The sequence below is a fragment of the Otoolea muris genome (genome assembly GCF_943193115.1).
GTDB classification, from domain to species: Bacteria; Bacillota; Clostridia; order Lachnospirales; family Lachnospiraceae; genus Otoolea; species Otoolea muris.
Map to the genome: position 1 here is coordinate 1 of NZ_CALPCY010000026.1, position 57,671 is coordinate 57,671.

54 protein-coding genes, 1 pseudogene and 2 riboswitches (1 of these 57 running past the window's edge) are annotated in these 57,671 nt (G+C 49.8%); of the genes and pseudogenes, 54 read left to right on the forward strand and 1 reads right to left on the reverse strand.

The features are described from left to right. The 14 genes from NFS31_RS15440 to NFS31_RS15505 form a co-directional block, all read left to right on the forward strand. A partial coding sequence (locus NFS31_RS15440) for a hypothetical protein (protein WP_251496840.1) occupies nucleotides 1–304 on the forward strand: 304 nt, incomplete at its 5' end. 92 nt (nucleotides 305–396) lie between these two features. Beyond that, complete coding sequence (locus tag NFS31_RS15445) at nucleotides 397–1,473, forward strand: glycosyltransferase (RefSeq protein ID WP_251496842.1); 1,077 nt, start codon at nucleotides 397–399, stop codon at nucleotides 1,471–1,473. Beyond that, nucleotides 1,470–3,335 (forward strand): hypothetical protein, encoded by a 1,866-nt coding sequence (locus tag NFS31_RS15450; RefSeq protein ID WP_251496845.1) that lies wholly within the window; start codon nucleotides 1,470–1,472, stop codon nucleotides 3,333–3,335. Before NFS31_RS15445 ends, NFS31_RS15450 begins: the two co-directional genes overlap by 4 nt. A gap of 101 nt (nucleotides 3,336–3,436) precedes the next feature. Then, nucleotides 3,437–4,663 carry a nucleotide sugar dehydrogenase gene (locus tag NFS31_RS15455; protein ID WP_251496848.1) on the forward strand — a complete coding sequence of 409 codons (1,227 nt, stop codon included), beginning with the start codon at nucleotides 3,437–3,439 and terminating at the stop codon, nucleotides 4,661–4,663. Between the two features lie 169 nt (nucleotides 4,664–4,832). Further along, a complete protein-coding gene (locus NFS31_RS15460; protein WP_251496851.1) occupies nucleotides 4,833–6,959 on the forward strand; it encodes a bi-domain-containing oxidoreductase in 2,127 nt (708 codons plus the stop codon). Between the two features lie 3 nt (nucleotides 6,960–6,962). Next, a complete protein-coding gene (locus NFS31_RS15465; protein ID WP_251496854.1) occupies nucleotides 6,963–8,309 on the forward strand; it encodes a phenylacetate--CoA ligase family protein in 1,347 nt (448 codons plus the stop codon). Nucleotides 8,310–8,323: 14 nt separating this feature from the next. Then, nucleotides 8,324–9,676, forward strand: coding sequence for a DUF362 domain-containing protein (locus tag NFS31_RS15470; protein WP_251496858.1), 1,353 nt, complete (start codon nucleotides 8,324–8,326; stop codon nucleotides 9,674–9,676). Nucleotides 9,677–9,711: 35 nt separating this feature from the next. Continuing rightward, complete coding sequence (locus NFS31_RS15475; RefSeq protein ID WP_251496860.1) at nucleotides 9,712–10,920, forward strand: glycosyltransferase; 1,209 nt, start codon at nucleotides 9,712–9,714, stop codon at nucleotides 10,918–10,920. A 10-nt stretch (nucleotides 10,921–10,930) separates the two neighbouring features. Beyond that, nucleotides 10,931–11,893 carry a glycosyltransferase family 2 protein gene (locus tag NFS31_RS15480; RefSeq protein WP_251496862.1) on the forward strand — a complete coding sequence of 321 codons (963 nt, stop codon included), beginning with the start codon at nucleotides 10,931–10,933 and terminating at the stop codon, nucleotides 11,891–11,893. After that, nucleotides 11,890–13,095 (forward strand): glycosyltransferase, encoded by a 1,206-nt coding sequence (locus NFS31_RS15485; RefSeq protein ID WP_251496864.1) that lies wholly within the window; start codon nucleotides 11,890–11,892, stop codon nucleotides 13,093–13,095. The genes NFS31_RS15480 and NFS31_RS15485 overlap by 4 nt, the downstream gene beginning before the upstream one ends. Nucleotides 13,096–13,144: 49 nt before the next feature. Then, nucleotides 13,145–14,047 carry a glycosyltransferase family 2 protein gene (locus NFS31_RS15490; RefSeq protein ID WP_251496866.1) on the forward strand — a complete coding sequence of 301 codons (903 nt, stop codon included), beginning with the start codon at nucleotides 13,145–13,147 and terminating at the stop codon, nucleotides 14,045–14,047. Nucleotides 14,048–14,049: 2 nt separating this feature from the next. Next, complete coding sequence (locus tag NFS31_RS15495; RefSeq protein ID WP_251496869.1) at nucleotides 14,050–15,339, forward strand: O-antigen ligase family protein; 1,290 nt, start codon at nucleotides 14,050–14,052, stop codon at nucleotides 15,337–15,339. 59 nt (nucleotides 15,340–15,398) lie between these two features. Then, entirely contained in the window at nucleotides 15,399–16,856 is a 1,458-nt protein-coding gene (locus NFS31_RS15500) for a flippase (RefSeq protein WP_251496872.1), read from the forward strand. Beyond that, entirely contained in the window at nucleotides 16,849–17,385 is a 537-nt protein-coding gene (locus NFS31_RS15505; protein ID WP_251496875.1) for an acyltransferase, read from the forward strand. Before NFS31_RS15500 ends, NFS31_RS15505 begins: the two co-directional genes overlap by 8 nt. A gap of 182 nt (nucleotides 17,386–17,567) precedes the next feature. Here the strand turns inward: NFS31_RS15505 and NFS31_RS15510 are convergent, their stop codons facing one another. Next, nucleotides 17,568–18,125, reverse strand: coding sequence for a Uma2 family endonuclease (locus NFS31_RS15510; protein ID WP_251496878.1), 558 nt, complete (start codon nucleotides 18,123–18,125; stop codon nucleotides 17,568–17,570). 441 nt (nucleotides 18,126–18,566) lie between these two features. Between NFS31_RS15510 and NFS31_RS15515 the strand changes: the two genes are divergently transcribed. The 40 genes and pseudogenes from NFS31_RS15515 to NFS31_RS15705 all read left to right on the forward strand — a co-directional run. After that, nucleotides 18,567–19,424, forward strand: a complete 858-nt coding sequence (locus NFS31_RS15515) for a Rossmann-like and DUF2520 domain-containing protein (protein WP_251496881.1) — start codon at nucleotides 18,567–18,569, stop codon at nucleotides 19,422–19,424. After that, nucleotides 19,421–20,248 (forward strand): 3-methyl-2-oxobutanoate hydroxymethyltransferase, encoded by an 828-nt coding sequence (gene panB, locus NFS31_RS15520; protein ID WP_251496884.1) that lies wholly within the window; start codon nucleotides 19,421–19,423, stop codon nucleotides 20,246–20,248. Before NFS31_RS15515 ends, panB begins: the two co-directional genes overlap by 4 nt. Nucleotides 20,249–20,275: 27 nt before the next feature. Further along, entirely contained in the window at nucleotides 20,276–21,151 is an 876-nt protein-coding gene (gene panC, locus NFS31_RS15525) for a pantoate--beta-alanine ligase (protein WP_251496887.1), read from the forward strand. A 54-nt stretch (nucleotides 21,152–21,205) separates the two neighbouring features. Continuing rightward, the gene (gene panD / locus NFS31_RS15530; protein ID WP_251496889.1) at nucleotides 21,206–21,610 is read left to right on the forward strand and encodes an aspartate 1-decarboxylase; all 405 of its coding nucleotides are present in this window, start codon (nucleotides 21,206–21,208) and stop codon (nucleotides 21,608–21,610) included. Continuing rightward, complete coding sequence (coaBC, locus tag NFS31_RS15535) at nucleotides 21,604–22,920, forward strand: bifunctional phosphopantothenoylcysteine decarboxylase/phosphopantothenate--cysteine ligase CoaBC (RefSeq protein ID WP_251496892.1); 1,317 nt, start codon at nucleotides 21,604–21,606, stop codon at nucleotides 22,918–22,920. The genes panD and coaBC overlap by 7 nt, the downstream gene beginning before the upstream one ends. Next, nucleotides 22,904–23,686 carry a type III pantothenate kinase gene (locus NFS31_RS15540; RefSeq protein WP_251496896.1) on the forward strand — a complete coding sequence of 261 codons (783 nt, stop codon included), beginning with the start codon at nucleotides 22,904–22,906 and terminating at the stop codon, nucleotides 23,684–23,686. The genes coaBC and NFS31_RS15540 overlap by 17 nt, the downstream gene beginning before the upstream one ends. A gap of 533 nt (nucleotides 23,687–24,219) precedes the next feature. Further along, nucleotides 24,220–25,326: a VanW family protein gene (locus NFS31_RS15545; protein WP_251496898.1), complete on the forward strand. Its 1,107-nt coding sequence runs from the start codon at nucleotides 24,220–24,222 to the stop codon at nucleotides 25,324–25,326. Nucleotides 25,327–25,929: 603 nt separating this feature from the next. Beyond that, a complete protein-coding gene (locus tag NFS31_RS15550; RefSeq protein ID WP_251496900.1) occupies nucleotides 25,930–26,535 on the forward strand; it encodes an SOS response-associated peptidase in 606 nt (201 codons plus the stop codon). Between the two features lie 123 nt (nucleotides 26,536–26,658). Next, complete coding sequence (locus NFS31_RS15555) at nucleotides 26,659–27,939, forward strand: Y-family DNA polymerase (RefSeq protein ID WP_251496901.1); 1,281 nt, start codon at nucleotides 26,659–26,661, stop codon at nucleotides 27,937–27,939. 43 nt (nucleotides 27,940–27,982) lie between these two features. Beyond that, the gene (locus NFS31_RS15560; protein ID WP_251496903.1) at nucleotides 27,983–28,294 is read left to right on the forward strand and encodes a hypothetical protein; all 312 of its coding nucleotides are present in this window, start codon (nucleotides 27,983–27,985) and stop codon (nucleotides 28,292–28,294) included. 183 nt (nucleotides 28,295–28,477) lie between these two features. Continuing rightward, nucleotides 28,478–28,604, forward strand: a riboswitch (molybdenum cofactor riboswitch). Between the two features lie 157 nt (nucleotides 28,605–28,761). Next, nucleotides 28,762–29,718 carry an ABC transporter substrate-binding protein gene (locus tag NFS31_RS15565; protein WP_251496905.1) on the forward strand — a complete coding sequence of 319 codons (957 nt, stop codon included), beginning with the start codon at nucleotides 28,762–28,764 and terminating at the stop codon, nucleotides 29,716–29,718. Between the two features lie 115 nt (nucleotides 29,719–29,833). Then, the gene (locus tag NFS31_RS15570) at nucleotides 29,834–30,517 is read left to right on the forward strand and encodes an ABC transporter permease (RefSeq protein ID WP_251496907.1); all 684 of its coding nucleotides are present in this window, start codon (nucleotides 29,834–29,836) and stop codon (nucleotides 30,515–30,517) included. After that, nucleotides 30,504–31,193 (forward strand): ATP-binding cassette domain-containing protein, encoded by a 690-nt coding sequence (locus NFS31_RS15575; RefSeq protein ID WP_251496910.1) that lies wholly within the window; start codon nucleotides 30,504–30,506, stop codon nucleotides 31,191–31,193. Before NFS31_RS15570 ends, NFS31_RS15575 begins: the two co-directional genes overlap by 14 nt. Before the next feature lie 187 nt (nucleotides 31,194–31,380). Then, nucleotides 31,381–31,591: riboswitch (molybdenum cofactor riboswitch) on the forward strand. A 134-nt stretch (nucleotides 31,592–31,725) separates the two neighbouring features. Next, complete coding sequence (locus NFS31_RS15580; protein WP_251496913.1) at nucleotides 31,726–31,911, forward strand: hypothetical protein; 186 nt, start codon at nucleotides 31,726–31,728, stop codon at nucleotides 31,909–31,911. A gap of 43 nt (nucleotides 31,912–31,954) precedes the next feature. Further along, on the forward strand, nucleotides 31,955–33,187 hold the full coding sequence (locus tag NFS31_RS15585; protein WP_251496915.1) for a molybdopterin molybdotransferase MoeA: 1,233 nt from the start codon (nucleotides 31,955–31,957) through the stop codon (nucleotides 33,185–33,187). A gap of 65 nt (nucleotides 33,188–33,252) precedes the next feature. Further along, entirely contained in the window at nucleotides 33,253–35,157 is a 1,905-nt protein-coding gene (locus tag NFS31_RS15590) for a molybdopterin biosynthesis protein (RefSeq protein ID WP_251496918.1), read from the forward strand. Nucleotides 35,158–35,181: 24 nt separating this feature from the next. Continuing rightward, nucleotides 35,182–35,625, forward strand: coding sequence for an MOSC domain-containing protein (locus tag NFS31_RS15595; RefSeq protein ID WP_251496920.1), 444 nt, complete (start codon nucleotides 35,182–35,184; stop codon nucleotides 35,623–35,625). 30 nt (nucleotides 35,626–35,655) lie between these two features. Further along, a complete protein-coding gene (locus NFS31_RS15600; RefSeq protein WP_251496922.1) occupies nucleotides 35,656–36,048 on the forward strand; it encodes a 4Fe-4S binding protein in 393 nt (130 codons plus the stop codon). Between the two features lie 96 nt (nucleotides 36,049–36,144). Beyond that, complete coding sequence (locus tag NFS31_RS15605) at nucleotides 36,145–38,367, forward strand: aldehyde ferredoxin oxidoreductase family protein (protein WP_251496924.1); 2,223 nt, start codon at nucleotides 36,145–36,147, stop codon at nucleotides 38,365–38,367. After that, a complete protein-coding gene (gene thiS, locus NFS31_RS15610; RefSeq protein ID WP_251496926.1) occupies nucleotides 38,364–38,561 on the forward strand; it encodes a sulfur carrier protein ThiS in 198 nt (65 codons plus the stop codon). Before NFS31_RS15605 ends, thiS begins: the two co-directional genes overlap by 4 nt. Before the next feature lie 315 nt (nucleotides 38,562–38,876). Continuing rightward, nucleotides 38,877–39,620, forward strand: a complete 744-nt coding sequence (locus NFS31_RS15615) for a HesA/MoeB/ThiF family protein (RefSeq protein WP_251496928.1) — start codon at nucleotides 38,877–38,879, stop codon at nucleotides 39,618–39,620. A gap of 63 nt (nucleotides 39,621–39,683) precedes the next feature. Beyond that, nucleotides 39,684–39,737 (forward strand): annotated as a pseudogene (locus NFS31_RS28490) (hypothetical protein); the annotation flags it as partial. 80 nt (nucleotides 39,738–39,817) lie between these two features. Beyond that, entirely contained in the window at nucleotides 39,818–39,892 is a 75-nt protein-coding gene (locus NFS31_RS27810; RefSeq protein WP_334303098.1) for a hypothetical protein, read from the forward strand. 553 nt (nucleotides 39,893–40,445) lie between these two features. After that, complete coding sequence (locus tag NFS31_RS15625; RefSeq protein ID WP_251496932.1) at nucleotides 40,446–41,228, forward strand: LytR/AlgR family response regulator transcription factor; 783 nt, start codon at nucleotides 40,446–40,448, stop codon at nucleotides 41,226–41,228. After that, nucleotides 41,228–42,529, forward strand: coding sequence for a sensor histidine kinase (locus NFS31_RS15630; RefSeq protein WP_251496934.1), 1,302 nt, complete (start codon nucleotides 41,228–41,230; stop codon nucleotides 42,527–42,529). Before NFS31_RS15625 ends, NFS31_RS15630 begins: the two co-directional genes overlap by 1 nt. Before the next feature lie 74 nt (nucleotides 42,530–42,603). After that, nucleotides 42,604–42,780 (forward strand): cyclic lactone autoinducer peptide, encoded by a 177-nt coding sequence (locus NFS31_RS15635; protein ID WP_251496937.1) that lies wholly within the window; start codon nucleotides 42,604–42,606, stop codon nucleotides 42,778–42,780. A 5-nt stretch (nucleotides 42,781–42,785) separates the two neighbouring features. Continuing rightward, entirely contained in the window at nucleotides 42,786–43,388 is a 603-nt protein-coding gene (locus NFS31_RS15640) for an accessory gene regulator ArgB-like protein (protein ID WP_251496940.1), read from the forward strand. 257 nt (nucleotides 43,389–43,645) lie between these two features. Then, complete coding sequence (locus NFS31_RS15645; protein WP_251496943.1) at nucleotides 43,646–45,607, forward strand: vWA domain-containing protein; 1,962 nt, start codon at nucleotides 43,646–43,648, stop codon at nucleotides 45,605–45,607. A 100-nt stretch (nucleotides 45,608–45,707) separates the two neighbouring features. Then, entirely contained in the window at nucleotides 45,708–47,891 is a 2,184-nt protein-coding gene (locus NFS31_RS15650; protein WP_251496946.1) for a transcriptional regulator, read from the forward strand. A 137-nt stretch (nucleotides 47,892–48,028) separates the two neighbouring features. After that, nucleotides 48,029–48,460: a hypothetical protein gene (locus tag NFS31_RS15655; RefSeq protein ID WP_251496948.1), complete on the forward strand. Its 432-nt coding sequence runs from the start codon at nucleotides 48,029–48,031 to the stop codon at nucleotides 48,458–48,460. 26 nt (nucleotides 48,461–48,486) lie between these two features. Continuing rightward, nucleotides 48,487–48,915 carry a membrane-associated protease 1 gene (locus tag NFS31_RS15660; protein WP_251496951.1) on the forward strand — a complete coding sequence of 143 codons (429 nt, stop codon included), beginning with the start codon at nucleotides 48,487–48,489 and terminating at the stop codon, nucleotides 48,913–48,915. Nucleotides 48,916–49,133: 218 nt separating this feature from the next. Beyond that, nucleotides 49,134–49,604 (forward strand): DnaJ domain-containing protein, encoded by a 471-nt coding sequence (locus NFS31_RS15665; RefSeq protein ID WP_251496954.1) that lies wholly within the window; start codon nucleotides 49,134–49,136, stop codon nucleotides 49,602–49,604. A 1,104-nt stretch (nucleotides 49,605–50,708) separates the two neighbouring features. Next, complete coding sequence (locus NFS31_RS15670; RefSeq protein WP_251496957.1) at nucleotides 50,709–51,266, forward strand: FHA domain-containing protein; 558 nt, start codon at nucleotides 50,709–50,711, stop codon at nucleotides 51,264–51,266. Nucleotides 51,267–51,339: 73 nt separating this feature from the next. Beyond that, on the forward strand, nucleotides 51,340–51,864 hold the full coding sequence (locus tag NFS31_RS15675; protein ID WP_251496959.1) for an FHA domain-containing protein: 525 nt from the start codon (nucleotides 51,340–51,342) through the stop codon (nucleotides 51,862–51,864). Continuing rightward, nucleotides 51,861–52,697 carry a PP2C family protein-serine/threonine phosphatase gene (locus tag NFS31_RS15680; protein ID WP_251496962.1) on the forward strand — a complete coding sequence of 279 codons (837 nt, stop codon included), beginning with the start codon at nucleotides 51,861–51,863 and terminating at the stop codon, nucleotides 52,695–52,697. The genes NFS31_RS15675 and NFS31_RS15680 overlap by 4 nt, the downstream gene beginning before the upstream one ends. A gap of 233 nt (nucleotides 52,698–52,930) precedes the next feature. Further along, entirely contained in the window at nucleotides 52,931–54,838 is a 1,908-nt protein-coding gene (locus NFS31_RS15685) for a PP2C family protein-serine/threonine phosphatase (RefSeq protein ID WP_251496964.1), read from the forward strand. Then, entirely contained in the window at nucleotides 54,828–55,256 is a 429-nt protein-coding gene (locus NFS31_RS15690) for a hypothetical protein (protein ID WP_251496967.1), read from the forward strand. The genes NFS31_RS15685 and NFS31_RS15690 overlap by 11 nt, the downstream gene beginning before the upstream one ends. An 82-nt stretch (nucleotides 55,257–55,338) precedes the next feature. After that, nucleotides 55,339–56,649 carry a hypothetical protein gene (locus NFS31_RS15695; protein WP_251496969.1) on the forward strand — a complete coding sequence of 437 codons (1,311 nt, stop codon included), beginning with the start codon at nucleotides 55,339–55,341 and terminating at the stop codon, nucleotides 56,647–56,649. 9 nt (nucleotides 56,650–56,658) lie between these two features. Continuing rightward, nucleotides 56,659–57,234, forward strand: coding sequence for a hypothetical protein (locus tag NFS31_RS15700; protein ID WP_251496971.1), 576 nt, complete (start codon nucleotides 56,659–56,661; stop codon nucleotides 57,232–57,234). Continuing rightward, nucleotides 57,224–57,671: the 5' end (the start) of a type VI secretion system Vgr family protein gene (locus tag NFS31_RS15705; RefSeq protein ID WP_251496973.1), read on the forward strand. 911 nt of this gene lie beyond the right edge of the window; 448 of the gene's 1,359 nt are visible here — the first part of the coding sequence; the start codon lies at nucleotides 57,224–57,226; its stop codon lies off the right edge, out of view. Before NFS31_RS15700 ends, NFS31_RS15705 begins: the two co-directional genes overlap by 11 nt.

Here is a 57,671-nt window from a genome sequence, read left to right on the forward strand (position 1 = left end):
GGGGGAGAGCGCCTCGGCCTTTTTCCATCTCGCGCCCGGATTTTCGTGGGAGATGCGGGACGGGGGATGGAGGATCGCGGGAGACGCGCGGGCGAATGCAAAGGACATAGAGGCGCAGGTAACGGTAAAGACGGGAAAGGACGGGGAACCTGCGGATGTGATCATCCACCAAAGCGGGGATATCTGCGCCTATGCGCCGGAGTTTGGAAAGCGGATGAAAAAGCAGGTGATGGAAGTGCGGTTTAAGGTGCGCAGTGGAATCGGGGGATGCAGCGTAAGATTTATATTTCAAAAATTGAAATAAAAATTTCTGCCCCACAAATATTAATCATTGAATTAATGTAACTGCTGGAGAATTGAAAGCGTTACAGAAGCTAGAGAAACGAGGTGACAGCCATGCGGAATGGGGTTATTTTAATTCCGGCGTTAAATCCTCCGGCATCCTTAACAGACTATGTGCAGGGATTAATCCGGCAGGGATTTGAGGCAGTTATTATCATAGACGACGGCAGCGGGCCGGAATATCAGGCCATATTTGAAAAAATAGGGAAATGGAAGGAATGCAGGATTTTAAAGCATGCTGTAAACATGGGAAAAGGCCGGGCGTTAAAAAACGGGTTTAACCACTATCTGAATACATGCGGGAATTATAAAGGAGTTATCACTGTGGATTCAGACGGTCAGCACCTGATTGAAAATGTAATTGAAATGGACAAGGCCCTGAAAGGATCCGGGGGGGGGTTAAAGCTGATTCTTGGGAGTCGGGATTTTGGAAAGGCCGGTATACCGTTCAGGAGCCGTTTTGGAAATAAGCTGACCAGCAAAATGTTTCGCTGGCTGTATGGTATGAAGATTGCAGATACCCAGACGGGGCTTCGTAGCTTTACAAATGATGTGCTGCACTATTTTGTAACGCTTCCGGGAGAACGCTTTGAATATGAGACAAATATGCTGCTTGAAGCAAAGCGGCGGGGAATTGTGGTTGAAGAGGTTCCGATCGAAACTGTGTATAACAATCAAAATAAAGGAAGCCACTTCCACCCGGTCAGGGATTCTGTCCGTATTTACGTTCTGCTGCTAAAGGAATTTGTACGGTTTGTAATGGTATCGCTCAGTTCCTTTGCAGCAGATATAGCATTATTCCATATGTTCGGGGCGGTGTTATCGGGAAATTCACTGAGTGTTCAGATATATGGCGCAACGATTGGCGCCCGTATGATCTCGTCATTGTATAACTGTATGTTAAACCGCTGCGTGGTATTCAAGAGCCATGCGCCGGTTAAGCAGGCGGTTGTGAAATATTATGCGCTGTGCGCGGCACAGATGCTGTGTTCGGCTGGAATTGTATTTGCCATATGCAGAAGACGGCCTGTTTCCCGGCTGCTTGTAAAAGCCTGTGCGGATACGGCCCTGTTTTTTCTGAGTTACCGGATTCAGCGGGATTATGTGTATAGGGAGGATGCAGTGCGATGAAGACACTGTTTGTATTTTTTTATATCATCCTGCTCAGCGCCTTCCTGGCTGTTTTTTTTAAAAGAAAGATGGAGGAAACAGCGGCTGTATCTGTTTTTGTGACGATTGCTGTTTTGTACGCCGCCGGGTTAGTAAGCGGGAATCTTTTGTGGGGCGTCTATGTGTGCCTGGGCCTGGAAGGGGCCTGCGCCTTCTATCTGACAGGAAAATGGTTTCGGGCGCAAGAGGAAGTGAGAGCATATTGTTTTACACCGGGGCTAATGATTTATTTTGCCCTGTTTGCCTGGATTTGGTGGATCAACCGTTACCGTCTGTTTTCAAGTTGGGATGAGTTTTCGCATTGGGGCCTGGTAGTTAAAAATATGGATTATTTTAATGCATTTGGGAATTGCCCGGGATCTACGGTCTTGTGTAAAGGATATCCTCCTGGAATGGCATTATGGGAATATTTTATAGGAAAACTATATGGGGGCTTTTTTGAGGGGCATGTTTATCAGGCGAGGGGATGGCTATTAGCTGTTCTGTTTTTACCGATAGCAAAAAGCTTTACCTGGAGACAATGTATATATGCCGGCATGTCAGTTATTTTTATTCTGATGTGCCCTTTTATATTTAATGAATCCTATCTTACCACGCTGTATGTGGATGCAGTGCTTGGCATTTTGTTTGGATATATTTTAAGCGTTGGTTTTCTGGAAAAAGAAAGGAATTGTTTTTTTATTTTAAATGTCTCTCTGGCTCTTTACGTTCTATGTTTGACTAAAGCATCCGGCGTGTTTCTTGCTGCTGTGGCTGCTGCAGTGATACTGGCGGATGATTGGATTGAAAAGAACAGGGAATTTAGAAAATCTATTTTAATTTGGACGGGTCTGTGCGGTGGAATTGCGATTGGAAAATTTTCATGGGCGTTTTATTTAAAGGCCAGTGCTACACAAGAGGCTTGGAATACGAGCCATGTAACTATTCCTAATATCATAAAGCTGGTAAATGGGGAAGGCGCAGAGTATCAATATACGGTGATAAATAATTTTATTAATGCTTTAACAGGAGAAACAATCAGTGGCTATATTATAAGATTGAATTATATAGTTTGGGCTACGATAATGATAATCACTATGTTGCTGCTTGGAAAAAAGCTGGAGAATAGAATGAAACGCAAGTTGCTGATTTATGGATGTACAAGCATGGCAGGGCTGTTTTTATATACAACAGGTTTACTGTTTTTATATATTTTCACCTATTCTGAATATGAAGCGGTTCATCTGGCATCTTTCCAGAGGTATATTTCGACATATTTTATTGGTGTTGCTCTTTTTCTGGCCTCTGTATTCTGGGGATGCATACAGCCTTTGTACAAATATAATAAGGTTTTTCATGTTGGGCTTGCGTGCTGTGTATTGGCCTTGTTTGTGCCCGCCTGGGCGGTGTTTGGAGTGACAATTTTAAATCGTACGCATGTAAAAAGTACGATTGGACAGAGAGGGGCATATGGAGAGATTTATCGTTACCTTAGGGGTATGGATTATAAAGATGATAAGATTCATTTTATCGCACAGGAAACGAATGGTTTTGAGAGGAGGATATTCGGTTATATTGTGACTCCAGTTTCACTAGGAAACTTGGGAATGAGCATGGGAAAACCATATTATGATGGAGATATCTGGACGATCGATTATTCGTTGGAAGAGTGGAAAAGGGCTTTAGATGAGCAGGATTATACATATGTTTATCTATTTAAGATTGATGATGTATTTCGGGAGAGATATGGTGGAGCATTCTATTCGCAGGATGAGATAAGGCAAGGGGGCTTTTATAGGATTAAGAAGAAAGGGGAAGACCTGTACTTGGAGCTTATTCCCTGACTTTACCTGTAAAAGTGATTTTATTCCTGGCATGTAACAGAAAGCCAGACAGAATATTTACATGGATAGTAAGCTGATAATGAAATATACAGGAGAATGATATGATTAATGTAGTAGGTTTGGGCTATATCGGACTGCCGACAGCCCTGATGCTGGCGGCGCACGGCGTGGAAGTGACAGGGACGGATTATAACCGGCAACTGGTGGAAACGCTGAACCGGGGAAAAACAACCTTTAAGGAAGATGGGCTGGATGAACTGTTTGAAAAGGCGGTGAAAAGCGGGATCCGTTTTTCAGAAGAATATATCCGTACAGATATGTACATTATCTCTGTCCCCACCCCATATGACAAGGCGAGCAAAAAGATCGACGCCTCCTATGTGACAGCGGCGGTGAAAAACGTGCTGGAGATTTGCCTAAAAGGCGCGACGCTGGTGATCGAATCCACGGTATCGCCGGGCACGATCGATCGCTTTGTGCGCCCGGCCATTGAGGAAAGGGGCCTGGCAGTGGGGAAGGATATCCATCTCGCCCATGCGCCGGAGCGGATTATCCCGGGAAATATGGCGTATGAGTTAAAGCACAATTCACGAACCATCGGCGCGGACGAGCGGGAGGTTGGGGAGCGGGTGAAGCGGCTGTACGCATCCTTCTGCGAGGGGGAGATCGTGGTAACGGATATCCGCACCGCGGAGATGACGAAGGTGGTGGAGAACACGTTCCGGGATATCAACATCGCCTTTGCGAATGAGCTGGCGAAGATCTGCCGCTCGGACAGCATGGATGTGTATGAGATCATCCGCATCGCGAACATGCACCCCAGGGTGAATATCCTGTCCCCGGGGCCCGGGGTCGGCGGGCACTGTATCTCCGTGGACCCGTGGTTCCTGGTAGGCGATTATCCGGGGCTGGCGAACATCATCCTGGCGGCGAGGAAAATCAATGACGGGATGCCGGAATTCGTGCTGGGGCGGATTTATGAGATCATGAAAAAGGAAGGGATCACGGACGTTTCCCGCGTGGGGCTTTACGGGCTGACGTATAAGGAAGACGTGGACGACATGCGCGAAAGCCCGACGCTGCAGATGCTGGAATGTATGGAACGGCACCTGGCGGGCGGGAGAGTGAAAGTGTATGACCCGTATATTGAGGCGGAGGTTGCGGCGAACCAATACCATGGGCTGGACGCATTTCTGGAGAATGTGGATCTGGTGGTGGTGATGGTAGGGCATGAGGAGATACAGAAGAACGAAGAGCGGCTCAGAGAAAAAGTTGTGCTTGATACAAGGAATATATACAAAAAAGGCGGAAATATTTACCATCTGTAATGTTCCGCGCCGTCAGTCACGGGGGTCATCAATAACAGATGACCTGTAAAAAGGGCGTAACCGTTCTGACAGCCTGGACGGTTACAAAGGGACAGATGAAGGCAGTTCAGGCAGAAAGGGTTTAATTGCAATGCTGCAGCCGACGCAGTAAACAGGAGGAAGGACAGACATGAAGCAGTTGTTTTTAATGGTAAAGGACGGGAGCATCCAGCTTCTGGATACGCCTGCGCCCACAGTAAAGGATTCCACGGTGATTGTGGAAACACTCTACAGCGTCGTCAGCGCGGGGACGGAGAGAAGCCTGACATCGTTTGGAGGCAAGAATCTGCTCCAGAAGGCCATGGAGCGCCCGGATCAGGTGAGAAAAGTGACCGAGAAGCTTTCCACGGACGGGATTGTCACCACCCTGGAATCAGCGTTTAACCGCCTGTCAGAGCCCATGCCCATGGGCTACAGCGGCGTGGGCCGGGTGGTAGAATGCGGGCGCGGGGTGACGGATGTAAAAAAAGGCGACCGGGTGGCCATGGTGGGACAGGCATACCACAGCGAGGTCAACCGCGTGGGACGGAACCTCATCGCGCCCATTCCGGAGGAGGCGGGCGACTGCCGGGAATACGCCTTCGCCGCGTTGGCCGGCATTGCTCTTGAAGGGATCCATCAGGCGGAGGTGACGCCCGGGGAGACGGCAGCCGTGATTGGCATGGGGCTTCTGGGGCATATCACGGCCCGGATTCTGGACGCCTACGGCTGCGATGTGATCGGATACGACATTGCGGACAAGACGCTGCCCGGGACGCGTCTGAAAGCCTTTATCCGCTCGGACGACGACAGTGCGGCGGAAATGACCCGCTCCTGCACCGGCGGGCGGGGGGCGGACCGCGTGATTATCACAGCCGCCGCGGACAGCAATGCGCCGGTGGATCTGGCGGCGGCCATTGCCCGGGACCGGGGTGTGATCTGTATGATCGGCGTGACACAGATGAACCTGGACCGCCGCCCCTTTTATGAGAGGGAGCTTACGTTTAAGATCGCCCGCTCCTACGGCCCCGGGCGCTATGATCCTTCATATGAGGAAAACGGGGTGGATTACCCCCTGGGCTATGTAAGGTTTACCGAGGGGAGGAATGTGGAGGAATTCGTCCGCCTCGTGTCAGGGGGAAGGCTGGTTCTGTCGGATTTGATCACCCACGTGTTTGCCTTTGAGAAGGCGGGGGAAGCTTATGAGCTGATCACCGCAAACAAAAAGAAGGAGCCGTATATCGGCGTATTACTGCAGTATGGGGAAAACCGGAAAAAATGGGAGCCGGAGGTATGTTCAGGGAGTGGGGCCGGAAAAATACGCAGGAACAAAGGCGCCAGCGGTTCACGGATTTCCATCGGGCTCATCGGGGCGGGCAGTTTTGTGAGGAGTACCATGCTCCCGGCTATGAAAGCCATGGACCGGTTTACCTTCCGGGGCCTGGCGACGACAGGCGGCGTCAGCGCGGCGCAGACGAACGAAATGTTCCATTTTGCGTATATGACAAATGACTACAGAAGGCTTCTGGGGGATGAGGACATTGACCTGATTATCGTCTCCACCCGCCATAACAGTCATGCGCGGTTTGTGACAGAGGCTTTAAGGGCAGGGAAGCATGTGTACTGTGAAAAGCCGTTGTGCCTGACGCTGAAGGAGCTGGAGGAAATCAAGTCGGCTTACAGGGAATCGGAGGGCGAGCTGTTCTGCGGGCTGAACCGGAGGCATGCGCCCATGGTTCATCGGATAAAGGACGAGTTAAAGACCCGGGAAATCCCGGCGGTGTATGAATATCTCGCGAACGCAGGCTATATCCCGGGACAGCACTGGACGCAGGATGAGGCGCAGGGAGGCGGCAGGATCATCGGGGAGGCATGCCACTTCGTGGATGTGATACAGTATCTGGACGGAAGTAAGCTGGCGGATCTGAAGGTGACGTATGCGTCAAACCCGGCTTATCCGAACAGGGACAATGCGTGTATTACCCTGCGATTCGAGTCAGGGGCGATTGGAAATATCATCTATACCTCCATGGGCTCAAAGAAATATCCGAAGGAGCAGCTCCGGGTGTTTTCTGGCGGGATGGTGATGGAGCTGGATAATTATTTACGGCTTACGCGGTATGGGGCAAATAAGACGGGGAAGACGGAAATGAGGCAGGATAAGGGGTTTGCGGCGGAGTATGGGTATATGTGGGATGTGATAAAACAACAGAAAAGCCATGATATTGAGCCGGTATTTCATTGCCATGAATTATTGATTCAGGAGAGCGGAGGTTGATTTATGATGGATCAAATGGATGTGTATAATCATTTGCCGCTGTATTTACAGAATATGGTCTGTTCTCTTGAGGGGAGAAGGATTCAAAGAAAGCGGTACAGCAAAGAATTTCACATATTTCTGAGTGATTACAGAAACAGAAATGAATGGAGCTATGATCAACTATGCGAGTATCGCGATGAACGCCTGAGAAGGATGGTAAAGCATTGCTATGAGTCAGTGGAATACTATAATAAAATTTTTAATGAAAGCGGAGTGCACTATAAAAACATAAAGAGGTTGGATGATTTAAAAAAGATTCCCATATTGGACAAGGAGACGGTTCTCCAGAATTATGAACAGTTCATAGCAAAAAACATATCACGGAGACAGATGGTAACTGCCCATACAAGCGGAACAACAGGAAGCGGTTTTGTTTTTTACACATTAGAAAACGCGTTAAGGAAGCAATGGGCTGTATGGTGGCGTTACCGGATGAATCTGGGGATAACATTAGATTCATACTGCGCTTTCTTCGGGGGAAGAAGCGTTGTCCCAGTAAAACAGAAGAAAGCGCCGTTCAGTCGTATAAATATGCCATGTAAACAGGAATATTTCAGCACGTATCATATAAGTGATAGAAACATAGAGTGGTATGTGCAGGAATTAAACCGCAAACAATACCCCTGGATTCATGGATATCCGTCCGCCATAAGCCTGATAGCTGACTACATTTTAGAGAAGGGACGGAAACTTGATTATCAGGTTCGCTTTGTCACAACAGGGGCAGAGAACCTTTTACAACCTCAGAAAGAAAAGATCCGGCGGGCATTTGGCGTGTATCCGTATAACCATTACGGGATGAGCGAGGGAGTGGCCAATTTTTCGGAGAATTTATCAAAGCAGATGAAGGTGGATGAAGACTTTGCCGCTGTGGAGTTTTGCCGAATTCCTGATACAGGGGAAACGGAGGTGGTGGGAACTTCGCTGAATAATTTTGCAATGCCGCTGTTGCGCTACAGGACAAAAGACATTGCCACATGTATGGAGACAAAAGAGGGAAGAATAATCAAATCTATAGATGGGAGGAAAGAAGACTATATACAGCTAAAGGATGGGCGTAAAATTGGGAGGTTGGATCATATTTTTAAGGATATGGTTCATGTAAAAGAAGCTCAGATATATCAGAAGAACAACAATGAAATAGATATCAGAATAATAAAAGGAAAAGGATACAGAGAGGAGGATGAGAGGAAGTTGATGAAAGAAGCATCGCTGCGCATGGCAGATGTAAGGTTACGTATCGTATATGTAGACAAAATTGCCAGAAGTGAGGGAGGAAAGCTTCGGTTTGTGATTTCAGATATCTGATAACGGAGGATACCATGGACAACAAAGTTTATATATACCATACGGATGCAGATTATGAAAGTATCAAAAAAAACAGAAAACAAATAGGTGATTTTTTGCTGTCAGGGCTGAAAAGTTTGATAAAGCCTGGGGATAAAGTTATATTAAAGCCGAATTTTGTCAAAGAATCACATATGAAGAAAAAGGAAGACTGGGAGTATATTATTACGCATACGGAAGTAATCCGGATGGTTTTAGAATATGTAGACAAATTGCTTTGCGGAAAAGGAGAAATTAATATTGTTGATGCACCTCAAACGGATTCTGACTATGAAAAGATTGTAGCTCGGGTTGGATTGAAGGAATTGGTAGAGGAAATTCGCAAACAGACATCGGTACATATAAGGTATTTTGATTTGCGGGAAGAGCGCTGGTACTATAGAGAGGGAATTATAACAGCTAAGAAAAAATTAGCAGGAGATCCTTTGGGATACATTCAGGTAAATCTAAAAGAAGATAGTGAGTTTTATGGAAAGAAAAATAAAGCATATTATGGCGCTGATTATGATATGACAGAGACAGCAAGATATCATAATGAAAATGATAATATATATGTTATGTCAAAAACTATTTTAGATTGTGATGTGTTTATTAATTTGCCTAAACTGAAAACCCATAAGTTAGGTGGAATGACCTGCTGCTTAAAAAATCTGGTTGGAACCTGTGTTATCAAAAATTCCATCCCACATCATACAGTGGGTTCTCCGGAAGACGGAGGGGATAAATATCCAAGGAGAAGTAAAAAAGGACAAACAGAGAGTCGGCTTAAAGGTATGGCATTAATGGTTTTAAAAAATAAAAATCCGCTCATTAATTATCCGTTTATTATAATTAAGAAGATGGCAGGACTGTTTCTGGGGAGCCCCAATCAGCAGGTGATTAGAAACGGAATGTGGTATGGAAACGATACGATATGGCGTTCATGCCTTGATTTAAATAAAATTTTACTTTATGCAGACGTGAATGGAAACATGCATGAACATCCTCAAAGGAAGTATTTCGCAGTAGTTGACGGAATTCTTGCCGGTGAAAAAAATGGGCCGATGGAGCCGGATATAAAGCAGGCGGGAATATTGATTGGAGGATTTAATCCTGTAACGATTGACACCGCTGCAGCTACATTAATGGGATTTAACTATAAAAAGATTCCAACAATTATGAATGCATATAAGATAAAAAAGTATCCTGTTTCCGCATGTGACGCGGATAAAATTATATTGGAGAGTAATGATAAAAAATGGTGCGGAAGCATAGAGAATATATCATATGAAAGGAGTCTCCAATTTGAACCTCATTTTGGATGGAAAGGACATATAGAAAATGTATGACATTATTACCAAGAGATGCTTTAGGGAGCAGAAGTATGAATAAAAAAACAGTGTTGGTAGTCTGCGACGGACATCTCCTTAAAACAAACGACGAAAAGATATGGGCGCCGGGTATATTGGATTACCATTTTTTTTCCAGATATCTAGCGGTTTTTAAAAAGGTGTATGTCGCGATCAGGATTTCCGAAACGGCACTAAAGGAACACAGCGGATATCCAAATTTATGCAGCGGAGCCGGAGTTGATTTTGTTAAAATTCCGGATTTCACAGGAGCAAGAGAGTATATAAAAAAATTTGATAAAGTTAATAAATTGATTTTAAATAAAGACGTTGAGTTTGACTGTGCTATAATTAGGATGCCAAGTCCAATTGCTTTTCAATATGCAATTGCCATAAGGAAAAGAAAAAAGCCATATGCACTTGAAGTAGTTGTAGATCCATGGGATGCATTTAACAGTAAGATAAATAAGAGCCTTGGGGGTTTTGTTTGGAAAATAACGTTTACGATGCTTCTCAAATACAATTGTAAAAAAGCAAATGGCGTGTCTTATGTTACTCGTTCAGCGCTGCAGAACAGATATCCATGCAGGGCAATTCTAAGAGGAGAGACAAAAAAATATTTTACCGGAAGCTATTCTTCTGCCAATATATCAAAAGAATTCTTTGGAGAATCTGATATGTTTAGGATAAAAGAGAGTTATACGTTTATTCACGTAGCTAATAACATCAATAATTATGTGAAGGGGCACAGAGATGCGATTAAGATCGTAAAGCTATTGCAAAATAAAGGAATAGATTGCAATATCCGATTCATAGGAGATGGGGAATTGGTAAAAGAATTTAAAAGGTATGCAATCGAACAGGGGATAAGCGATAAAGTAAAATTCTTAGGTAAAATATCAGACAGAACCATTCTTATAAATGAATTGAGAAACAGCGATTTGTTTATATTTCCATCATATGGAGAAGGATTGCCAAGAGTGTTACTTGAAGCAATGGCGGCGGGCCTGCCATGTGTATCTACAAATGTAAACGGAATTCCGGAATTACTTGAATCGGATCAAATGGTTTCTCCGGGAGATATTGAGGGAATGGCTAAAAAGATTGCCTGTTTGTTACAAGATCCGAAGCGGATGAATGAATTAATTGTGTCAGGAATTCAGAAGGCAAGAGAATATACGGAAGAAAAACTTCAGATTCAAAGAAATATTTTTTATGAAAAACTGGCAAATGTAGATGTATGAGAGGAGAAGTATGGAACAGCCTTTAATCAGTATAATTGTTCCTGTTTATAATGCTGAAAATTATTTGGAAGACTGTGTGGAATCATTACTTCAACAGAGTTATAAAAATATAGAGTTTATATTAGTAGATGACGGGAGTACAGATACAAGCGCAGAGATTTGTGACATTTATTCCAGAAAGGATACAAGAGTTACAGTTATACATAAAGAGAACGAAGGTCAGGCAGAGGCAAGAAATATCGGTGTTCAGTATTCACATGGAGAATTTATTGGTTTTGCAGATGATGATGATACATTGGAACCGGAGATGTTTGAAATATTATATAAAAATATGATGGAATATAATGCTGATATTTCAGTCTGCTGTCGTTTATATGTAGAGAAAGAGCGATCATTTAAACGAAATACATTTTCGAGTGGGTTAATAGACGGGCATACATTTGTAACTAATGTTTTAAGAGGGGAAGGGGCATCAGGCGCTGTATGGGATAAATTGTTTAAGAGAGAAATTCTGGAAAAGTACAGGTTTCCAAAAGGGGAACAATTTGAAGATTATTGGGTTGTTCTTCGGGCAATGTGTGAATACAGAAAGATATACTTTGACGAAAGAGCATTATATAAATGGATTATAAGAGAAAATTCTCAGAGCCATAAATTGACATTGAGACAGATTGATTCCTACTATAGGATTGCCGAAGCTTTAATAGAGTATTTCATTCAATATAATATGCCAGAACAAATTATTCAGGCATCACAGTATAATTTGTTTCGGGTCTGTAATGGAATGATAGGAAAGATATTACGTGTCAATGCACTTGAAACCAGTTTGTTAAAAAAATATGTGAGCCTTGGGTATGATGCATATAAAAAAATACCGCAGAATTATCCAATGCCAGCGAAACAAAAAATCAGGGGAATGATTATATGTGTTTTGTATAAGTGCTTCAGAATACATAAAGGTAAACATTTATGAAAAAGATTTTATGGATTGCACAGGTAGTTACATATGACGGAGTTGCCCACGCCGGAGGTCAAAATTTTAATTTTTATTTAAAAAAATTAAATGAAAATCCGGATATAACGATCCGGACAGTTGGGTTTGCTGAAAGAAATGATCTGTCAAGACTGACATATGATAAATATCATATTGAAAACAAAGTTTTTTGTGAAGAGTCAGAAGTAGGAAAGCTTAAGGGGAAATGTGATTCGATTTTTTCAAAATTCCTTATATTTAACCGATATGCCGGAATAGTTAAAGGTTATAAAATAAATAAAATAAAATCATATCTCAGGGAAATACGTAAAATGGGATATGCACCAGATTGTATCATTCTCCATTGGACACAAATATTGTTAATGGAATATCATGTCAAGAAAATATTCCCTGAATCAAAGGTAGTCGCAATTGAAGAAGATGTAACATTTTTAGGATTAAAGAGAAGAGCAGGGCAGGAAAAAAATATATTAAAGAAAATTTACTATTATTTGGGTTACTTTTGCTTAAAGTATCGAGAGATCAGTTCGATTAATGATATTGACTTTGTATTTACGACGAATAGGAAGGATTTGGAATTGTTAAGACAGAAAGGGATAAGGACATCTGCTTATGCATTAACCCCTTTTTTTCATAATATGATTGATTTGTGCCGCAGTAAAAGAATTGATAATCATAATATTATTTATTTTGGCGCGATGTCCCGGGAACAAAATTACTTAAGCGCTATATGGTTTATAAAGAATGTGATGCCGTTTTTGGATAAGAAATATCATTTTTTTGTGATAGGAAATAACCCTGTGCCATTGCTGAAGAGCTACGAGTCAGAACGAATACATATTGTAGGATATGTCGATGATATTAGGCCGTATTTTAAAGAGTCTTTTTGTTTTGTAGCTCCCATTATATTGGGAGCAGGAATAAAAATTAAGGTTTTAGAGGCTCTTTCATCAGGGATTCCAGTGCTGACAAATGAGATTGGAATTGAAGGCATCAATGCAAAAGCCGGGAAGGATTATATTTATTGCAAAGAACCGAAAGATTATATGGAAGCTATAGAAAAATTAGAAAATAATCCCCGATTATTTACTGAACTGAGTTCAAACGCGAAACGTTTTGTTGAAAAAGAACTGGACTATGAAATGTCTTTTAAAATGTTTGAAAAATATTTATTGCAATGAAGGATTTATAATATAGGCTTATTGCGTTGAAAAGAGGTTTAAATATGATATGAAAAATAAAAAAATAGCAATCATACTAGTGAATTACTGTAATTACCTTCTGACAGCAGAGTGTATTGAAAGCATAAGAAAGTCATTCTATACGAATTACCTTATTATCGTTATTGATAATGCTTCTCCGGACAGCTCAGGTGAACAACTAAAGGATATAGATGGCATTCATTTCATACAGGCAGATCAGAACCAGGGATTTGCATATGGAAATAATCTTGGAATTCAATATGCAATAGAAAAAATGGCGGAATATATACTTCTATTAAATAATGATACAATTGTTGATAAACGGATGATTGGCGAGCTTTTGTCTAATGCGGATGAAAATACAGTTACAGCTCCTAAAATTTATTATATGAATGGAGAGAAAACAGCTCCGACTTTATGGTACGCAGGGGGAGATCTTGATTTTAAAAGTTTAAAAGGAAGGCACAGGGGTCTGGGGCAGGCGGACAGGGGGAATTTTGATCAGGCTAATAGTGTTACATATGCTCCAGGATGCTGCTTATTAATCAATCGAAATATATTTGATAAAGTTGGACTTTTGGACGAAGATTATTTTATGTATTGTGAAGATACAGATTTTTCCTATCGGTTATTAAACAATAATATTAAAATACAGTATATTCCAAGCGCTGTCCTCTGGCATAAAGTCAGCGCATCCACCGGGAGGGAAATGTCTCCGCTTATTACCTATTATGTTTTCCGAAACAGAATACTTTTTGCACAGAAGAACTTAAATAAGATATATATTTTTTGGGCATATTATATTAATTTTATTGAGATTCTAAAGGCATGGCTGGGAAGAAGGCCATCGACATATAAAAAGTATGGTTTCTGGGGTATAATAGATGCATTTAAACAAGATTTTGGAAAAAGCAGAAGAAGGTTGATTTAAACATGCAAGATAGAAGAAACCGGTATTTGGTGAAAGTAAATTCAATATTTTACAGATTTTCGGCATGCGCCGTTGTTTTGCTGGCTTATCATTTGTTTTATTTGGTTCATTTTCCGGATTTGCTGAGAGGCTTTGGAAATGCGAAATATGGCCTGCCTCTTGTTGTTAATCTTTATTCAATTTTATTAGTATTGCCCTTTGTTACTACATATAGAAAAAAGTATCAATGGGTGTTAAGATATTTGATGATATTATTTGTCTGCTTATTTGTTTATACAATCATAGATTTAAAGAGATATCCTCTTCAATCATTTATTGACATCAGATTTACAGTTTCAATGTTTTTTGCGCCCATATCAGCCGTATTGTTTATCGGGTCCTTTGAAGACAATATTTATAAAACGTTGAATTTTATAAATGTTGTGACATTTATCTGGAACTGTATAATTATAATTCAGTGTTTATGCTATCGTCTTGGAGCGCCGTTTCTTTTCGCTTTTGATGATTATTTTGTTTCTGGTATGTCCATACGCAATAATTCCGTACAATTGTCATTAGGCTTGTTTGGAAATTTATTTGTCGTATATAATTTATCGTTGCTGTTTTCAGCACCAAAGCGAAAATTTTGGAATTTAATATATGTTATAGTTGGTGTAACTGCATTGCTATTTGTACAACAGACAAAAGGATATATTTTAACGATATTGGCATGTCTGATGGTGATTGTTTATGGCAGTATAAGAAATAAAAAAATTCGTATAATCAGTTGTTTTCTAATCATTTGGATAGCGCTTTTTGTCATAGGTACAGATTTAGTTTACATATTTGCCAGACAGTTGTTTGGAAGTGAATACAGACAGACTAAAAGTTATTTAAACAGAGTTTACGAATTAAACTATTATATGAATTGTTTTAAAGAACATCCTATTTTAGGAAACGGCTTTGCTGAGTTAGAATATTATGAGTATGTTGTCCGTGGAAAGGAAGGTATTGCAGATTATACGGATGTAGGTTTTATTGGATTATTGGGAAGATGCGGGCTTTTTTCAATTGTTTTTTATTTAATACCATTATTGAGGATAATATATATATCCATTAAAAAAAGAAAGGCTGTAAGCCACGCAATGTCATTAATACTGTGCTCATTTAGTGTGTATTTAATAGTTACATCCGGGACACTTATTATTACGGATCAGGGGAGGAATATGCTTTTTGGATTTATGATAGCATTTTTTGAATTTGTATATGCTAATGGAGATATAAGATTAGAAGATCATAAAAAACAAAAATAAATTGAAGTAACCGTTCATAGATTATCTGAGCTGTTACAATTGAAAATGGTGAATGTATCATGCAGAATAAATCTTTGCATACAAATATTTTTCTTAATATAGTAAAACAATTATGTATATTGATTTTTCCATTAGTTACAGTGCCGTATGCCTCCAGAACGCTATTACAGGAAAAGTATGGGATGATTAGTTTTGGAAGTTCAATAGTCAGTTATTTTTCTTTAATTGCTTCACTTGGTATTTCGACATATGCGATCAGGGAAGGATGCGCGATTCGGGAGAATAAGAAGGAATTTAATAATTTTGCATGCCAGATTTTTACGATAAATATATTATCTACTTCTATATCATATATACTGTTTTTCGTGACAATAATGTGGAATGTGAAGTTATTTAATATGAGATCTCTTTTATTTATTCAGGGATTATCAATATTGTTTACTACCATTGGCACTGACTGGGTGAATACAGTTTATGAAGAGTTTTTGTATATTACTCTGAGATTTGTGATATTTCAGTGCATTGCAGTGTTATTAATGCTTGTTTTTGTTAAGGAGCCAGAAGATTATCTTATATACGCGTATATTAATTTATTTGCTACAGCAGGGCCTAATGTATTAAACATGCTATATTGTAAAAAGTTTGTACATATAAAGCTGGTAAAGGTAAGGAAAATAAAGGATCATATAGCGCCGGTTTTGGTTTTATTTGCTAATACAATTGCAACTACAATTTATATCAATTCTGATATTACAATCCTTGGGTTCGTTCAAGATAATAGTGCGGTGGGAATATATAGCCTTGTCGGAAAAATATATACCATGGCGAAGCAATTAGTCAGTGCTTTTATTGTAGCAATTACACCGAGATTGGCATCCTACATAGGAAACCAGGATCTAAAAAAATATACAGAATTATTAAGTATTGGCTTTGAGTATCTTATAACATTGCTTGTGCCAATTGCTTTAGGAATAGCGATATTGAGCAGGAAGCTTATAATAATTATCGGGGGAGAGGCATATGTAAAAGGCAGTACAGCGCTTGTAATGTTGAGTATTGCAATGCTTTTTGCAATACCGGCATTTTTTATATCAAGTTCAATGCTCATTTTAATGAGGAAAGAGAGGTTGTTTCTATATGTTACGATTGCCGGGGCAGTTATAAATATTAGCGCGAATTTTTTTGCTATTCCAAATTATTCATATAATGGCGCTGCATTTACTACGTTACTGGCCGAGGCAGTTGTTTTATTTATGACACTCATATTTACAAAGGGCACGGTCAGACTAAGATGCTCAAAACGCAGCATAATCAGCGTAATGGTTGCGGGATTTATAATGGGAATTTGCTGTCAGATTGTGCTATATTGGAATAAAAGTCTATATAGTTCCGTTATAATGTCAGTATGTGTTGGAGTGCTGGCTTATGTAGTAATTCTTTGGTTATTTAAAAATAGAGTGCTATTAGATTTAGTGGGGAAAAACGATTTTAAGAAAGGAAAAAGCGTAGATGTTTAAAAGAATATTGGTATGGATATATAAAATATTATCCGGGGGGGGGTATATTTTACGCGATATATTTATAAATGGGATTGCTGGAAGCTATGTTTGTCCCCGATTTGTTAGAACAGTTGTTTATAGAGGATTTGGGAATCGAATAAAGACGTACCAAATTTCGCCGAAATGTTTTTTGGGTGGTTCTAACTTGTCAGTTGGAGAAAGCACTTTTATAAATTATGGAAATTTTTTTGATTTAACAGCAGGAATCATTATTGGGTCGAATGTACGGATTGGCCCTAAATCTATTTTTATAACAGGGAGTCATGAGATAGGGGATTCAATAAAAAGAGCTGGAGAAAGGAAAAAAGCATCAATTATAATAGAGGATGGGTGCTGGATTGGAGCTGGCGTAATAGTGCTTCCAGGTGTAAAAATAAAACATGGGAGTGTAGTGGCAGCCGGAGCAGTTGTAACTGAAGATTGTGAGGCTGATACATTGTATGGGGGTATACCTGCAAAGATACTCAGAAGATTGGGAGAAGAATAAAACGTTTTTTATTCATCAAAAGCGAGAGCAGGTAGGCATCAAAAGGGATACGGCGGTATGTTATACTAAATTTCAGAGTAAGCAAAAAGCTCTGTTTACTACGCCTTTCCGGCTGCCTCGAAATTTCTGTTTGCTGATATTTTTCGCGCCTCCCGGACCCGTCCGGAAGGCTTAGCAGCAGACTACAGCTTAAGCTCTGTAAAGTCAATCCACATATCATCATAGATGCCAGGCTTTATTTTGTCCCGGAAGGTGTAGGGCTTGGCCTTGAATTTTTCTTTTTCCAGAACATACACATACACCGATTGATCTATCGGATTCACGATCCAGTATTCTTTTACTCCGGCGTTCATGTAAAGGTTCAGCTTGTAAACATAGTCATGGCTGGAGTTTGCCGGAGAAACGATTTCTATTATCCAGTCCGGCGCTCCTGTGCAGCCCCTGTCAGTCAGTTTGTCTAAATCGCAGATCACGCTGATATCCGGTTCCACCACGGTCTTAGAGTTATCTTCAAAAAGCTTAACAGCAAACGGAGCCGGGTAGACTTTGCAGTCTCCTCTCTTCTCGTCAATATAATAGGCAATTTTTTTAAATATAAAGCCAAGTATTTCCTGGTGCATTCTGCTGGGAGCTGACATATAATAGATTTGGCCGTTTATCAATTCGGCTCTGATATTCTCCGGCAGGCTGTAATAATCATCTTCCGTGTACGTACTTGCGTAAGCTGGCGCATCAGACATTAATCATGCTCCTTTCTGGCGATAAATCAGCAATCATTTTGCAGAGTAACTTACTTAAGGCTTTCGGTCCTCCATCCGTTTAGCAAGGACACCCTCTGTTAGTACGAAGCATATTACAAATAAGTTCACTTGTCAAGTGCCTGAGAAAGCTGATGGAAGCGTTTTTCTGTCGGATATCAAAACTTCCCCTGGCGGCCCCTCCCGCTCCCTCGCTTTTTCCCGCTCCCCCTTCACACCCCCCTTCCGCAAGATTTCCCCATTGCCATCCCCCCGCCTCCTGTGGTATAATAACCCCCGGATAGTATTCCTCAGGAAACTATACCAGGACAAACCAAAAACTTGTTAGCAGATCCATTCGATTTCCGCAAGGGTCTCCGGTGAAACTTATATCGCTTATGAGTAGGATTTCATGAGGGCGTCGCCTGGAAGGAGGGTGACAGGATGAGGATCGGATTTGTAGGTGCAGGGAAAGTTGGCTTTACTCTGGGAAAGTACATGTCGGAACGCAACGTGTGTGTATCCGGATTCTACAGCAGAAGTATGGAGTCGGCCAGACAGGCATCCATTTTTACGCATACAAGGTATTACGAGACGCTTAAAGAGATAACGCAGTCGAGTGACGCCTTATTTCTGACGGTCCCGGACGGGGCCATCGGGGAGGTATGGGATTCTTTAAAGCGGTATTCACTGACAGGCAAGTTGATTTGTCACTGCAGCGGCGCGATGACATCCGCCGTATTTTCTGAGATCGGCCAGACGGGAGCGTTTGGTTATTCTATCCATCCTTTGTTTGCAGTCAGCAGCAGGCTGCAATCGTATCAGGAGCTTTCCAAAGCATATTTCACAATTGAAGGGCCGGAGAAGTATCTTGCGTTCTGGCGGGATTTTCTGGAAGGGCTGGGCAATCCGGTGCGGATTTTAAAGCCGGAACAGAAGATTCTCTACCACTGCGCGGCTGTCTTTGCCAGCAATCTGGCGGCCGGGCTCTATGAGATGGGGGTCCGTCTTCTTATGGAGTGCGGGTTTGACAGGGAGAGCGGCGAACAGGCGCTCGGCCCTTTGTTTACCGGAAACTGCCTGTCCGTGGCGCAGAAAGGGCCGCTAAAGGCCCTGACAGGGCCGGTGGAACGGGCGGATCTGGGCACAATCGAAAAGCATCTGGGCGCGCTTTGTGGGCCTGAGCGGGATTTGTACCGGGGTTTATCCGGCGTTCTGGTTGAAATAGCGAAACGGAAGCATCCGCAGCGGGATTATGAACCGTTATCACGATTATTAGAGGAAGAATGGAGAAGAGAATGAAACACACAGTCGCTACATTTAAAAAAGCTAAAACAGAGGGCAGGAAGCTCTCCATGCTGACCGCTTATGATTATTCGACCGCGAGGCTGATGGACGAGGCGGGGATTCACGGGATTCTGGTGGGGGATTCGCTGGGAAATGTGATCCTTGGCTATGGGGACACGGTTTCGGTGACCATGGAGGACATGATCCATCACGGCGCGGCCGTATCGAGAGGGGTAAAAAACGCGCTTCTGGTAGTGGATATGCCGTTTCTGTCGTACCAGACGTCGGCGTATGACGCGGTGGTGAATGCGGGAAGGCTGATGAAGGAGGGGCGCGCCCATGCGGTAAAGCTGGAGGGCGGCCGGGAGATGGTTCCCCAGATACGGGCGATTGTCCAGGCAGGGATCCCGGTCATGGGCCATCTGGGACTGACGCCGCAGGCGATCCATGCGCTGGGCGGCTATAAGGTGCAGGGAAAGGACGAGGCGGCGGCCAGAAAGCTTTTGGAGGACGCAAAGGCGCTGGATGAGGCCGGCGTGTTTGCCATTGTCCTGGAGTGCGTGCCGTCCGCCCTGGCCGGCCTTATCACAGAGGCCGTGTCGGTTCCCACGATTGGGATCGGGGCCGGGGCCGGCTGCGACGGCCAGATTCTGGTGTATCAGGATATGCTGGGCATGTTTTCGGACTTTACCCCCAAATTTGTCAGGCGTTACGGCGAGGTGGGGGAGGCCATGAAGGCCGCCTTTGCATCCTACATAGAGGACGTGGGCCAGGGAACCTTTCCGGGGCCGGAGCATGGCTACCAGATAGCGGATGAAGTGATTGAGAAATTGTATTGATGATCCGGGAAAGGGCAGGGACAGGACATGAAGGAAGGAAAGACAAAAGCTTTTATTATAGAAGAAACCGTAAAAGGCGCGCGCGCGCAGGCCGCGGTCTGGAGAAAGGAGGGGCTTCGCGTGGGGCTGGTTCCCACCATGGGATACCTGCATGAGGGCCACAAAAGCCTCATCGACCGGTCGGTCAGGGAGAATGACCGGACGGTGGTGAGTGTGTTTGTAAATCCCATCCAGTTTGGCCCCGCAGAGGATCTGGAGAGTTATCCGAGAGATCTGGAGGCGGACTGCGCGCTCTGCCGGGAAGCCGGCGCGGCGATGGTCTTTGCGCCAAAGGCGTCGGAGATGTACGCGGAGGATTTTTCCACCTATGTGGATATGCAGGACGTGTCAGCAGAGCTGTGCGGAAAGAGCCGCCCCACGCATTTTAAGGGCGTGTGTACCGTGGTGAGCAAGCTGTTTCATATTGTGGCCCCGGATCGCGCGTATTTTGGTGAAAAAGACGCCCAGCAGCTCGCGGTGATCCGCCGGATGGTCCGGGATTTAAATATGGATCTGGAGATCGTGGGCTGCCCGATCGTGCGCGAGGCGGACGGCCTGGCCAAATCGTCGCGCAATACGTATCTGTCAGAGGAGGAGAGGAAGGCCGCCCTGTCGCTGAGCCGGGCCGTCGCGGCCGGAAAGGCTATGGCAGAGGGCGGCGAGCAGGACGGGGAGAAGATCCTGGAGGCGATGCGCGGGATCCTTTCAGCAGAGCCCCTGGCGCGGATCGACTATGTGGAAATGGTCAAATGGGACAGCATTGCGGTTCATCACCGCCTGGACTGCCCGGTACTCGCGGCGGTTGCCGTATTTATCGGGAAGACAAGGCTGATTGACAATTTCATATGGGAGCCGGCGTTGTAAACGGAGCGGTTATTGACGCGCACAGGCGCTGGGAGAAGGACAGGAGCGATTGAAATGAATATTACAATGTTGAAAGGAAAGATTCACAGGGCTACGGTGTCAGAGGCCAGGCTGGATTATGTGGGCAGCATTACCGTAGATGAAGCCCTGATGGAGGCGGCAGAGATCCGGGAGTATGAGCAGGTGCAGATTGTGGATATTGACAATGGGCAGCGCTTTGAGACGTATGTGATTGCAGGGGAGAAGGGCAGCGGCCTGATCTGCTTAAACGGCGCGGCGGCCCGCATGGTTCAGGTGGGGGATAAGATTATCATCATGTCCTATGCGGGGATGACGCCGGCAGAGGCGGACAGCCACGCGCCGAAGGTGGTATTTGTGGACGGGGAAAACCGTATAGCGCGGGTGACTTCGTATGAGAAGCACGGCCGCCTGGCTGATATGGAGGGGACGGCATGCTGAGCGGGAAAACGGTTGTTCTGGGAGTGACGGGCAGCATTGCGGCCTATAAGATCGCGGGCCTGGCCAGCCGTCTGGTGAAGCTGCGCGCGGATGTGCATGTCATTATGACGGAGAACGCCCTGAATTTTATCCATCCCACCACATTTGAGAGCCTGACCGGCAACAAATGCCTGGTGGATACATTTGACCGCAATTTCCAGTTCCATATCGCGCACGTATCCCTGGCGCAGAGGGCCGATGTGCTGCTCGTGGCCCCGGCCTCGGCAAACAGCATCGCCAAGCTGGCCTGGGGGCTGGCGGACGACATGCTGAGCACCACGGCGCTGGCCATGAGCGGGCCGGTGCTCGTGGCCCCGGCCATGAATGTGCGTATGTACAATCAGCCGGTGGTTCAGGATAATCTGGCGCGCCTTCGGGAGTACGGGAAGATTATTATCCCCCCGGAGAGCGGCTATCTGGCCTGCGGCGATGTGGGGACCGGAAAGCTGGCGTCCGAGGATGTGCTGCTCAGCTATATTTTGAGAGAGATCGCATGCAAAAAGGATCTGTCCGGGATGCGCGTGCTTGTGACAGCAGGGCCCACGAGGGAGCCGCTTGACCCGGTGCGCTTTATCACGAACCATTCGACCGGGAAGATGGGCTACGCCATTGCCAGGCGGGCCATGCTCCGCGGGGCGGACGTTACGCTCGTCACCGGGCCGGTAAGCCTTGCGCCGCCGCCCTTTGTGCGCGTGGTTTCCGTGAACCGCGCGGAGGAGATGTTTGAGGCCGTGCGGGAGCGCTTTGAGGACCAGGATCTGATCATCAAGGCCGCGGCGGTGGCGGACTATGCCCCGCTTGCGATCCGGGACGAGAAGATCAAAAAGCAGGGCGGCGCGATGACGCTGGAGCTTGGCCGCACCCGCGATATCCTGGCCTGGCTCGGGGAGCGGGTAAAGCCCGGGCAGGCGCTGTGCGGCTTTTCCATGGAAACGGAAGCATTGCTGGAGCATTCCAGGGAAAAGCTCATAAAAAAGAGGGCGGATCTCATAGCCGCCAACTGCCTGCGGGAAGAGGGGGCGGGGTTCGGCACAGATACGAACCATCTGGTGCTGATTGGCCGCGACAGCGTGACGGATCTGCCCCTGCTTTCAAAGGACGGCGCGGCGGACCGCCTGCTGGATGAGCTGCGGGCGATCTGGGAGCAAAAAAACGGCGCGGGCGGCAGCGGAACCGACTTCTCCTGTCCGGGCGTCCGCAGAAGCGGCGCTTTTCCCAAAGAGGGACAGGACGCCGGGAAGGAGGAAAACGCCGATGATCTTTGCGGTTGATATCGGAAACTCGAATCTGGTGATCGGGCTTATGGATGAGGAGAAGAAGATTTCCTTCCAGGGGCGGATCCGCACGGATCGCAGGTGTACAAAGGAGGAGTTCATGGTGGCGGTCCGGACGCTTCTGGATATCTACCATGTCCGTGCAGAGGGGGCGGACGGCGTGATCATTTCCTCTGTGGTCCCGGATTTAACGGATCTGGTGCGGGAGGGCATGGCCATGCTGACCGGGGTGAAGCCCCTGGTGGTAGGCCAGGGCATCAAGACTGGGATCCGCATCGCCACGGATCACCCGGCCAGCCTCGGCTCGGATCTGGTGGTGGACGCCGTGGCGGCGGCTGAGGAATACCCGGGGCCGGCGGCGGTCTTTGACCTGGGCACAGCCACGACCTGCTCGGTGATTGATAGGAAGCGCGCTTACTTAGGGACGCTGATCATGCCGGGCATCGGTATTTCCCAGGAGGCGCTGTCCGAGCGGGCGGCCCAGCTCCCCCATATCCGCTTTGAGCGGCCGAAGCACCTGATCGGGAAAAATACCGTTGAGAGCATGCAGAGCGGGCTGGTGTACGGAAATGCGGCCATGATCGACGGCCTGATTGAGCGGATCGAGGAAGAGCTTCATGAGAAGGTGACTGCCATCGCGACCGGCGGCGCGGCAAAGCGGATCGTCCCGCACTGCCGCCGGGAGATTGTCTGTGATCCGGATCTGCTGCTCAAGGGGCTGTGGTATCTGTACTATAAGAACCGCGGGAATGGAGGCGGTTAAGGGGGGATCAGGAAAACACGGGGGCGGCTGATGCGCCGGATGCGTATGCCCGCCTTATCTGAACTGCTGCTGAAACTGTAGGTTACTGTCCACGCCCCAGCCATTGATTCAGGTTGTCTGAACCAATGTCAGTTAATTAAGCGAAATGAACGGTTGCAGGGCGTTGTCTGTCGTGAGAGGGCCGCCAAAGTCCGATTCCAAACCCAACGGAACCCCGCTCCCGCTCGGAGAAAAGCGCAGCGGACGCTAAGCTCGAAAAGACCTCGCTAAGCGCCCGCTGCGCTTTTCTCCGAGCGGGAGCGGGGTTCCGTTGGATACAGGAGCTGGCCACGGCGGCCTCCCCACGATAAACAACATCCCGCAATCGTCCGCTTAACTAACTGACATTGTTGTCTGAACCGTTACAACAACTGTAATAAAATCGTAATAAAAAGTTCAAAATTACTTGACAGATTTTGCCATACCGAGGTACAATGGGGAACAGATCAGTACCACAAAAGAAATGAATAGAAACATGCAAAGGAATGAATGATATGAACCCCATGCTTTACCACACCCCCATAGCAGCCCGTTTATCCCGTCTTTGCCGCTTTGTTTCCGGGGGCAAAAGGCTTCTGTCCGTGATTGGCGCCGCCTTGCTGCTCAGCTTTGTCTCCCCGTTTGCCAGCGCGGCAGACGAGACGGCGGAAGCATGGCAGGCCGTGTTTGACGCAGAGTATTATTATAACCAGAATCCGGATCTGCAGGCTGCGATCGGAAATGATCCGCAGGCTCTGTTTTCCCATTTCATGTCGAGCGGCATGCGCGAGTGCCGTCCCGGAAATGAAGAATTTGACGTGAGAGCCTATGTGTTCTACAATCCGGATTTGGTGAATCAGTGTAAAACGGATATCGCCGCGTATTACAGGCATTATATGACTGCCGGAAAGGCAGAAGGGCGTATCTGCCAGCCGCAGGGAAACGAAAACGGCCGGATCGGTACATATACGACCAATTATAACAGCGCCATCCCCAGGGCGGTCAACGTATGCCTGGCGGCGCAGAGGATCAACGGCACAGTGCTGCAGCCGGGCGGACAGTTCTCGTTCAGCAATGCCGTGCAGCCGAGGAGGCCGGAAAACGGCTATGTACTGGCTCCGGCAATCGGCGGCCAGGAGTATGGCGGCGGCATCTGCCAGGTATCCTCAACCCTGTATGCGGCGATGTGCCACGCTATGCTCCCGGCGTCGGAACGCCACCCGCATTCTTCCCCGGTGTCCTACCTGCCTGTGGGGCTGGACGCGACGATCTCCGAAGGGCATAAGGATCTCAAATTTGTGAATCCCTATCAGGAACCTCTTCTGATCCAGGCATCAGCGCAGGAGGGAAACCTCACGGTTACGCTGATCAGAGGCGAGGCGGCTATCGCAGAGATTCAGGCAGAGGCGGAAGCACAGGCAGCAGCAGAGGCGGAAGCACAAGCGGCGGCAGAGGCAGCAGCACAGGCGGCGGCAGAGGCGGAAGCACAAGCGGCGGCAGAGGCAGCAGCACAAGCGGCGGCAGAGGCGGAAGCACAAGCGGCGGCAGAGGGAGCAGCACAGGCGGCGGCAGAGACAGGAGATGAGGCACAAACCGGCGGATCGGCGGGCGGGGCTCAGTAGTTTATAGTTTCTAAGCGCCATAAAAGGGATATCTGAAACGAAAATGCCCGGATGTCCCTTTTTTGGGTATTTAGAAAGTACGGTTCTGTTTTAGACCGCGCAGCCTGTTATCAGCAATAAATTTCTTTTTCCAGGTTTTTTCGGCCATTCTACCTTCTTACCTCCCTGCATACAATAAAAAACATGCTTCGCAGATTTTCTATTGTCATGAAGAAAGATAATCTAAACTGCAAGATTCTTTCTCTCTTTTTCTGCTATTTTTTGTAAAACTGCATATAGCAGTGTAATATCTTGATTATATTTAGCTAAACGGATTTCCTTATTTACCGATAAAGTATATGTACTATTATTCATAATAATTATGCTAAATATAAACCAGACACTACAGTAGTGCATCTGAATAAAAAAATTTGTTTCAATAAGGAACTGTTCAGAAATAACTTACAGAACATATCGAACTGTACCAGCGGATTCAATTTCGGCGTAAAGAGAGCCGGGCTTGACATACCCATGCCGTAATCGTACAATGCAGGCAGAGAGGCATGGAAAACAGCACACAGGGGCGGACATAAAGCGGATATTAAAAATTTCAGGGAGAAATGTATGTGCGGCAGATACTATGTAGATGATGAGACAGCAAGGGCGATGGAAGCGCTGCTTCGCGGGCTGCAGGGAAAAATAAGGCGCGGGTCTATGGCGGCAGTGGGCCGGATGGCCGCCGGCGACGTGCATCCGTCTGAGGCGGCGCCGGTTCTTTGGGGAGAGGGAGGCGCGGTGCGCTGCGGATGGCAGCGCTGGGGATTTCCGGGCTTTCAGGGGAAGCGGGTGATTTTTAATGCGAGAAGCGAATCTGCGATGGAAAAGCCATTGTTTCGCGACAGCATCATGCACAGGCGGATAGCGGTTCCCGCGGCGGGGTTTTATGAGTGGAATTCCAGGAGGGAGAAAAGCCGGTTTTACAAAAAGGGCTGCCCGCTTCTTTTGATGGCGGGGTGCAGCAGGCAGTATGAGGACGGGGCGCATTTTGTGATACTCACAACAGCGGCCAATGGATCCATGAAGCCGGTGCATGAACGTATGCCCCTGATCCTGGAGTGGGACGAGGCGGCGAAATGGGTGCTGGATGACGCAGGGGTGAAGGAGATTCTTGGCAAAATGCCCTGCCTGCTGGAACGTGAATCAGATTATGAGCAGCTCAGCCTGTTTTAGGGCCTGCTTCTGACGATTCTGACACGCTCCGGGGCGGCCGGGGACGGTATGTATTCCATAAATTACCGCTTGAAATAGAAACGTATGTTTGCTAAAATGGAACCCAAGGAGGTGAACGTACGTTTGAAACGAATCATCTTTCATATTGACGTGAACGCAGCCTATCTCTCGTGGGAGGCGGTTTACCGGCTGGCCCACAGGGGGGAGAAGGTGGATTTGCGAACGATTGCGTCTGCCGTGGGCGGGGATGTGTCTGCGCGGCGCGGGATTATCCTGGCGAAGTCGATCCCGGCAAAGCGGTATGGGATCAAAACAGGCGAGACGCTTCTGGAGGCGAGAAGGAAATGCCCGGATCTGGTGATCGTGCCGCCGGATTATGGCCTGTATGAGAAATGTTCGGCTGCATTTATGGATATTCTGCGGGATTATTCGGATGCGGTCGAGCCGTACAGCATTGACGAGGCGTACATTGACATGAGCGCGAGCTGCCATTTGTTCGGGACGCCCGAGGAGGCGGCGGCGCAGATCCGGGACCGCATCCGGGAGGAGCTGGGATTTACGGTCAATGTGGGCGTATCGGCCAATAAGCTTCTGGCAAAGATGGCGTCAGATTTCAGGAAGCCGGATCAGGTACATACGCTGTATCCGGAGGAGATTCCGGAGAAGATGTGGCCGCTTCCGGTATCAGAGCTGTTCTTTGTGGGGCGGGCCACGGAGGGAAAGCTTCTTTCCATGGGTATCAGAACCATCGGGGAGCTTGCGGCCTGCGATCCGGCGTGGCTTAAACGCGTGCTGAAAAAGCATGGGGAGGTGATATGGGGCTTTGCCAATGGCATCGATCCCTCGCCGGTGGCGGCATCCGGCGGTTCGTACACAATAAAACCGGGTGCGCCGGCGGATGCGGGCGCGGGCCTGTCCGTTGGCGCGCCGTCCGGCGGGAATAAGGGATACGGGAACAGCGCCACGACGCCGTATGATGTGATGGACGCGCAGACGGCGAAGCAGACGCTTTTGGCTCTTTCCGAGACGGTTGCAGGCCGTCTGCGGGCGGACGGGGTGCAGATCGGGGTGGTGTCCGTGGGGATCCGGTATGCGGATTTTTCCTATGCCTCCCACCAGAGAACGCTGTGCGGCCCGACGGATCGGACCATGGAGATCTATGAGGCGGCGTGCGGACTGTTCCTGGAATTGTGGAACGGCCGGCCGGTCCGTCACCTGGGCGTGCATACAGGCCGGGTGAGCCGGGAGAATTACAGGCAGTTACGGATGTTTGACGATGTAAATGATGAGAAGCTTTCGAGGATGGACAGGGCTGTCGATGAGATAAGAGGGCGGTTCGGGGCCGGCGCGGTGCGGCGGGCCGTATTTTTAGACCAACAAATCGACATAAAGACCGAACCGTGAGAGGCGTAACTGTGAGTACATCTTTGGGAAAGAGGGGATGGCAATGGCATTTGGGATTGGCATGAATTCCCGCGGGGCGGACGCGGGCGGCGTCAGGGGAATCCAGCGGGAGATTGCATGTGAATGCTGGTTTACCAGCACCGGAAAGGCCACGCCTCTGATGCTGAAAATACAGGATGAGGACGGGGAGATCCAGACCATCCGGGAGATTATCGTGCATTCTCAGGAGAAAAAGACGTATGCCGGGGTTCCTTCCATCGAATATGACTGCACGCTGGCGCTGCATGGGCGCGGGATCAGGGCATGGCTTATTTATTATCAGGCAGAGAGCCGGTGGGTCATCAATTTTCGGTGACACGGCGCGCATGCATTGTTTTTGCGCCGGCCGTGCGGATGTTCATAAATATTTCAATAAATGCAGGTAACAGTTCAGGGTTATCTGAACCGTTACGAATGCGTGACAGCCGCAAGGTTCTTCTTTTTGTCTCATATTGACAGAGCGATTTCACCTGTGCTATACTGATTTCTGTAATCTGAAAAAAACAGTAAATTTCGAGCTGCTGCGCCTGAAACAGTGAAATCATGCTGCATGGCGGGCAGCCAATGGGTGGATGGGGAAACCCGCCCGCCTCCCGCATTTGGAAAGAAATGCATTGGAAAGAAATTGTGCTATGAAAAGGCTTGAATGCTTCCGCCTGTGCCGGAGCGCGTCTGAATGGAAATTTCAGCGCATCTTCGGGCGCTCCCGGGAAGAGTTGCCGCACGATTTTTGTTCCGGTGCGGCGTTTTCTTCGGAAATAATATTCAAGGGAGAGAGATACGATGAGAAAATCAAGCAGATGGAAGGTGTTTGCGGCGGCGGCCGCGGCGGCGGTATCGATGGCGGCCTGCTCAGGCTCTGCGGACAAGCCGGCTGAAACGGAGGCGGCAGAGACCGCGGCTGAGGTGGAGGCGGCGGCCCCGACAGAGGAGGAGACGGCTGCAGAAACCGGAGAGGCTGAGAGTGAGGAGCAGGAAAAGAGCGCGCAGGGCGTGCTGATGATGGCTACCACGACCAGCACGGATAATACGGGGCTTCTTGATTACCTTCAGCCGCTGTTTCTGGAGGAGACGGGCATTGATCTGCAGTGGACGGCTGTGGGGACGGGCGATGCGATCCAAAAGGGCATGGACGGCGAGGTTGATATTGTGCTGGTTCACTCCAAGGCCAAGGAAGAGGAGTTTGTGGCCAGCGGCTTCGGCGTGGAGCGCTTCCAGGTGATGTACAATGACTTCATTATCATTGGGCCCAAGGACGGTCCGGTTGCGGTGACGGACGATATTGAGTCTGTATTTAAGCAGGTAAAGGACGAGGAGCTGACATTTGTATCGCGCGGCGATAATTCCGGCACGCACAATAAGGAGACCGGGATCTGGGACAAGCTGGGGATTACAGATTATGAGAGCAATCCGAATTATGTGTCAGCCGGGGCCGGCATGGGCGATACGATCAATATGACGGATGAGAAGGGCGGCTACTGCCTGACAGACCGCGGAACCTGGCTCGCGAAAAAGGCGGATTACCCGGATATGGACATCATCTGTGAGGGCGACGCCAACCTTTTGAACCAGTACGGCGTGATTGCCGTGAATCCGGAGAAATACCCGGATTTGAACAATGAGGCGGCAAATACCTTTATTGAATGGATCTGCTCTCCTGAGGTTCAGGAGCTGATTGGCAAGTTCGGCGTTGAGGAGTACGGCGAGCCGTTATTCTTCCCCAACGCGGATCAGCAGTAGAAAGACAGAAAAAGGCGGCGGAGGATATCCGCGCTGCCTTAAGGCCAGCAAGGCCGAAACCGGGGCGGGCGGTGGCGCTGCGCGGTTTCGGCCTTTTTTAAGGGAGCGGGTTGAGTTGAAACAGGTATTTTCAGAATTTTTTGGCACAGTGGGCGTGATGGATTCGATCCGGGTCACGCTCATCATGTCGGTTTGGTCCACGATGATCGCGTCTGCGTTTGGGATTTCGCTCGGATTTTTGCTGGAAAGGCGGGAATTTCCCGGGAAACGGCTGGTGATCCGCCTCAACCGCACGCTGATGGGGGCCCCTCCGGTGGTGATCGGGCTTCTGGCCTATATGCTCCTCAGAAAGCGGGGGCCGCTCGGGAGCCTGCGGTGGGTGTTTACCATCAAAGGCATGGTGTTTGCGCAGGTTTTAATCATCACGCCCATTGTATGCGGGATGGTCTATTCCTACGCGGTGCGCACGGCTCCGGCGATCCGGGCGTTTGCGCGGCTGATGGGGGCGGACCGCCGGCAGACGGGGTGGCTTCTGTTAAAGGAAATGAAGCATGAGATGTATTTTGCCGTGGTGTCAGGCTACGGCCGCTCGATCAGCGAGGTGGGGGCCGTGTTTCTGGTGGGAGGCAATATTAAGAATCACACGCGCACCATGACGACCGCGATTTCAACCCTCAAGGGGGCCGGGGATTATTATGAGGGCGTGTTCCTGGGCGTGCTTCTGATGATAATGGCGTTTGCTGTACAGACGCTGGCCGACCATTTCAGGAGGGAGGAGCAGGGCGATGAGAATCTCTAATCTGAAAAAGCGGATGGGAACCTTTGAGCTTTGGATAGAGGAGATGAACCTGGAGAGCGGGCTGATCCACGGTCTGGCCGGCCCGAATGGCTGCGGCAAGACAACGCTCTCCAAACTCCTGACCGGGATCCTCACGCCGGATGAGGGGATGATGGATTTGGAAGGGCTGACGCCGCGCGACATTACCATGACAAGCCAGAAGCCGTATCTTCTGCACGATACGGTGTATGAAAACCTGATCCTTCCCCTGAAGCTGCGGGGAATGCGGCCGGATAAGGAGGAGACGGACGCATGGCTGGAGCGGTGCGGGTTAAAGGATAAGAAGCGCCAGTATGCCAGGAGCTTAAGCAGCGGGGAGCAGCAGAAGCTTTCGTTTATCCGCGCTTTGATATTCGGGCCGAAGCTGGTGATTGTGGATGAGACGCTCTCCAATCTGGATCCGGACAGCACGAAGCTGTTTGAAGAGCTGATGCTGGAACAGCAGAGGAAGCGGCCGATCACATGGCTGACGATCAGCCATCAGCTTGTGCATCTGAAGCGGGTCTGCGATAGGGTGCATTTCATGGAGAAAGGGAGGCAGATCGCGGAGGGAACGCCGAAGGAGATTCTGCTGAATCCGTCGCATCCGTCGATAAGGGCGTTTTTGGCGGATACGGAGGTGTCGTTTCGGGGGTAGGGGAAAGTCATGTCGTGAAAGGGCCGCCCGTGCGGACTTCTATATCCAACAGAACCTCACTCTGGCGGCCTTATCACGCCGAATTATAAATAGCAGACGCATAAAGCTTTTATAATAATGAAAAATATTTTATATATATGAAATTTTTTAAATATCTCATTGACAGCAGAATTTTGATTATGTTATACTAAGCTTAGAATTTCGAGCTGCTTTCACCTAATGCAGGATTAGCTCCGGACGGCATACACGGCCGGATTCAGAGCGGTCTTTTTCGGATCGGAACTGCAAAGATAAGGATTTCTGCGATGGGATGGCGGCCAATGGGTGCGGGGGGAAACTTCCGCGCCTCCCGCATCCGGTTTTCTGGTGCATTGGAAAGAAATTGTAATCGTTCAGGTATTCTGTACGGTTGCCAGAAATTGCTTCTTTATTCATTATAACAGAGAATTTATAATTAGGAAGAGAGGCAAGTTCGGCTGCTGTTCATCAGGCGGTATCCTGCGGGGCGGGTTACTGCGCGGCCCGGGAGGGCGTGGGCGGCGGCGTTGGTGTTTTCCGGGTGCGCGAAGAAGAGGCTGGCGTGGGGACAGACAGATATGGGTACAGGGCGGTACGCGGAGAAGACGGCAGAGAGAAGAACGCCGGATCCTTTGGGATTTCTCCGGGCCGCCTTTTTGTTGTGTCCGGGTTTGGCGCAATGCCGTATTTGAAGCTGTAATAATACCGCATTGAAACCTATTATAATAAGGAAGGAATTGGTTATGAAATTACTGCGGGTGGATACGCTTGAGGAGGCGAGGGGGAAGCTTAAGGGCGTGTTTGCGGGGCGCGCGCCGGAGACGGAGCTAACTGGATGCGCGGATGCGCTGGGCCGGATCCTGGCTGAGGACGTGGTTTCCGGGGAGGCGGTACCTTCCTTTTACCGATCGAGCGTGGACGGGTACGCGGTGCGGTCAGCGGATACGGCCGGGGCGTCGGAGAGTATTCCGGCATTTCTTGAAATGATCGGGGAGATCTCTGTGGGGACAGCGGCGGGAAGGGCGATTGGCAGCGGACAGTGTATGTATGTTCCCACCGGAGGCATGGTCCCGGAGGGCGCGGACGCGGTGGTGATGGTGGAATACTGCGAGCCTTTTGACGCGGATCATGTGGCAGTATATGAGGCGGTTCCCTTTGGGAGCTCAGTGGTGGTTCCGGGGGAGGATGTGAAGAAGGGACAGCTCCTTCTGGCGCGGGGCAGCGCCGTCAGCCCGGCGGGGCTCGGGGCGCTGGCGGCGGCCGGGATCACGGAGGTTTCTGTGTATAAGCCCTGGAGGGTGAGTATCCTTTCCACAGGGGATGAGCTGGTGGCGCCCGGCGGGTGTCCGGGACCGGGGCAGGTGCGGGATGTCAACAGCGCCGGCCTGGCGGCCTCGGCGGCAAACGCGGGCTTTCAGGTGATCCGGACAGCGCTTCTGGCGGATGATGAGCCGCTTTTGGAGGCGGCGGTGCGGGAGGCCGCGGAGGACAGCGACCTGGTTTTGGTGTCAGGCGGGAGCTCGCAGGGAAAAAAGGATGTGACGTGCGAGGTTTTAGACCGGGTGTCCGGGGGCGGCGTGTTTACGCACGGGCTGGCATTAAAACCGGGAAAACCGACGATCCTGGGGTTTGACAGCGGCCGCGGCGCGCTTTTGATGGGACTTCCGGGGCATCCGGTCGCGGCTCTGACGGTGTTTCGCCTTCTGGCCTTCTGGCTGTGGCGGGAGCTGACCGGGCAGCGGGAGGAATGGTCCGTCAGGGCGCGGATGAGCATGAACCTTGCGAGCGCGCCGGGAAAGCTGACGTGCGTGCCGGTGAGGCTTTACCGCGGCGCGGACGGATATGAGGCGGAGCCGGTTTTAGGGAAATCGGGGCTGATTACGACCATGTCCCAGGCGGACGGGTATGTGATGGCAGAGATGAACCGGGAGGGCTTAAAGCGCGGGGAGTGGGTGGAGATCCACCGTTTTTTGTAGGATGTACGTTCGCATAGTAATGGTTCAGCGCTATCTGAACGGTTGCTTTCGGATAAGGAGATGCGATGGGAAAACGAAATTTGTACTTAAACAATACGCCGGTTGAGGAGGCGCTGAACGTTTACCGGGAGGCGTTAAAGGGGCTGATTGCCCCCGGGAGGGAGACGGTTCCGGTGATTGAGAGCCTGAACCGGATCACGGCTGAGGCGGTGTATGCGGCATACTGCTCCCCGCTGTACAATGCGGCGGCCATGGACGGGATCGCGGTGATATCAGAGCGGACCAGGGGCGCCTCGGAGCGGGAGCCGCTTACGCTTTACCCGGATGCGGATTTTGCGGTGGTGGATACCGGGGATCCGGTGAAGCCCCCGTATGATGCGGTGATTATGGCAGAGGATCTGACAGAGCTGGCGGACGGCGGGGTGCGGATCACCGGGGCGGCGGCCACATGGCAGCATGTGAGGCCCATCGGTGAGGATATTGTGGCTGGGGAAATGATTCTGCCCGGCCGTCACCGGATCCGGCCCATTGATATCGGCGTCCTGCTGGCCGGCGGGATCACGGAAGTTCCTGTGTATACCCTTCCGGAGGTCGCCATTTTCCCCACAGGGACCGAGATCATCGAGCCCGGAACCGAACCGGGCGAGGGGGATATCATTGAATCGAACTCGCGGATGTTTGAGGCCATGGTAACGGAACACGGCGGGAGGGCGCGCCGCTTTGCGCCCATTGCGGACGATTATGAAAAGCTGAAGGACGCGGTTTCACGCGCCGCGGATGAGTATGATATGGTGCTGGTCAACGCGGGTTCCAGCGCGGGGACCGAGGATTATACAGTCCACATCCTGCGGGAGCTGGGCGAGGTCCTGATCCACGGCGTGGCGGTAAAGCCGGGAAAACCGGTGATTCTGGCAATCGTGAAGGATAAACCGGTGATCGGCCTTCCGGGTTACCCTGTCTCGGCGTATATCAATTTTGAAAATTTTGTGGTCCCGGTGCTGGAGATGATGAACGGGCGGGCAGGAAAGCAGAGATCCGTGGCGGAGGCGGTCGTCACGAAGCGCCTGGTATCGTCCTTAAAGCACAGGGAGTATGTGCGGGTAAAGGTCGGAAAGGTGGATGAGCGGCTGGTAGCCTCGCCTCTGGCCCGCGGGGCCGGGGCGGCTATGAGCCTGGCGCGGGCCGACGGCTTCTGCGTGATTGAGCAGAACAGCGAGGGAGTGGAAGCCGGCGAGCGCGTCCCGGTGGAGCTGTACCGGACGCTGGAGGAGATCGACCGCACGGTGGTGGCTATTGGCAGCCATGATCTGATCCTGGACGTGCTGTCTGATCTCATGCCGGATGAATGTCCGGGGAACTATTTGTCCAGCACGCATGTGGGCAGCATGGCGGGGCTGATGGCGCTTCGGCGGGGGGAGGCGCATATCGCGCCCGCGCATCTGCTGGACGAGGCGTCGGGAACCTACAACATTCCGATCATAAAGAGGCTGTTTCAGGAGCCCATGGCCCTCATTAAGGGCGTGGACCGGATACAGGGGATCATGGCTGCGGCCGGAAATCCGCTGGGGATCCAAGAGATCGGGGATCTGAGGCGCGTCCGCTATGTCAACCGCCAGCGCGGAGCGGGGACGCGGGTGCTTCTCGACTACCGTTTAAAGCTTGCCGGCATTGCCCCGGAGGAGATTTCGGGGTATGAACGGGAGGCGGCGACGCATATGGCGGCCGCGGCGGCGATTGCGGGAGGCAGCGCGGACGCCGGGATGGGGATCGAGTCAGCCGCCCGCGCCATGGGGCTGGATTTCATCCCCATCGGCCCCGAGGAGTATGATTTTGCCATTCCGGTCCGCTTCCTTTCGCTGCCGCATGTACAGTGTTTCCTTGAGGTCTTAAAAAGCGAGGCGTTTAAGGAGCGCGTGATGAAGCTGGGAGGCTACGCGCTGCGCCGGACCGGGGAGATTGTGTACTGCTGATGAAAGGGCGGGAGAGATTTTGATATGAAGGGACGCGTGGAAGCGCTCTGTGTCTTTCGTGAAAAGGGAAAACCGGGGGAGTACACAGAGCGGGGAATATTTACAGAGAACCTGGGTATGGACGGGGATCTCCATGCCCGGGGCGGGGAGCGGCAGGTAACGCTGTGCTGTGCGGCGGCCCTGCGCCGGATTAAGGAAGAGGACAGGCCGGGGCTGTGTTTTAAGAGGTATAAGGCCAATCTGACAGTGGACGGCCTGGATGTAAAGGCCCTGCGGCCGGGGATGAGGCTCGCGGCCGGGACGGCTGTGTTTGAGGTGTCGGAGCGCGGGAAGGCGTGCTTTCCGGAATGTAGTTTGTTCAGAAGCGGCCGGGAATGCGGGCTCGCCGCCGGGGCCGTCTTTTTGAAGGTGGCGCAGTCCGGGGAGGTCTCGGAGCAGGATGAAATCGAACTGCTCGGCGGATTGTGACCGGAAAAAAGGAGCGAAGATAAAGGAGGAATGAAAGTGAAACGGTTAGAAAAGGATGAGGCCCTCTGTACTGGCTGCCGCCAGTGCGAGGAAGCGTGCTCGAAGGCGTTTTATAAGACAGCGGACAGGACGAAATCATGCATCCGCATCACGGACCGGGAGGATGGAACCCATAAGATTTCCGTCTGCACCCAGTGCGGGATCTGCGCCGAGGTGTGCAATACGGGCGTGATTGGAAAGGATGCGAAGGGCGTTTACCGGCTCGATAAAAAGGAATGCGCCGGCTGCCTGATGTGCGTCGGCTTTTGTCCGGAGGATGTGATGGTCCAGAGCGACGACTGCCTGGAGCCGTCGAAATGTACGGCCTGCGGGATCTGTGTAAAGGCATGTCCCACCGGCGCGATCCGGCTCGTGGAGGAATAGGCGTCAGACGCATCGCTGCAGTTTGTGTGTATCGCGAAGCGCGCGGCTGGCAGACAGCATACAGCGCGGCATCGCAGCAAAAACAGGAGGACAAAGATGATTAAAATGTGCGATCTTCCCCGCTATGCGGATGCGGATATGGAAGAGATCAAAAAAATGAAAGAGGCGCATGTGGTTCTGAACCAGATTACATATGAGCCAAAGCCCCTGTACAGAGGCTATACGGATAAGCGCTTAAAGATTGACGTGTCGGACAGCTCGGTCAGCATTCTTGACATCCCGCAGGAGGTAAAGGAGAAATTTACGGGCGGCAAGGGCTACTGCCTGCGGTATCTGTGGGATGCAGTCAACCCGCAGACGCGCTGGGATTCGCCGGAGAATGCGGTTACCATGTCCGCCGGCCCGGTAGCTGGCATTACGCAGTACGGCGGAACCGGAAAATGTCTGGTGTGCACCATTTCCCCCATGACGGATATCCCCATTGACTCCAATGTGGGCGGATATTTCGGGCCGTTTCTGAAATTCTCCGGCTTTGACATGATTGAGCTGACCGGAAAGGCCAAAGAGGATGTGATCATTGTCATTGACGGAAATAAGGGGACGATTTCCGTTGAAAAAGCGCCCCTGGAGCACAAGGACGCCCATCTTCTGGGGGAAGAGCTGACGGCCATGTATGCCGAGGATGACAGTGACCGCAAAAATGTGGCGGTGGTGTGTTCCGGCTCCGCGGCAGAGCACTGCAACCTGTCCATGCTGAATTTTACCTTCTATGATCCGAAGCGGAATGTGGTGCGCTTAAAGCAGGCCGGCCGCGGCGGAATCGGCCGCGTGTTTGCGGACAAACACATCAAGGCGCTGGTCTGCCGGTTTAAGGGCGTAAAGGCCAATTTAAACGATGTGTATGATATCAAGCTTCTGAATAAAGACGGGCTGAAATTCCACCGCGAGGTGGCGGCGCTTGACAATAAGCAGAACGCCATGCGCAAGTCCGGCACAGCGTATTCGCTGCAGACGCTGAGCGATTACGACATTCTCCCCACGCGCAACTATAAATACGGCGGGACGGAGAAGGTTTCGGAGATGAAGGCAGAGGTATGGCAGGAGAAATGGCTGACCCAGGGCGGCGCGGACGGCTGCTGGTACGGCTGTTCCATGGCTTGCGCCAAGACGGCGGATCATTTTCTGTTAAAGACCGGGCCTTACAAGGGACGCCGCGTCTGCGTGGACGGGCCGGAGTATGAGAGCGCGGCGGGCCTGGGCCCGAACTGCGGCATCACGGATCCGCAGGTGATTTTAGAGCTTAATTTCTACTGCGACACCTACGGGATCGACACCATTTCCTACGGGACCATGACCGCGTTCCTGATGGAGTGCTATGAAAACGGTATCCTGAATAAGGAGCGGACCGGCGGCCTGGAGCTCGTGTGGGGCAATGCGGAGGCGGATCTGGAGCTTCTGCACCTGATCGCGAGAAACGAGGGCTTTGGAAAAATCGGCGCGCTGGGTTCCCACAAGCAGAAAGCCTATTTCGCAGAGCAGGGCTGGGGCGATATGGACTTTATGAATGATATCGCCATGGAGCAGAAAGGGCTTGAGTATTCGGAGTATTCCTCCAAGGAATCCCTGGCCCAGCAGGGCGGCTACGGCCTGACGAACAAGGGGCCGCAGCACGACGAGGCATGGCTGATCTTCATGGATCAGGTGAATAACCAGATCCCGACCTTTGATGATAAGGCTGAGGCGCTGTACTATTATCCTATGTTCCGCACCTGGTTCGGTCTTCTGGGGCTGTGCAAGCTGCCGTGGAATGACATCGTGCCCGCGGACAACAGCCTGCGCGACGAACCGGCCAAGGTTCCGGAGCATGTGGACAATTACCTGGATCTGTACTACGGCGTGACGGGCGTGAAGATCGACCGCGACGATATGATCCGCATGTCAGAGCGCGTGTACAACTTCCAGCGTATCTTCAATATCCGCCTCGGCAAGGGCCTGCGGAAGAACGACGCGATCCCGTACCGCTCCCAGGGGCCGGTGACGGAAGAGGAATATTTGTCGAGGCAGGAACGCTATGACAAGCAGCTTGTGGATCTGGTGGGAAAGACCGCCGAAGAGGTGCAGACCATGAGCCTTAAGGAAAAGATGGCGGCCACGAGGAGCTACCGGGAATCCGAGTATGAGAAGCTGATCGACGCGGTATATCCAAAGCGCGGATGGACGCTGAACGGCGTTCCGACCGTGGCCCATTTAAAAGAGCTGGGCATGGATCTGCCGGAGCTTCTCGAGATCGTGGAGCCGCTCCAGGATGTGCAGCCATGAGACTGAACGACAGGCCGTATGAAAACTGGCATGAGGGACTGACCATCCGGGGCGTGATGGATTATATGCATTTTACGTGGCCCAAGCTGGTGGTGAAGGTAAACGGGCAGCTTGTCTGGCCGGAAGACTATGGGAATGTGGTGCTGAAAGAGGACGACGATCTCAAGATCCATCATTTGCTGGGCGGAGGCTGAGCCGGGCGGGGATGCAGGAATAATAGAGAGATGAGGAAGGCGGGGATACAGAGGATGGTATTCCCGCCTTTTTGATGGGAGAGGGCGTTCGTGAGAGGGCCGCCAGCAGCAGGCCATAAATCGTTGTCTGCATAATTGCTATGGCTGGATTTTGAGAAAGTCAACAACCCCGCTGCAAGCAACGGGGCGTCAAACTTGCAGCGCTGCAGAGCAGCGGGGTATTTGACCCTCGCGGCAGTCGCCAAATGTGCATGCAAGCATGCCCACTTGGCTCGTTGCCCGCGGGAATAAAAAGAGAGGAGAGGTGCGCTTATTATGGAAGAAACTCGTTATAAACGGCATTTGATGCTGCCGGATATCGGGCCGGAGGGGCAGGAGCGGCTGCGCGCCGGACGGGTGCTGGTGGCCGGGGCCGGGGGGCTTGGGAGTCCGGTTTGTATGTATCTGGCCGCGGCGGGCGTGGGGACGATCGGGATTGCGGATTTTGATAAGGCGGATATCAGCAACCTGCAGAGGCAGATCCTGTACCGGGAGAAGGATGTGGGGAAGATGAAGGTCGAGGCAGCCAAACGGAACCTGGAGAAGATGAATGGGGAGATCTGCGTCCGGACGTTTGGCGAGGGGCTGAATCAGGAGAATATCAGGCGGATCGTGTCCGGGTTTGATGTGGTGGTGGACGCGACCGACAATTTTTATACGCGCTATCTGATCAGCGACACTTGTATGGAGCTGGGAAAGCCGGATGTGTATGGGGCGATCTGCGAATTTGAGGGGCAGGTTACGGTGTTTATGCCGGGAGGGCCCTGCCTGCGCTGCTTAAGCCCTGAAACGCCCGGTCCGGGAGAGGGGCCGAATTTTGGGAGCTTCGGAGTGCTGGGCGCGGTTCCGGGGATTATTGGGAGTATACAGGCAGCGGAGGCGCTGAAGCTTCTTCTCGGGATCGGGGAGACCCTGGCCGGGAGGATGCTGTTTGTGGATGTGAAGGCGATGAGGATGGAGGAAATGGAGATTCAGCCGAATCCAAGGTGCGGATGGTGTAAAAGGACGGTTATGGCGTGAAGGCTTTGGGGAGGAGAACAGAGTAAAGATGGAGGAGATGCGCGAAATAACATGTAAAGTCATTTGCGGCAGCTCCATCATTCCCATCATCTGCACGCCCCACTTTGCGGTATATTTGGCCCAAATTCACTTAACGAAGCCCACTGCGCCGCGTTAAGCGAATTTGGGCCAAATCGCACACAAACTGTGACGCACATGTGACGGAAAGCATTTTTCAGGCACGCTCTGATACTCCAGCTCGGAAAAGTCGATACCAAAATTTTGTAACATGACTTTTGCAATTTTGATTTGGTAATCGAGCTCTTTGTTTTGGCCGGTTTCATGCGCTTTAATTCTCATTAAATTCACATACGTGATGATCGCTGCCTGTCTCTGTTCTTCAAGTGTCATGCAATCACCTGCTTTCTATATTGCGGCTGCTGTTGCTACAGCTCAAGTATAACACAGGCGGGATACAAAGTCTATTAAATTGTCGCAGGAACAGGCGTGTTACTGCCGCAGCGCTACTTTTCAGGAAGGGGGGATGAGCGGCAGGAAAACAGAGTGACAGAGATGAAAAGATTGTGGATGGTCTGTCCGGGGAAGATAATAAATGACAGGAAAATAAGTTGTAAAAAAGGTAAATCCTACAACTAATCGTTGTATTTTTCGTTTTTTTGCAGTATACAAAAGACGGATTGCCAATTTATGCATTTATATGTTATAATTATAAAACTGCTTATGCATCGGACAGCGGAGCTGATTGGCCGCTTTTTCGGGCAGGCTGGCGGCGTGGCTCGGGGGTCGGATATACAAATGAGAAATGGTTGTTGGAGGGATGAACAAATGGAAATTGCTATCTGTGATGACTGCCTCAGCGATATTCAGGAGTTGAAAAAATTAATCCGGAAGTGTACAAAGAATTCGGATCATGTACATTTTTTTGAGTTCCACAGCGGAAAGGATCTGATGGATGGTTTCAGAAAATTCAGTGTTTTTTTCCTGGATATTTATATGGAAGGAGAGATGGAGGGCGTCGAGCTGGTGGAGCAGATCCGAAAAAGGGATTCCGATGCGCTGATCGCCTTTTATACGGCGCATCAATATCCTGTCAGCCGTATTGTGAGAGCAAAACCTTTTGCATATCTGGTGAAGGATTCGGTATCTGCGGATTTTATGGCGGATCTGCGGATGACTTTGGAAGAAGCGAGAAAGAAGGAAAAAGATCGGGCTGTTGTGATTCCTGTTTCACACGATGGGGTCACTCATGCGATACAATTGTCAGATATTATTTTTATTATGAGGGAGAGGACAGGGAGCAGAATTTATTTAACAAGAGAAGGCGCAGAGAAAGTGGGCCTGTTAAGGGATGCAGGGAACTGTGAAGAGAAAGAATTGTCAATAAAAAGCCGGGTTGGGATGGAAGAATATTATAATGAGTTAAAAGATTATGGATTTTTATATGCAAAAGTGAGCTATATTATAAATATACGCCATATTATAACCAGGGAAAAGAGCCTTGTTGTAATGAGTGGCGGCATTAAATTAACCGTTTCGAGAAGCAGAAAAAAAGCATTTGATGATCAACTGATGAGCTATTGGGGACAACAGCGAAAGGAAGAAATGTGATGGATTTTGCATGGCTTATGTACGAGGCGGTAAAACTCTTGAACTGCATTATTGAAATTTTTTTGGTCTATATGTTTTTAAGATCTCTGTTCCCGGTCTATGAGAAACGGCGATATGTAAGATGGGCAGAGGCGGGAATCTGTACAGGCATTATTTTTTTTGTAAATCATTTGGAAATGCCATTTGTAAATTTGGTTTGTGTTCCCCTTATATATATGCTTCTTATCTGGCTTATCTACCGGATTAGGTTTAACCTGAATGTGTTGTATGTGATATTTTATTATACAATTTTAGTAATTACAGAATTTGTTGTGTGGCATTTTTTTCACATTTTTGGAATCGATGTTACGGTAAAAGATCATACTTGGGCATTCAGGCTTCTGCTGGAAAAATGTCTGATTTACCTCGCACTTGTGATTATCAGAAAAAATCACAGGTATGCTCCAGATAAGGAAGGGTATCCCATACTGAAAAATCTGCTTATTTTGCCGGTTTCTGTATTAATACTATTAAATGGTTTTCTTTTAGCTAATCAACACCGTATGGGATATTTACTGATTTATCTGGGAAGCGCTGCACTGTTGGTGAGTAATATCGCGTATTTTCTGATTATGGATAAGCTGCTTTTAAGAGAAAAGGATATTCAGGATAATGAGATGAGGAAGCTTAAGGCGGAATTGGAGCGCAGCCATTACCGTCATATAGATGAGATTAATCAGGAATATGCGGAATACATACATGAAATGCGGCATATTGTCAAAGCAATAGAGGATTTTGTAAACGCTCAAAACGATGAAAGCCTGAAAAAATTTTCGTCGGAAGCTTCTAAGCTGCTGAAAAGAAAAAGCCCTGCGGATAAAAAAATGTATATTGAGGATCCGATTGTTAATGGAATGCTGGTTGAAAGAATGAAGGAGGCAAATAAAAACGGAATCCGGTTTAAACCTGATATACAGAAAGGGGTATCGTTAGATTTTATGGATGAAACGGATAAAATCAGAATTCTCGGAAATTTGCTGGACAACGCGCTGGAAGCGGCGGGAAAATGCGAGCACGGATATGTAAATATGTCGCTTTATATACAAACGGATTCAACCATTATTTTACGGGTTATAAACAACTTCAGTCATAAAAATCAGAAACAGGAAGGCATATTCATGTCGATCAAGAGCGGCGGAAGAAGACATGGTTTCGGCCTTCAAAAGGTTAAGGAATTGGCAGGCAGGTATAAGGGTTCTCTGAAGATCGAAGAGGAGAACGAAAGATTTACAGCCATAGTGTCGTTGAGAAATATGTATTAAAAATAAATATTTATTAAAAATACTTGATTTTTTCTTCAAAAAGGGTTATGGTAATATAAAACAAAGGAGGAAAGATGATGAAAAAGACAGTCAGAAACCTATTAACAAAACTGAAAAACAGAAATTGGGCGGTGATCGCGCTGAATGCGATGGCGCTGCTGACAGTGATTCAGAACGTGAATGCAGGATGCGGATGGATCGATCATCAGCCTGAGATTCCGGAAGAGGCTAAACGCTTCAAGCGGTTTTAAAAGGTATGATCGAAAAGCTGGCAGAATATTTGGTTGACTGGCAGATAAAGAGACATTATTTGTCTGCAGAGGATCAAAGATTGTATCAGTATGCGTTTGGATTGCTGATTGGGCAGGCGGTCAATATATTGATCGCCTGTCTTTTGGCAGCAGCGTTTCAGGAATATATGACTGTATTTGTGTTTCTGCTGTCCTTTATTCCGCTGCGCTCCTATGCAGGAGGCCATCACGCAGATAACTATACGATCTGTACGCTTCTTTCTACGCTGATACTGCTCGGGGTATGTGTGATGGCGAAGCTGATTCCCGCTGGTATCATTTTGACCGGGAGCCTTATATCCGGCGCTGTGTGTGGTTTCCTGATTTTTTTACTGGCCCCGGTTGAAGATCGTAATAAACCTTTGGATCAGGCGGAGAGACGCCGGTATGGAAGACGCAGTAAGGTAATATGGACTTTTGAGACATTTGCATGGATGATTTTCTATAAAGCAGGCGCAGAGGATGTGAGCCTGGCGATTGCTCTGGGGCACCTTGCGCTGTCCATATTATTATGTGCAGGAACTGTAAAAAATAAAAAGATTTCCCATTCTGTTTTGAATCAAAACTAAAAATTATGAGTTTGTAAGCCGTAAAAATATTTTTGCGGCTTTTTTTATACGGATTTTTAGCGTCAAATTTAGATTGTTTTAATCTTGTTTTCCGCTGTCAATCAGAAAAAATGGTTTAGATGATGCAAAAAACGACAAAAACGGAACAAAAAACGACATCCCTATTGAAATAGGATGGTTTTTGTGATAACTTATCAATCAAGAAAGGCAGATAGACAAAATAAAAAATATTTGGCAAAGCGTATGGGGGAATTGAGTTGATAAGATTCAGAAAGGCGGCTGTCATATTTACAACAGCGGTATTACTTATATTTTGTGTGACAGAAAATATTAGAGGAGAAGAAAAGAGTGGTAATATATCCTCTTCCGGTGAAATTATCTTCCTCTTAGACACCAGCGCGTCCATGAACGCCCAGGACAGAGATCGGGAGGCCATCGACGCGATCCGGCAGGCGGTGTACAGCCTCCCGTCGGATTACCGGGTTGGGCTGGTGGCGTACAACACGGACATACAGACCGTGATCGTCCCCGGAACCCCGGCGGCGCAGATGGAGGAGATGCTGGCGGGGATTACCTATACGGGATACACGAACGCAGGGGAAGGGCTCGCACAGGCTGTCGGGCTCTTTTCTGAGAGCGGGGCGTCAGACCGCTGTATCGTGATGCTGACGGACGGCGAGATCGATATGCCGGACAGCCGGGCCAGGGAGGCGTCGCGCGCTCTCTATTCCGAAGCGGCGCTGCAGGCGCGGGAGCGGGGCGTCCGGATGTATATCGTGGCGATCGGGACAGAGCTTTCGGATCCGCGGCTGCACATTTTCGACGGGGCGGAGGTGACAGACGGGGCCATCTACTGGGAAGGCCAGTCAGGCTCCCTGTCTGGTATCATGAGGCGCATCCTGGAGGAACGGCTCAGCCTGCCGGGCGCTCCGCTGGCAGCGGGCGGGGCAGGAAGCGCCATGCCTTCCGAAAGCGCCGGAAACGCATTTGCGGCGGGCGGATCGGGCCATGCGCCTTCCGAAATCTCAACCGTGGTTCTGAACGCCGCCATCCCGAAGGGCGCGAGCCGCGTGAGGCTGGCGATTACCTCAGAGGAAGGCATAGGCGGGGCGCAGGCCGGGCAGGCGCAGGTGATAACAGGACAGCATTTCGCGGTTGTGGAGGCGGTGCGGCCGCCCGCGGGGACGTTAAGCGTATCGTACCAGACGCCGGATCCGGCCTCCGCGCAGGCATGGATGATCCCGGAATACGACGTGGTTCCCACCATATCGGCAGCATACCGGATCGAGGAGCTTTCGCGGAGCGAAAAGGAGATAAAGCGGAACGTGCCGCCGGAGTTTGAACACTACGCGGATCTGGAGCTTACGCTGGTGGATGTCTCCGGAGCTGATTCAAAAAATGCCGCCGGGGATCTTTCGGGGGAGGTCTCGCAGGATCTTTCGGGAAATGCCGCCGGGAAAGGCGCGAATATATGGGAGGATGAGCGGTTTGAGGGGATGGAAGTCTCCTTCACCGTCAACGGGACGCCTTATACGGGAACCATACAGGGGGGAAGCATCTTCCTGACGCTGCGGGCCGAAGCGCTCGAAACGGTGACGGCGGCGGTTTCGATGGCAGACGACGGGGCGGTATACCGGATACGGGAGGCCGATCCGGTGCGGATTGAGAAATTTCCGGATCCGGAGTTTGAGCCTCTGCCGGATTACCGGCCGCTGATCGCCATCCTGTGCGCACTGGCCGCCTGCCTTGCAGGGCTGTTTGCGTTCTGGATGGGCAAGAGGACGACAGTGATCTATATGGCGCCATCTCCGTCCGGGGACGGGACGAAGACCGCCGCTAGGGCCGGCGAGTATTCGGGGAAGCTAAACATGTACGTGGTCAGGAACGCGGACGGAAAGGACATACCGCCTCAGACGTACCGCCTGTTCGGGCGCAGGGCCAGGAGGCTGACGCTGGGGCAGATCCTGACATCCTGCGGGATTAAATTTGATAAGATCGGAGCGGACGATATCATCCTGTATCCGGGCCCGGATCACGCGGTGATCGTGATGGACCAGTCCGAGGGCTGCACGGTGATGCGGGGCATGGAGATTTTAAAAAAGGGAATGGGGTATCCGGTATACTATAACGGGAAAATCACGGTATCCTTTGACGATGAGGAGACAGAGATGGAGCTGCATTACCGGAATTTAAAGCCAGGGGAAAGGGAGGAGCTATGAGAAACACAGCCGGGTTTGCGGAAAAAGCAGGGCATATGCCGTCAGGGGCAGGCCATATGGGCTGTGATCCCTGATATTATAAAGAGGAGGAAAAGAGGGAATGGGAAATGTGATTAAGCAGACAAACCGGACCATGCTGATGGAGGTGATCAATCCGGAAAAGCTGGATTTCCTGACGCTGGTCGGGGACGTGCGCGGCATGGAAAGCCTGTCGGACGACAAGATAAAGGAGATCAATGACCATCTTCTGGTGAGGAGCTTTGACGAATTCCTGGAAAAATTCGCGCCGGCTGTGTATTGCTATTACAATGCCAACAGCCAGCAGGTTGTCTATCAGCTTAAAAAGCCGGAGCAGGTGCCGGAGGAGATGCTGACGGAGATCCCCTTAAACCGCCAGAATGAATTTATGGGGATGCTGATGTCCATGATCGAGACCAAGCGCTCGGAGGGGAGCACGAACGTGGACTTCAAATTCGATAAGCTCACCGAGATGATTTCCCCCAGGAAGGTCATGGACGCCATCAAGCAGGGCCGCAAGGAGCTGCAGTATACATACGGGATCTATGCGTCCTTAGACGACGGGGATCCGAAAAAGATGGATGTGGCTGACCGGCTGAACGTCATGTTCGAGGAGGCCAGCGCGAATTACAACAATGTGCTGGCCATGCTGCCGCTGGCGATTGAGGATATCAAGACGCGCCTGCTTTTGGGGGACGGCGGCGATAAAAAGGACAACACGCCCCTAGCCCTCGGCGTGCTGAGCATGGGCGAGGACGGCGAGCTGCGGGTCTTAGAGGCCCCGAAGGTGGAGAGCACAGCCCTCATGGCAGTGGACGATCAGGTGAACGCAGGGCTGATTGAGGCATTAAAGGAGGACTATGAGGCCCTCAATGAGGAGAGCAACGACTATGTGGCCGCCCTTGTGGCCCGCACCTTCTGTCCGCTGACCTCCACCATGGAGAGCCGCGTGGACAAGGAGCAGGAGGTCAGGAATTACAACTCCTACCTGGAGTTTTACCGCGAGTCAAAGGACGCGTTTATCAAAACCGTGAAGCCGCTGATTGAAAAGCTTCTTGGCGTCTGGTGTTTTTTTGAACAGTATCCGTCGAAGGTAAAGGGCATGAAGCCCTCCATGCTGATCACGAATGTTTCCAATGAAATGCTGGCCAAATCGGGAAACATTTCCCGTCTGATCACCTATTTCAACACGACGAACGCAAAGAATGATTTTTCCAATACCGTGTGGTATGCGGCCGTGCCGAATGTTTCCCTGGATCAGTACAGCAAGATGAAGCTGACGCGCGAGCGCTTTAAGGGCAACTCGAAGACGGAAAAGAGCGATGTGAACAGCGTGGAATCCCTGGCGCGCCTTTTGGATGTGTTTAAGGATTACGGGGTGCAGTGCTTTTTCAGCTATGAGGCGGACGACAGCACGACCTTCAGCGCCCTGGCGACCGAGGGCATTGAGAAGTATGAGGAGCGCTGCATGCCGCTGATGGGCAAGCCGTTCAGCGAGTACGCGATCCCCTGCCTGCCGAATTTTACCATCATCCCCAAGGACAAGTCGGGCGTGGTGCTGGACAGCCGCATGGTGATGGGGGAGGACGGAGACACCGTGGAACTCTCTAAAGAAAAGGAAGATGTCATGAAGCTGTGGATCGACGGCGTGTACGTGGGAGCTGCGTATGTGGCGGCCGGTATCGCGGCGGCGTACCAGTGCCCGGAGTATTTAAAGGATAAATTCGGCAAGAACGGCGTGGATCCGGAACTTCCGGGCGTGCGCTTTGACATCGAGGCCGGGGATCACGCCCTGGCGGCCTATACGACCATGGCAAAGGAGATCACAGGCTTTACGAACTCCATTAAAAATGACATTAACCGCAAGAATTTCGGGTTTATCTTCAGCTCCGAGAATGCTTCGCATAACGGCCATGACATTACCAACATCATGGTTTATAAGACAAGGAACCTGCTGTCAGACGGATATATGTTTGAGCCGATCTACAAAACTCAGGTCACGAATTACATTGAGCGGGTGATGCGCCATGGGACAGGCGATTTCAAGGAGGACTCCATTGTGCGGTTTTTCTCAAATAATCCCAGCAGCCAGAAAAGCCAGTGGCTGTCAAAACGCGAGTACCTGAACGCCATCCTGGGCAAGGGCGATGATATTGAGTACATCATTGACGAGGAGAACGGGTACTGCACGTTAAATATTACGTTTAACGGCAATGTGAAGAACCTGGAGGTGGAGATTAACCGGCTGTCAGCCAATAAAGCTTAAAAGGCTTAAAATCTGGTTATTATCCGCCGGGCATCCCCGCCCCGGGACGTCCGGAGGGTATTAATAAACCGTAACAGCCCGGAAGCCCGGGCGGTTACACAAAATAAACTATTCCAAAAGAAAAGGAGGAATCATTTATGGGATTTCGCATGAAAATCACCGGGGGAGCCGAGGACATCGTTTTTGATGAGAGAAGCATCATGAAGGTGGATTTTAATTCCGCTTCGTCTGTGGACTCCAACGCGCGGGCCACGGATTTCGGCCTGACTGTGAAGGTGTGGGGCAAGATGCTCTACAAGCTGGGCGGGGAGGGCAGCGATCCCACCCTGGGACTGGCGCAGTGGTCACAGGTTCCGTCCGAGCGGGCGGACTGCTACCGCAGTGCGGAGATCACGGTGGTATCCGCCGGCCAGGTGGTGCGCCAGTTCACGCTTCCGGACGCGTTTGTCATGGAATATTCGGAAGAAGTGGACGACGAGAGCGGCGTGGGAACCTTTTTCATCCACATGAAACAGAAAAAGGATGAAAACGCGGCGACGAAAATTGAGGGCGGCTTCGGCGGCGAGTAAAACAGGCTGAAAGGAGGATATGAGACATGTCATATAAGGTAACGGTAGAGGGAACGGAGAGCTTTGAGATTGCGAAGGAATGTGTGCGCAGGGTGAAATTTACCACGGATATCCCGCTGGATTCCAATGCCAGGACAAAGGACGTGGGGAGCACGCTGACGATTACGGGCAGGATCCTGACAGCCGTTGACGGGGATCCCTTTGACAGCACCAGGAAGCTGGCCCTGTGGTCCGCTGTGCCGGCGGAGAAGGCGGACTGCTACCGCAAGGTGACGATCGAGCACGTGGCGGCGGGCGTGATGGAGCGGAAATACTATTTCCCGAACGCGTTTGTCATTGATTACAAGGAAGATTTCGGGGATGTGGAAGGAACCGGGATCTTTACGCTGGTGATAAAACAGAAAAAAGACAAGCTGGACCGGATTACCGTGGAAGGCGGCTACGCGGCCGTATAAAGGGGCCGGATGCCGATAGGGTTGCTGTGTATATTCCTGCCGGGCTGTAGACAGTAATGCTTATATTGGAGGGCGCATCCGTAACAGGGCGCGCCCTCCCTGTTGATCACAGGCGCTCCCGGAATCTTGCTGCGCCTGATTCTGGGAGTACATTTACGGGACGGCGCGGGAGAGGCCGGGCCAGGGCGTGTTTTAAAAATGCCCCAGGGGGAAATGGGATGGAAAAGGATTATTACAGGATTCTCGGGGTGAGGGAAGACGCCGAGGAGGAGGAGATCAGGAAGCAGTACCGGAAGCTGGCAAAGAAGTTTCACCCGGATGCGAATCCAGGAAATGCAGAGGCGGAACAGAGGTTCAAGGAGGCCGGGGAAGCGTGGGAGACGCTTGGGAACAGGGAGAGGCGGAAGGCGTATGATCAGAAGCGGAGGGATTCCGGGCGTGGAGCGGGCCGGGGAAAGGCCGGAGATGGGGCCGGGAGCGGATCAGGAAGCGGGAATGGGGGGAATGGCGCGGGCGGGAGGCAGGGATTTAGTTTTTATAGTGGTTCTGCCGCGTTTGAGCAGTTTTTCGGGTTCCGGCCGGATGGGAAGCGGGTGGATATGGGGAAGATGGGGATGAATCAGAAAAGTAGGAAGAATCCGATTGATATGACGGGTTTGTTTGAACAATATATGGGAATTAAAAAATAGGTGGGGAGCAGGGGAATGCTGTAGTGAAGTATACGCGGGCCGTGGTGGATCGTGAGAGGGACGCCATCGGCAGGTTCTATATCCAACGGAACCCCGCTTCCGCTCGGAGAAAAGCGCAGCGGACACTAAGCTCGAAAAGACCTCGCTAAGTGCCGGCGGTTTTCTACGGGTTCCTTATGGATATAGAACCTGCCGATGGCTACGTTACTGGAAGGCGGGGGAGCCTGCGGTTTGTTGGTAAATTGTATTGCCTTAATTAAGCGGCAGCACTTTTAGTCAGACAGGGCAGTCATTGATGGGGTTAGGAAATTAAGAGATTGTGAGAAAATATAGGGTAGCGGTACCTGGTTAGGTATGCCTTTATCAGGCTATATTTTTTGGAATTATTGATTCCCGAGAGCAGCGGGCTTGGTGGGTCTGCCTGCACATTTGACGACTGCTGCGAGGGTTACATACCCCGCTGCTCTACAGCGCTGCAAGCCTGATGCCCCGCTTGCGGCGGGTAGACGGGCAGGGGTGTTGACTATATAGCAGTTTTTATTATACTGCATACCTGATTGTGAATCGTTACGGGTTAAAACCATTTTAGGATTAGAAAACCTTTTGCCTACAACTTAATGTGGATAATGCCGGGGGTAAAAGGAGGCAATGTGGAGAAGCGGTTTAATGATTTCTGAATTATGTAAGTACGAATCCGTTTAACGCCTGTTTTCTGTTATAGTATAGGTATGATTTATGCACAGTTCTAAATCGGGTAACACAGTTTTCCGCTACATGGCCTGTTACCCACAACATTAAGCCATGAACCCATGGCTTCAAAACATGCTTTTTAAATCCAGCCATACCGAATCCAGATCACGTAATCACGCGCTCGGCCGGAAATCCATAGCCTGCCGATCACGTAGCCAGTGGCAGATTCCATATCCATAAGGAACCCGTAGAAAACCGCCGGCACTTAGCGAGGTCTTTTCGAGCTTAGTACCGCTGCGCTTTTCTCCGAGCGGGAGCGGGGTTCCGTTGGATATGGAACCTGACGCTGGCGGCCCTCTCACGATCCCCCTCCCCCACGGCAAGCACACATTTATGGCAAAAAAGGAGCAGAACATGAAAAACAGAATCAGACTCTTTGATCTGGCGGCCGCGCTTGTCTGCATGACAGCCTTCGGCATCGTCTGCGCCTACCCGGACATGGTGCGGTACAGAACCCCTGTCCTGTGGGCGGCGGGCCTTATGGCAATGGCTCTGGCTGCCCTGTCATTGGCTGCCCCGCAGAAAAAGGGAAAAAGGCTTTCCCGCCAGGAAGAACCTTCTTCTGAAACGGATCTGATCACGGAGCTCGTCCTTTTAAATGAGGAGGACGGGGATCTGGCGGTATGGGACATGTACGGCAGGACGTCGGCGCTGATTGGCCGGGATGTGAAGGAAAATGAGGTGGATATTGACCTGGGCCAGGGGCCTTATGCGGGGATGGCGGATACCGAGCACGCGGTGCTGAATTTTTCGGCCGGGAGCTGGTATGTGGAGGATCTGGGGAGCGCGAACGGGCTGCGCATTAAGAAGGCGGCGGACGGGAGGATGTACCATCTCTCGCCGGACATGCCGTGCAGGCTGGAAAAGGGGGACTGCCTGTATGTGGGGATGAACCGGCTTTTGCTGAGGTAGGGCAGCCGTCCGGGCGGGCCTGCTGGCCGGCTTCGGGGGGATAATATTGTAAAAGTTCGGAGGAGAAAGGGATATGAGCAGTAATCTGATCCGGTGCCAGAACGGGCATCTGTTTTCTGCCAGGCGGTATGGCACGGTGTGCCCGTTCTGTAATATTGAGACGGCGACAAAGGAGAAGAAGGAGCTGGGGGCGGCGTCAGCGGACGGGGAGGCCCTGGAGGAGCTTTTGCTGGCGCAGGAGGAGATTCCGGTGTGCGGCTGGCTTGTGTGTATTTCCGGGCCCAGGCAGGGGAAGGATTATAAGATCCGTTCCGGGAAGAATTTTATCGGCCGCGCGGACGATATGGATATCCAGATACTGGGGGATAATAAGATTTCCAGGAGGAACCACGGCGTGGTGGTGTTTGACCCCAAGAAGCGGCAGACCGTGCTCCTGCCTGGGGACAGCAATGGGCTTGTATACCACAATGAGGCGGCTGTCTATACGCCGACGGTGCTGGATTCCTATGATGTGATTGAGATGGGGGACAGCCGGTTTGTGTTTGTGCCGTTCTGCGGGGACAATTTTATGTGGGAAGAGAGAGGGCAGGGCGTATGAGCGTTCCGGAAATAGCGGCTGCGGCGCTGCTTGCGCCTGCCTTTTTGTATCTTGTGTTCCGCATGGGGCAGACGCTTTTGGGGAGCGGGCGGGGAATGCGCGCGGGTTTTGAGGTTGGGGCTTCTAAGACGATCGGGGACCGGGAGACGCAGGAGGACGCTTTTGGCATCCGGGAGCTGGAGGACGGCGTGATGGCTGTCCTGGCGGACGGGATGGGGAAGAGCTTTGGCGGCAAGCTGGCCGCGGAGACGGCGGTGGAGGCGTTTTTACAGGTGTTTGGGGATGAGGCGGCCGCTTATAATCCCCAATATTCCTTCCGCAAGGCGTTTAACGGGGCGAACCGTGAGATTTTGAAACGGCTTAACGGGGTGCAGGGCTGCGCTTCGGTTACGGCCGCGCTGGTGAAGGGGAGGAAGCTCTATTATGCGGCGGCGGGGGATGTGAAGGCGGCGGTGTACCGCGGCGGCGAGCTGGTCCCTGTCTCGTCCGGGCATACCATCAGCGCCCTGGCGCGGCAGAAGTATGAGGAGGGCAGGCTGACGCGCGAGGAGGCGTTATCCCTCCTGGACCGCCACCGCCTCTATAATTTCGTTGGCCGGGACGGCTTTAAGGATATCGAGTTTTTTGATACGCCCATCAGCCTGTACGGGGGCGAATATGTGCTCCTGATGAGCGACGGCTTGTATGGGACGGCCAGGTGGAAGGATATGGAGGACTGCCTGGAGGGCGCGGGGGACTGCCAGACGAAGGCGTACGCCCTGATCGAGCTGGTGAACCGGAGCCAGGCCGCGGACAGGGATAATGCCTCGGCGGTGCTGGTGAAATGCCGGTGAAGGCGCTGACGGGGGAGTATCCCCGAGGGCAGCGGGCCGGGCGGGTAACGGGCAGCGGGCCGGGCGGAACGGACAGCAGGCCGGGCAGGCAACGGGCAGCAGGCCGGACAAGCAACGGACAGCAGGCCGGGCCGGCGCGCCTGGCTGGACGGTTACGGCGGAAAACGCCGCGGGGAAGTATGTGCGGCGTTTGAGACAGGATGAAGGTTGGCAGGGTTGGAGGAGACGGGCCGATGCGCAAGCAGAACAGTACATTTAAGACAGGATTTATTTCCGAGGCCGGATCGGAGCTTAAGAACCATGATTATTTTGCCTTTGTGGAGCTGGAGGACTACGCGTGCTATGTCATCGCGGACGGGCTGAATGACATGCCGGACGCGGACAGCGCCAGGCTGGCGACGCAGGCTATTATACTGGCCTTCCAGGCGTCGCCTTCGATGAGGAAGCGGGCCATCCGCTCGTACCTGGAGGCGGCGGACCTGGCCCTTGGCGGGGCGGACGGCCGGGAGCGGCTGAAGGCGTCGGCCACGGTGTTGGTGACGGATTATGTGCGCCTGCGCTACGGCTATGCCGGGAATACGCGCCTGCGTCTGTACCGGGACGGGCATGTCATGGAGGAGACAAGGGATATGTCTCTCGGAAGCGACTTGACAAGGGAGCGGGAGCTGCCGGAGGACACGCTCTCCAGGCATGAGGAGAGGAATAACCTGTTTTCCTATTTAGGGCAGGGCGCGGGCTTTGCGCCCGCTGTGTCAAAGCGGATCCGCCTGAATAACGGGGATATCGCGGCCCTGTATACACGCGGGATCTGGGAAAACTTGGACAGCGGGGAGCTGGACGATGTATTTTCGGAGGCAAAGGATGATCCAAAGGAATGCCTTGACCTGGCGGAGGATCTTTTGTTGTCCAAGCAGCCGTCCAGGCTGGAAAATTATACGCTGGCGGCGGTATTTGCGGATAAGGTGTTCCAGGATCCGAACCGGAAGCGGCGGATCCGGAAGATAGCCGCCGTCTGTGTGACGGCGCTGACCGTGGCTTTGACGGTGGGTATGGTAGCGTGGGTGTTTGTAAGCCGGCGCAGGAAGCAGACGGAGGAGATGCAGCGGCGCTATGCGAATACGATTGAGTATATCCAGGACGCGAATTTTATCCGCGCCGCCGAGGAGTGTGAGAAGGCGCTGGGGCTGGCGGAGAAGCTTAAGCTTAAGAAGCCGCTTAAGGAGCTGTCGGATTACCAGAAGCTTATCGAGGCGGTGAACGCGGCGGAGGACAGCTTCGGGGGCGGGAAGTATGAGGAGGCGCAGGCCGCGTATGTGACGGCGAAGGAGCGCTCCCGCTATGCGGACCGGCTGGCGGACGCGTATATTGACAGGCGGCTGGAGGCGATCACGGATTACCTGTCGGTATTTGACTATATCCAGTTGGGGGATACGCTGGCGGCGCAGGGCGACTTTGCGCGCGCGGAGGAAAAGTACCTGCAGGCAAAGAGCCTGGCCACCAGGACGTATTTTGAGGAAGGCCGGAAGGATGCGCTCGACTGCCTGGACGCTTTGTATGAGAGCCGGCAGAAGGCCGAGGAGGCGGACACGGAACAGGCAAAGGAGAAGGCGGTGAATGAAACAGGGGCCGCGCAGCTCGCCGCCGAGGGGGATAAGGCTTTTGCGGAAGGGGATTACGGGAGCGCCGGGGCGTACTATGCCATGGCGCTTGAAAAGTATATGGATATGGGAGATGAGGCGCACGCGGAGCTGATCCGCGCGAGGATTGCCTCGAGCGGGCAGAAGTCGGAGGAGAACGAGGAGAAGGAGCGCCAGGCCGCGGAGTATGAACAGGCCGCAAAGACCCAGGAGGCCCTTGGGAATGAGATGGAGGCGAAGAAGCAGTACCTGTTTGCGAGGAATGCGTACCGGGAGCTGAAGATGGATGATAAGGCGGCGGAGATCGACGGGCGGCTGGCCCTGCTGGAGCTGGAGCTTGAGAGGAAGAAGGAGGAAGAGGAGAAGAAGGAGATGGGAGACGGGGGAGAGACGGAGGAAGACGGGATGAACGGGCCGGGGGGAGACGGCGGCAGAGAGGGTGCAGGGAATGCGGGCGGTTCTGGGGGGCCGGCGGCGGAGACAGGAGGCAGTCATGAGGTTTGATACAGCGATATTATTATTAATACAAATTCATTTTATAACAACAAACGGTTATAAATGGTATTTATGTAAGAAGCAATTAAATGGGTTATCCAGTTATAAGGGCCGGGTTACGGCTAAGATAACTGCTCTCAGAGAAGGCCTGGTTCTTATGCACTGGAAAGAAGAAAGCAAATGCTATCCGACTTTTGAATATATGATAGGAGATACTCCCTTTAAACAAGAATCATCCTGGGGATATACAAGCTCATCCTGCATGTTCATTGATAAAAAAGTATTATTACACTATGATGAGGAAAACCCGGACAGATTTGTACCGGCGCAGGATGAGAGAATGTTAAAAAAAGATGCCTCAGTAAGCGAGATTTGGACGATCGTTTTTATTATATTGTTTGTTGGCACTTGGATAATATGTGTTTAGGCAATGGGGGAACCGTTCGGTTTGGATGAAGGATTACAGGATGTTGTAAGCTAAAACACTCCAAAAGGGGAGATGATTGAATATGGAAAACAGAATTCCTATTTTAGAATATCCATTTGATTTTGAAAGATATATCAAAAGCTCACTGAGGGAAATAGAAGACAATGAAGAAAGAAAGTTTGCAGCAAAGCTTTTGGAAGATGGATTGAATGAAGCGATTAAATCATATGAGAATAAATACAAGAGATTACAACAGATTGTTTATAGTGATATAGACTATGGAAAAAACAAATACGAAACGGCAATAACAATAATTGAACGGGATTATTATGATTCATCAAACGAAACACTTTTTCCATTAGATGATGCGGATTTAGAACAGAGGAACGGATATACGGATCAGAATGGAATGTTTAGCATAGGTACAATTTTTCTGGAGTCTGATTATAAAAAGATGAAGGAATTTGAAAGCTGCGCACCATTTTATGGAACGATTCGCTGCCAGAAAGGTGAAACAATCGTATCATTTTATGTAAAACATTCTGACAGATACTGTAGCATGATAGAATCCATTTACAGGATATTTAAAGACAATGGTATTAGGTGGAATACCATCAACACAGGTTATCTGGAACGTTTTTTTGATGTTTTTATAGTCCCTTTAAACAGAAATGGAGTTGCTGGAATAGACATACAGGATATTAGAATAGATAATGTAAATATCTGGTTTGGAGAATTTTCCAGTCAGGTCAGGTATAATATGATTCCTTTATGGAATATACGATGGATTACATTTGGCGCTGAATCCTTTTTAGATGTTGAAGAAAATGAGGGGCATTATGTACATGAATTTTTATTACGTAATAAAAGGGGGGAATACCTGATACAAAAAAATGAGGATATCGATAAGATACAGCACGAAGATGACAAAATTATCATTGTCTCAAAAAAAGAAGTATTTGAGGGGTGGAAAGCATTACAGATGAATCAGGATATTTGTGTAAATTACGCAGGATATGAAGCCCCACTGTTATCAAATCACAGGAAAAACTCTTTTTTCAGTCAATGTTTAAGGAAGACAAATGCAAAGATAATAACAAAATTGGACTTGTACCGCAGGATTATGGAATTAGATGTCCATCATTATATCGAAGCGATAGATTGTGAGATATGTGACAATATAGATAATATCAAGCAATGGGAAGATATGAATTGGTTTATAAAGGATGAATATCTGTTTCCTGAAAAAAGCAGAAAAATACTTCTTTTTAAATTTAAAGAACGGATTCCAGGATATTATTTAAATGACAGCTTTATAAAATTTGCAGTATCTCAGATTCAGCTTGAAATTGCCGAATATAAGTGTATAGGGATAAGTATAAAAGCGTGTTAGGAGAATAGTATGGATTTTTTTGATGAATGTTTAGTAAGAAAAAGACTTGAGGCTGAGAAGGCGGAGTATAATTCTCTGGAAACGGGAATGTATGCAGGTGAACAATTATTGACGTTTTGTAACAAAAAGCTCTTTGAGGGCAGGGTTTCCATATATTTACCTGACAGTTTTATTGATATGCCGTTAGAGTGGAGGAGAAGAAAATATCCTTATGAAAACAGGCCCCCGGTCATTTTTATGGATGAAAGCGGGGCGGTCAATCTGTGTTTAAATTTAGTTTCTGCCAAAATCGGCACATTGAATGAAATGCTAAATGGTTTTATGCTGGTGTTAAAGAAAATGAATCCCTCAAATATTTTTATGGATCAGGATATGCTGAAAGCAGTAAACGTAGATTGCGCATGGTGCGAAATGAGAGTACAAAACTTAGATGGAAGCTCAAGCTGCATTTTGTTTTTGAGTATAGTTGATCATGAGCTATTGTTGGGAACATTTAGTTGTCCGAATGCTGTAAAAAATGAATGGAAGAAAATTGTATTTGAGATGATTAAATCAATATGTGAGGAGGGGAAAAATGAAAGCTGAAAGTATTCATATCCAATCAATGCCGCTGTTAGAAATTACGAATTGTAAAATAGTAAAAAAGGTAAATACGCATTTGAGTGCGGAAATCAGAGGTTTTTTAAAAAAGGAGAAAGATAAACATCAGGAAGAGTATTTACAGGAGGAAAATGTCGATATTCTGATATTATCGGATACCGATAATAAATGGCATTCAGTATTTAAAGGGCTGATAACGGCTATATCTGTTTCAGCAAAGAATGGACTCACTGAATTGGTAATAAAGGCGGAATCATATACCCTTTTGTTGGATATAGAAAACAAATTCAGGGTTTTTCAGGATGTAACGAAAAGTTATAAAGAAGTTGCAAAGTATATAGTTGAGCAAAATAAAAATACCGTTTCTATTTTTAACCGTGCAGCTAATGTCCCGATTCATAATATGCTGGTTCAATATAAGG

Coding starts and splice junctions, on each gene's coding strand:
- NFS31_RS15445 (WP_251496842.1), top strand. CDS start 397: ATGCGGAATGGGGTTATTTTAATTCCGGCGTTAAATCCTCCGGCATCC.
- NFS31_RS15450 (WP_251496845.1), top strand. CDS start 1,470: ATGAAGACACTGTTTGTATTTTTTTATATCATCCTGCTCAGCGCCTTC.
- NFS31_RS15455 (WP_251496848.1), top strand. CDS start 3,437: ATGATTAATGTAGTAGGTTTGGGCTATATCGGACTGCCGACAGCCCTG.
- NFS31_RS15460 (WP_251496851.1), top strand. CDS start 4,833: ATGAAGCAGTTGTTTTTAATGGTAAAGGACGGGAGCATCCAGCTTCTG.
- NFS31_RS15465 (WP_251496854.1), top strand. CDS start 6,963: ATGATGGATCAAATGGATGTGTATAATCATTTGCCGCTGTATTTACAG.
- NFS31_RS15470 (WP_251496858.1), top strand. CDS start 8,324: ATGGACAACAAAGTTTATATATACCATACGGATGCAGATTATGAAAGT.
- NFS31_RS15475 (WP_251496860.1), top strand. CDS start 9,712: ATGAATAAAAAAACAGTGTTGGTAGTCTGCGACGGACATCTCCTTAAA.
- NFS31_RS15480 (WP_251496862.1), top strand. CDS start 10,931: ATGGAACAGCCTTTAATCAGTATAATTGTTCCTGTTTATAATGCTGAA.
- NFS31_RS15485 (WP_251496864.1), top strand. CDS start 11,890: ATGAAAAAGATTTTATGGATTGCACAGGTAGTTACATATGACGGAGTT.
- NFS31_RS15490 (WP_251496866.1), top strand. CDS start 13,145: ATGAAAAATAAAAAAATAGCAATCATACTAGTGAATTACTGTAATTAC.
- NFS31_RS15495 (WP_251496869.1), top strand. CDS start 14,050: ATGCAAGATAGAAGAAACCGGTATTTGGTGAAAGTAAATTCAATATTT.
- NFS31_RS15500 (WP_251496872.1), top strand. CDS start 15,399: ATGCAGAATAAATCTTTGCATACAAATATTTTTCTTAATATAGTAAAA.
- NFS31_RS15505 (WP_251496875.1), top strand. CDS start 16,849: ATGTTTAAAAGAATATTGGTATGGATATATAAAATATTATCCGGGGGG.
- NFS31_RS15510 (WP_251496878.1), bottom strand. CDS start 18,125: ATGTCTGATGCGCCAGCTTACGCAAGTACGTACACGGAAGATGATTAT.
- NFS31_RS15515 (WP_251496881.1), top strand. CDS start 18,567: ATGAGGATCGGATTTGTAGGTGCAGGGAAAGTTGGCTTTACTCTGGGA.
- panB (WP_251496884.1), top strand. CDS start 19,421: ATGAAACACACAGTCGCTACATTTAAAAAAGCTAAAACAGAGGGCAGG.
- panC (WP_251496887.1), top strand. CDS start 20,276: ATGAAGGAAGGAAAGACAAAAGCTTTTATTATAGAAGAAACCGTAAAA.
- panD (WP_251496889.1), top strand. CDS start 21,206: ATGAATATTACAATGTTGAAAGGAAAGATTCACAGGGCTACGGTGTCA.
- coaBC (WP_251496892.1), top strand. CDS start 21,604: ATGCTGAGCGGGAAAACGGTTGTTCTGGGAGTGACGGGCAGCATTGCG.
- NFS31_RS15540 (WP_251496896.1), top strand. CDS start 22,904: ATGATCTTTGCGGTTGATATCGGAAACTCGAATCTGGTGATCGGGCTT.
- NFS31_RS15545 (WP_251496898.1), top strand. CDS start 24,220: ATGAACCCCATGCTTTACCACACCCCCATAGCAGCCCGTTTATCCCGT.
- NFS31_RS15550 (WP_251496900.1), top strand. CDS start 25,930: ATGTGCGGCAGATACTATGTAGATGATGAGACAGCAAGGGCGATGGAA.
- NFS31_RS15560 (WP_251496903.1), top strand. CDS start 27,983: ATGGCATTTGGGATTGGCATGAATTCCCGCGGGGCGGACGCGGGCGGC.
- NFS31_RS15565 (WP_251496905.1), top strand. CDS start 28,762: ATGAGAAAATCAAGCAGATGGAAGGTGTTTGCGGCGGCGGCCGCGGCG.
- NFS31_RS15575 (WP_251496910.1), top strand. CDS start 30,504: ATGAGAATCTCTAATCTGAAAAAGCGGATGGGAACCTTTGAGCTTTGG.
- NFS31_RS15585 (WP_251496915.1), top strand. CDS start 31,955: ATGAAATTACTGCGGGTGGATACGCTTGAGGAGGCGAGGGGGAAGCTT.
- NFS31_RS15590 (WP_251496918.1), top strand. CDS start 33,253: ATGGGAAAACGAAATTTGTACTTAAACAATACGCCGGTTGAGGAGGCG.
- NFS31_RS15595 (WP_251496920.1), top strand. CDS start 35,182: ATGAAGGGACGCGTGGAAGCGCTCTGTGTCTTTCGTGAAAAGGGAAAA.
- NFS31_RS15600 (WP_251496922.1), top strand. CDS start 35,656: ATGAAAGTGAAACGGTTAGAAAAGGATGAGGCCCTCTGTACTGGCTGC.
- NFS31_RS15605 (WP_251496924.1), top strand. CDS start 36,145: ATGATTAAAATGTGCGATCTTCCCCGCTATGCGGATGCGGATATGGAA.
- thiS (WP_251496926.1), top strand. CDS start 38,364: ATGAGACTGAACGACAGGCCGTATGAAAACTGGCATGAGGGACTGACC.
- NFS31_RS15615 (WP_251496928.1), top strand. CDS start 38,877: ATGGAAGAAACTCGTTATAAACGGCATTTGATGCTGCCGGATATCGGG.
- NFS31_RS15625 (WP_251496932.1), top strand. CDS start 40,446: ATGGAAATTGCTATCTGTGATGACTGCCTCAGCGATATTCAGGAGTTG.
- NFS31_RS15630 (WP_251496934.1), top strand. CDS start 41,228: ATGGATTTTGCATGGCTTATGTACGAGGCGGTAAAACTCTTGAACTGC.
- NFS31_RS15635 (WP_251496937.1), top strand. CDS start 42,604: ATGATGAAAAAGACAGTCAGAAACCTATTAACAAAACTGAAAAACAGA.
- NFS31_RS15640 (WP_251496940.1), top strand. CDS start 42,786: ATGATCGAAAAGCTGGCAGAATATTTGGTTGACTGGCAGATAAAGAGA.
- NFS31_RS15650 (WP_251496946.1), top strand. CDS start 45,708: ATGGGAAATGTGATTAAGCAGACAAACCGGACCATGCTGATGGAGGTG.
- NFS31_RS15655 (WP_251496948.1), top strand. CDS start 48,029: ATGGGATTTCGCATGAAAATCACCGGGGGAGCCGAGGACATCGTTTTT.
- NFS31_RS15660 (WP_251496951.1), top strand. CDS start 48,487: ATGTCATATAAGGTAACGGTAGAGGGAACGGAGAGCTTTGAGATTGCG.
- NFS31_RS15665 (WP_251496954.1), top strand. CDS start 49,134: ATGGAAAAGGATTATTACAGGATTCTCGGGGTGAGGGAAGACGCCGAG.
- NFS31_RS15670 (WP_251496957.1), top strand. CDS start 50,709: ATGAAAAACAGAATCAGACTCTTTGATCTGGCGGCCGCGCTTGTCTGC.
- NFS31_RS15675 (WP_251496959.1), top strand. CDS start 51,340: ATGAGCAGTAATCTGATCCGGTGCCAGAACGGGCATCTGTTTTCTGCC.
- NFS31_RS15680 (WP_251496962.1), top strand. CDS start 51,861: ATGAGCGTTCCGGAAATAGCGGCTGCGGCGCTGCTTGCGCCTGCCTTT.
- NFS31_RS15685 (WP_251496964.1), top strand. CDS start 52,931: ATGCGCAAGCAGAACAGTACATTTAAGACAGGATTTATTTCCGAGGCC.
- NFS31_RS15690 (WP_251496967.1), top strand. CDS start 54,828: ATGAGGTTTGATACAGCGATATTATTATTAATACAAATTCATTTTATA.
- NFS31_RS15695 (WP_251496969.1), top strand. CDS start 55,339: ATGGAAAACAGAATTCCTATTTTAGAATATCCATTTGATTTTGAAAGA.
- NFS31_RS15700 (WP_251496971.1), top strand. CDS start 56,659: ATGGATTTTTTTGATGAATGTTTAGTAAGAAAAAGACTTGAGGCTGAG.